This is a genomic window from Arenibacter sp. F26102 (assembly GCF_023015865.1).
In the GTDB taxonomy this organism is placed as follows: Bacteria; Bacteroidota; Bacteroidia; order Flavobacteriales; family Flavobacteriaceae; genus Arenibacter.
In genome coordinates this window covers 288,358-346,028 of record NZ_JALKBC010000003.1, presented here as the reverse complement: position 1 = coordinate 346,028, position 57,671 = coordinate 288,358, and the positions used below count along the sequence as shown (strand labels likewise).

Annotated in this window: 55 protein-coding genes and 3 tRNA genes (2 of these 58 only partly in view); 16 read left to right on the top strand and 42 right to left on the bottom strand. The window is 38.6% G+C overall.

What is annotated here, in order from left to right; translation table 11 throughout:
• Nucleotides 1-426 carry the beginning of an outer membrane protein transport protein gene (locus MWU78_RS05785; RefSeq protein WP_246995848.1) on the bottom strand. The gene continues 1,083 nt to the left of window position 1, outside the view, so the window shows 426 of its 1,509 coding nt (coding positions 1-426); it begins with the start codon at nucleotides 424-426; the stop codon falls past the left edge of the window.
• Nucleotides 427-471: 45 nt separating this feature from the next.
• Nucleotides 472-1,728, bottom strand: a complete 1,257-nt coding sequence (locus MWU78_RS05780; protein WP_246996019.1) for a hypothetical protein — start codon at nucleotides 1,726-1,728, stop codon at nucleotides 472-474.
• Between the two features lie 99 nt (nucleotides 1,729-1,827).
• Between MWU78_RS05780 and proS the strand changes: the two genes are divergently transcribed.
• From proS to MWU78_RS05755, 5 genes are all read left to right on the top strand, one after another.
• Nucleotides 1,828-3,303, top strand: a complete 1,476-nt coding sequence (gene proS, locus MWU78_RS05775; protein WP_246995846.1) for a proline--tRNA ligase — start codon at nucleotides 1,828-1,830, stop codon at nucleotides 3,301-3,303.
• Between the two features lie 80 nt (nucleotides 3,304-3,383).
• Nucleotides 3,384-3,455 (top strand) — tRNA-Glu (locus MWU78_RS05770).
• Between the two features lie 72 nt (nucleotides 3,456-3,527).
• A tRNA-Glu gene (locus tag MWU78_RS05765) sits at nucleotides 3,528-3,599 on the top strand.
• A gap of 49 nt (nucleotides 3,600-3,648) precedes the next feature.
• A complete protein-coding gene (gene rpsT / locus MWU78_RS05760; RefSeq protein WP_187581667.1) occupies nucleotides 3,649-3,900 on the top strand; it encodes a 30S ribosomal protein S20 in 252 nt (83 codons plus the stop codon).
• 140 nt (nucleotides 3,901-4,040) lie between these two features.
• On the top strand, nucleotides 4,041-5,555 hold the full coding sequence (locus MWU78_RS05755) for a metallophosphoesterase family protein (protein ID WP_246995844.1): 1,515 nt from the start codon (nucleotides 4,041-4,043) through the stop codon (nucleotides 5,553-5,555).
• 146 nt (nucleotides 5,556-5,701) lie between these two features.
• On the opposite strand, the gene MWU78_RS05750 is transcribed toward MWU78_RS05755, so the two are convergent.
• Both MWU78_RS05750 and MWU78_RS05745 read right to left on the bottom strand, forming a co-directional pair.
• Complete coding sequence (locus MWU78_RS05750; RefSeq protein WP_246995842.1) at nucleotides 5,702-6,550, bottom strand: AraC family transcriptional regulator; 849 nt, start codon at nucleotides 6,548-6,550, stop codon at nucleotides 5,702-5,704.
• A 359-nt stretch (nucleotides 6,551-6,909) separates the two neighbouring features.
• Nucleotides 6,910-6,986 (bottom strand) — tRNA-Arg (locus tag MWU78_RS05745).
• A gap of 84 nt (nucleotides 6,987-7,070) precedes the next feature.
• On the opposite strand from MWU78_RS05745, the gene MWU78_RS05740 reads away from it, so the two are divergent.
• Nucleotides 7,071-7,583, top strand: coding sequence for an adenine phosphoribosyltransferase (locus MWU78_RS05740; protein ID WP_246995840.1), 513 nt, complete (start codon nucleotides 7,071-7,073; stop codon nucleotides 7,581-7,583).
• Here the strand turns inward: MWU78_RS05740 and MWU78_RS05735 are convergent.
• Nucleotides 7,580-7,732, bottom strand: coding sequence for an SsrA-binding protein (locus tag MWU78_RS05735; protein ID WP_246995838.1), 153 nt, complete (start codon nucleotides 7,730-7,732; stop codon nucleotides 7,580-7,582). The genes MWU78_RS05740 and MWU78_RS05735 overlap by 4 nt on opposite strands.
• Before the next feature lie 231 nt (nucleotides 7,733-7,963).
• Here MWU78_RS05735 and MWU78_RS05730 point away from each other — a divergent pair, with 231 nt between their 5' ends.
• Nucleotides 7,964-8,383, top strand: a complete 420-nt coding sequence (locus MWU78_RS05730; protein WP_103440330.1) for a nucleoside-diphosphate kinase — start codon at nucleotides 7,964-7,966, stop codon at nucleotides 8,381-8,383.
• Nucleotides 8,384-8,452: 69 nt separating this feature from the next.
• Here MWU78_RS05730 and MWU78_RS05725 read toward each other — a convergent pair whose 3' ends face one another.
• The 3 genes from MWU78_RS05725 to MWU78_RS05715 are packed head-to-tail and all read right to left on the bottom strand — an operon-like array spanning nucleotide 8,453 to nucleotide 10,249.
• Nucleotides 8,453-8,749 (bottom strand): DUF721 domain-containing protein, encoded by a 297-nt coding sequence (locus MWU78_RS05725; protein WP_187587736.1) that lies wholly within the window; start codon nucleotides 8,747-8,749, stop codon nucleotides 8,453-8,455.
• Between the two features lie 2 nt (nucleotides 8,750-8,751).
• Nucleotides 8,752-9,168 (bottom strand): lipocalin family protein, encoded by a 417-nt coding sequence (locus MWU78_RS05720; protein WP_246995836.1) that lies wholly within the window; start codon nucleotides 9,166-9,168, stop codon nucleotides 8,752-8,754.
• Nucleotide 9,169: 1 nt separating this feature from the next.
• A complete protein-coding gene (locus MWU78_RS05715) occupies nucleotides 9,170-10,249 on the bottom strand; it encodes a DNA replication/repair protein RecF (RefSeq protein WP_246995834.1) in 1,080 nt (359 codons plus the stop codon).
• Between the two features lie 125 nt (nucleotides 10,250-10,374).
• Between MWU78_RS05715 and MWU78_RS05710 the strand changes: the two genes are divergently transcribed.
• The 7 genes from MWU78_RS05710 (at nucleotide 10,375) to MWU78_RS05680 (ending at nucleotide 16,559) form a co-directional block, all read left to right on the top strand.
• The gene (locus MWU78_RS05710) at nucleotides 10,375-11,139 is read left to right on the top strand and encodes a tetratricopeptide repeat protein (protein ID WP_246995832.1); all 765 of its coding nucleotides are present in this window, start codon (nucleotides 10,375-10,377) and stop codon (nucleotides 11,137-11,139) included.
• Between the two features lies 1 nt (nucleotide 11,140).
• Nucleotides 11,141-11,623: a 6,7-dimethyl-8-ribityllumazine synthase gene (gene ribH, locus MWU78_RS05705; RefSeq protein ID WP_246995830.1), complete on the top strand. Its 483-nt coding sequence runs from the start codon at nucleotides 11,141-11,143 to the stop codon at nucleotides 11,621-11,623.
• Nucleotides 11,624-11,758: 135 nt separating this feature from the next.
• Nucleotides 11,759-12,049 carry a riboflavin synthase subunit beta gene (locus MWU78_RS05700; RefSeq protein ID WP_246995828.1) on the top strand — a complete coding sequence of 97 codons (291 nt, stop codon included), beginning with the start codon at nucleotides 11,759-11,761 and terminating at the stop codon, nucleotides 12,047-12,049.
• A complete protein-coding gene (gene mutL, locus MWU78_RS05695; protein WP_246995826.1) occupies nucleotides 12,049-13,902 on the top strand; it encodes a DNA mismatch repair endonuclease MutL in 1,854 nt (617 codons plus the stop codon). The genes MWU78_RS05700 and mutL overlap by 1 nt, the downstream gene beginning before the upstream one ends.
• Nucleotides 13,903-14,649, top strand: a complete 747-nt coding sequence (locus MWU78_RS05690; RefSeq protein WP_246995824.1) for a rhomboid family intramembrane serine protease — start codon at nucleotides 13,903-13,905, stop codon at nucleotides 14,647-14,649.
• Nucleotides 14,649-15,521, top strand: a complete 873-nt coding sequence (locus MWU78_RS05685) for a rhomboid family intramembrane serine protease (protein ID WP_246995822.1) — start codon at nucleotides 14,649-14,651, stop codon at nucleotides 15,519-15,521. Before MWU78_RS05690 ends, MWU78_RS05685 begins: the two co-directional genes overlap by 1 nt.
• Before the next feature lie 3 nt (nucleotides 15,522-15,524).
• On the top strand, nucleotides 15,525-16,559 hold the full coding sequence (locus MWU78_RS05680) for an endonuclease/exonuclease/phosphatase family protein (protein WP_246995820.1): 1,035 nt from the start codon (nucleotides 15,525-15,527) through the stop codon (nucleotides 16,557-16,559).
• A gap of 111 nt (nucleotides 16,560-16,670) precedes the next feature.
• Here the strand turns inward: MWU78_RS05680 and MWU78_RS05675 are convergent, their stop codons facing one another.
• The 13 genes from MWU78_RS05675 to udk form a co-directional block, all read right to left on the bottom strand.
• On the bottom strand, nucleotides 16,671-17,414 hold the full coding sequence (locus MWU78_RS05675) for a DUF1080 domain-containing protein (protein WP_246995818.1): 744 nt from the start codon (nucleotides 17,412-17,414) through the stop codon (nucleotides 16,671-16,673).
• Nucleotides 17,415-17,487: 73 nt separating this feature from the next.
• Nucleotides 17,488-18,801, bottom strand: a complete 1,314-nt coding sequence (locus MWU78_RS05670) for a Gfo/Idh/MocA family oxidoreductase (RefSeq protein ID WP_246995816.1) — start codon at nucleotides 18,799-18,801, stop codon at nucleotides 17,488-17,490.
• A 255-nt stretch (nucleotides 18,802-19,056) separates the two neighbouring features.
• The gene (locus tag MWU78_RS05665; RefSeq protein ID WP_246995814.1) at nucleotides 19,057-19,365 is read right to left on the bottom strand and encodes a DUF6122 family protein; all 309 of its coding nucleotides are present in this window, start codon (nucleotides 19,363-19,365) and stop codon (nucleotides 19,057-19,059) included.
• Nucleotides 19,358-19,990 carry a WbqC family protein gene (locus MWU78_RS05660; protein ID WP_246995812.1) on the bottom strand — a complete coding sequence of 211 codons (633 nt, stop codon included), beginning with the start codon at nucleotides 19,988-19,990 and terminating at the stop codon, nucleotides 19,358-19,360. Before MWU78_RS05660 ends, MWU78_RS05665 begins: the two co-directional genes overlap by 8 nt.
• A gap of 89 nt (nucleotides 19,991-20,079) precedes the next feature.
• Complete coding sequence (lepB, locus tag MWU78_RS05655) at nucleotides 20,080-21,810, bottom strand: signal peptidase I (RefSeq protein ID WP_246995809.1); 1,731 nt, start codon at nucleotides 21,808-21,810, stop codon at nucleotides 20,080-20,082.
• A gap of 85 nt (nucleotides 21,811-21,895) precedes the next feature.
• The gene (gene dapB / locus MWU78_RS05650) at nucleotides 21,896-22,597 is read right to left on the bottom strand and encodes a 4-hydroxy-tetrahydrodipicolinate reductase (RefSeq protein WP_246995807.1); all 702 of its coding nucleotides are present in this window, start codon (nucleotides 22,595-22,597) and stop codon (nucleotides 21,896-21,898) included.
• Nucleotides 22,598-22,600: 3 nt separating this feature from the next.
• Nucleotides 22,601-23,248, bottom strand: coding sequence for a DUF5683 domain-containing protein (locus tag MWU78_RS05645; RefSeq protein ID WP_246995805.1), 648 nt, complete (start codon nucleotides 23,246-23,248; stop codon nucleotides 22,601-22,603).
• Nucleotides 23,241-24,167, bottom strand: coding sequence for a ParB/RepB/Spo0J family partition protein (locus tag MWU78_RS05640; RefSeq protein ID WP_246995803.1), 927 nt, complete (start codon nucleotides 24,165-24,167; stop codon nucleotides 23,241-23,243). The genes MWU78_RS05645 and MWU78_RS05640 overlap by 8 nt, the downstream gene beginning before the upstream one ends.
• On the bottom strand, nucleotides 24,167-24,940 hold the full coding sequence (locus MWU78_RS05635) for an AAA family ATPase (protein ID WP_246995801.1): 774 nt from the start codon (nucleotides 24,938-24,940) through the stop codon (nucleotides 24,167-24,169). Before MWU78_RS05635 ends, MWU78_RS05640 begins: the two co-directional genes overlap by 1 nt.
• Before the next feature lie 562 nt (nucleotides 24,941-25,502).
• Nucleotides 25,503-27,677 (bottom strand): methylmalonyl-CoA mutase, encoded by a 2,175-nt coding sequence (gene scpA, locus MWU78_RS05630; RefSeq protein WP_246995798.1) that lies wholly within the window; start codon nucleotides 27,675-27,677, stop codon nucleotides 25,503-25,505.
• An 81-nt stretch (nucleotides 27,678-27,758) separates the two neighbouring features.
• Nucleotides 27,759-29,144 carry a methylmalonyl-CoA mutase subunit beta gene (locus MWU78_RS05625; protein WP_348647057.1) on the bottom strand — a complete coding sequence of 462 codons (1,386 nt, stop codon included), beginning with the start codon at nucleotides 29,142-29,144 and terminating at the stop codon, nucleotides 27,759-27,761.
• Nucleotides 29,134-29,466: a septum formation initiator family protein gene (locus tag MWU78_RS05620; protein WP_246995796.1), complete on the bottom strand. Its 333-nt coding sequence runs from the start codon at nucleotides 29,464-29,466 to the stop codon at nucleotides 29,134-29,136. The genes MWU78_RS05625 and MWU78_RS05620 overlap by 11 nt, the downstream gene beginning before the upstream one ends.
• A gap of 6 nt (nucleotides 29,467-29,472) precedes the next feature.
• Nucleotides 29,473-30,081: a uridine kinase gene (udk, locus tag MWU78_RS05615; RefSeq protein ID WP_246995794.1), complete on the bottom strand. Its 609-nt coding sequence runs from the start codon at nucleotides 30,079-30,081 to the stop codon at nucleotides 29,473-29,475.
• Between the two features lie 372 nt (nucleotides 30,082-30,453).
• Here udk and MWU78_RS05610 point away from each other — a divergent pair, with 372 nt between their 5' ends.
• Together MWU78_RS05610 and MWU78_RS05605 are read left to right on the top strand one after the other, a co-directional pair.
• Entirely contained in the window at nucleotides 30,454-31,395 is a 942-nt protein-coding gene (locus tag MWU78_RS05610; RefSeq protein WP_246995792.1) for a serine hydrolase, read from the top strand.
• A 125-nt stretch (nucleotides 31,396-31,520) separates the two neighbouring features.
• Nucleotides 31,521-34,376, top strand: coding sequence for an Npt1/Npt2 family nucleotide transporter (locus tag MWU78_RS05605; RefSeq protein WP_246995790.1), 2,856 nt, complete (start codon nucleotides 31,521-31,523; stop codon nucleotides 34,374-34,376).
• On the opposite strand, the gene MWU78_RS05600 is transcribed toward MWU78_RS05605, so the two are convergent.
• The 21 genes from MWU78_RS05600 to MWU78_RS05500 form a co-directional block, all read right to left on the bottom strand.
• Entirely contained in the window at nucleotides 34,366-35,625 is a 1,260-nt protein-coding gene (locus tag MWU78_RS05600; RefSeq protein WP_246995788.1) for a serine hydrolase, read from the bottom strand. The two genes, MWU78_RS05605 and MWU78_RS05600, sit on opposite strands and share 11 nt — an antisense overlap.
• Nucleotide 35,626: 1 nt before the next feature.
• The gene (locus MWU78_RS05595) at nucleotides 35,627-38,533 is read right to left on the bottom strand and encodes a PEP/pyruvate-binding domain-containing protein (RefSeq protein ID WP_246995786.1); all 2,907 of its coding nucleotides are present in this window, start codon (nucleotides 38,531-38,533) and stop codon (nucleotides 35,627-35,629) included.
• A gap of 223 nt (nucleotides 38,534-38,756) precedes the next feature.
• Nucleotides 38,757-40,046, bottom strand: coding sequence for an AMP-binding protein (locus MWU78_RS05590; protein ID WP_246995784.1), 1,290 nt, complete (start codon nucleotides 40,044-40,046; stop codon nucleotides 38,757-38,759).
• Complete coding sequence (locus MWU78_RS05585; protein ID WP_246995782.1) at nucleotides 40,046-41,716, bottom strand: C45 family peptidase; 1,671 nt, start codon at nucleotides 41,714-41,716, stop codon at nucleotides 40,046-40,048. The genes MWU78_RS05590 and MWU78_RS05585 overlap by 1 nt, the downstream gene beginning before the upstream one ends.
• A 14-nt stretch (nucleotides 41,717-41,730) precedes the next feature.
• Nucleotides 41,731-42,603, bottom strand: a complete 873-nt coding sequence (locus MWU78_RS05580) for a cupin-like domain-containing protein (protein ID WP_246995780.1) — start codon at nucleotides 42,601-42,603, stop codon at nucleotides 41,731-41,733.
• A gap of 10 nt (nucleotides 42,604-42,613) precedes the next feature.
• Nucleotides 42,614-44,149 (bottom strand): NAD(P)/FAD-dependent oxidoreductase, encoded by a 1,536-nt coding sequence (locus MWU78_RS05575; RefSeq protein WP_246995778.1) that lies wholly within the window; start codon nucleotides 44,147-44,149, stop codon nucleotides 42,614-42,616.
• 125 nt (nucleotides 44,150-44,274) lie between these two features.
• A complete protein-coding gene (locus tag MWU78_RS05570; protein ID WP_246995776.1) occupies nucleotides 44,275-47,976 on the bottom strand; it encodes an MMPL family transporter in 3,702 nt (1,233 codons plus the stop codon).
• Nucleotides 47,969-49,171: a DUF2062 domain-containing protein gene (locus MWU78_RS05565; RefSeq protein ID WP_348647056.1), complete on the bottom strand. Its 1,203-nt coding sequence runs from the start codon at nucleotides 49,169-49,171 to the stop codon at nucleotides 47,969-47,971. The genes MWU78_RS05570 and MWU78_RS05565 overlap by 8 nt, the downstream gene beginning before the upstream one ends.
• A 75-nt stretch (nucleotides 49,172-49,246) precedes the next feature.
• Nucleotides 49,247-49,735 carry a hypothetical protein gene (locus MWU78_RS05560; RefSeq protein WP_246995774.1) on the bottom strand — a complete coding sequence of 163 codons (489 nt, stop codon included), beginning with the start codon at nucleotides 49,733-49,735 and terminating at the stop codon, nucleotides 49,247-49,249.
• Nucleotides 49,736-50,104, bottom strand: coding sequence for a 3-hydroxyacyl-ACP dehydratase (locus MWU78_RS05555; RefSeq protein WP_246995772.1), 369 nt, complete (start codon nucleotides 50,102-50,104; stop codon nucleotides 49,736-49,738).
• 5 nt (nucleotides 50,105-50,109) lie between these two features.
• Nucleotides 50,110-50,703: a porin family protein gene (locus MWU78_RS05550; RefSeq protein ID WP_246995770.1), complete on the bottom strand. Its 594-nt coding sequence runs from the start codon at nucleotides 50,701-50,703 to the stop codon at nucleotides 50,110-50,112.
• 2 nt (nucleotides 50,704-50,705) lie between these two features.
• Nucleotides 50,706-51,314 carry a hypothetical protein gene (locus MWU78_RS05545; protein ID WP_246995768.1) on the bottom strand — a complete coding sequence of 203 codons (609 nt, stop codon included), beginning with the start codon at nucleotides 51,312-51,314 and terminating at the stop codon, nucleotides 50,706-50,708.
• Nucleotides 51,295-51,924, bottom strand: a complete 630-nt coding sequence (locus MWU78_RS05540) for an outer membrane lipoprotein carrier protein LolA (RefSeq protein WP_246995766.1) — start codon at nucleotides 51,922-51,924, stop codon at nucleotides 51,295-51,297. The genes MWU78_RS05545 and MWU78_RS05540 overlap by 20 nt, the downstream gene beginning before the upstream one ends.
• Entirely contained in the window at nucleotides 51,917-52,693 is a 777-nt protein-coding gene (locus MWU78_RS05535; RefSeq protein WP_246995764.1) for a polysaccharide deacetylase family protein, read from the bottom strand. Before MWU78_RS05535 ends, MWU78_RS05540 begins: the two co-directional genes overlap by 8 nt.
• Nucleotides 52,687-53,751 (bottom strand): beta-ketoacyl synthase N-terminal-like domain-containing protein, encoded by a 1,065-nt coding sequence (locus MWU78_RS05530; RefSeq protein WP_246995762.1) that lies wholly within the window; start codon nucleotides 53,749-53,751, stop codon nucleotides 52,687-52,689. Before MWU78_RS05530 ends, MWU78_RS05535 begins: the two co-directional genes overlap by 7 nt.
• 78 nt (nucleotides 53,752-53,829) lie before the next feature.
• The gene (locus MWU78_RS05525) at nucleotides 53,830-55,032 is read right to left on the bottom strand and encodes a beta-ketoacyl-[acyl-carrier-protein] synthase family protein (RefSeq protein WP_246995760.1); all 1,203 of its coding nucleotides are present in this window, start codon (nucleotides 55,030-55,032) and stop codon (nucleotides 53,830-53,832) included.
• 99 nt (nucleotides 55,033-55,131) lie between these two features.
• Nucleotides 55,132-55,389, bottom strand: coding sequence for a phosphopantetheine-binding protein (locus MWU78_RS05520; RefSeq protein ID WP_246995758.1), 258 nt, complete (start codon nucleotides 55,387-55,389; stop codon nucleotides 55,132-55,134).
• Entirely contained in the window at nucleotides 55,386-56,009 is a 624-nt protein-coding gene (locus tag MWU78_RS05515; protein WP_246995756.1) for a 3-oxoacyl-ACP synthase, read from the bottom strand. Before MWU78_RS05515 ends, MWU78_RS05520 begins: the two co-directional genes overlap by 4 nt.
• The gene (locus MWU78_RS05510) at nucleotides 56,006-57,154 is read right to left on the bottom strand and encodes a beta-ketoacyl synthase N-terminal-like domain-containing protein (protein ID WP_246995754.1); all 1,149 of its coding nucleotides are present in this window, start codon (nucleotides 57,152-57,154) and stop codon (nucleotides 56,006-56,008) included. Before MWU78_RS05510 ends, MWU78_RS05515 begins: the two co-directional genes overlap by 4 nt.
• A complete protein-coding gene (locus tag MWU78_RS05505; protein WP_246474457.1) occupies nucleotides 57,147-57,584 on the bottom strand; it encodes an acyl-CoA thioesterase in 438 nt (145 codons plus the stop codon). The genes MWU78_RS05510 and MWU78_RS05505 overlap by 8 nt, the downstream gene beginning before the upstream one ends.
• Nucleotides 57,574-57,671, bottom strand: partial view of an ABC transporter permease gene (locus tag MWU78_RS05500; protein ID WP_246995752.1) — the 3' portion only. It continues 1,171 nt past the right edge of the window; the window shows 98 of its 1,269 coding nt (coding positions 1,172-1,269); its start codon lies off the right edge, out of view; it ends in the stop codon at nucleotides 57,574-57,576. Before MWU78_RS05500 ends, MWU78_RS05505 begins: the two co-directional genes overlap by 11 nt.

Genomic DNA, 57,671 nt, shown 5'->3' with positions numbered 1-57,671 from the left:
GCTATTGCCGGTAACAAAAAGGTCGTCGTCAAAACTTTTAATTAGGTCATAATTAAATGCCAGGGCAACCTTCCTCCAAGGTGAACTGCTGTTGGTGCTTTTAAAAACGAAAACCCCGCCTATTTGGTTAAGGTCTACTGAATTTAAAGAGGTGCTGGAGCTGCTATTGAAATAGGTAGCATCATTTTTAACGTTGTAGTTTGAACCTGTTAAGGATAGTAGGCTGTTGTTAAAAACAGCAGAACCTGCCGGATTTATATTTAAGGATGACAAATCCCCTCCCAATGCGCCAAAGGCACCATTTAATCCTTGAAATCGAGCTGTTCCGTAAGTACTCTCCCCGCTCAACCTTAAAACATCATTAATGTTCTGGGCACTGGCGAAGGCACATACCAATAGTAGAATGAAAGTGTAGTTCCTTTTCATTTTATTTATTTTAGAAAGTTTTTATTGAAATTAGGGCCATATTGTCTAGTTGCGTCTACCGCTACTTCTGCTGCTTGAAGTTGACGATGATCTTGAAGAAGAACTGCTAGAACTTCTTACGCTACCGCTGGAACTTCTGGAGCTACTGGAGCTTCTTACGTTGCCACTGGACGATCTAGATGGAGTACTACTGGAATTACTTCTATAGGTTCCACTTGATGATCGTGTTGGGCTTGAACTTCTGTAGGTTCCACTGGATGATCTTGAAGGTGTGCTTCCAGAACTTCTATAGGTAGAAGTCCTTGGGGCGGTACCTTTATAGGTGCTCCTGTTAGGCGTGCCGCTTCTATAGGTCTGATTACTTCTGGAGCTACTATTGTAGTTGGGAACAGTCCTAGTACTTCTGCTGGTACGATAGGATCTATTTCTTTCCAAGGCATCTACCCCTACATTGCTCCGTGAAGTGGAGCCGCTTCGGTTGATGTTGCTCCGCGAAGTAGTGCTTCTATATCTGTCTGAACTAGTTCGGTTTGCTGTGCTTATATTGGATCTACCTCTTAGAGCAGTGCTTCTTAAATTGGAATTGGAGTTGTACACGCCTCTTCTGCTGGCATTATAAGCATAACTTCTATTGTAGTAATTATTGCCATACCTATTTCGTGAATAGTAATAAGGATAGTGGCGATAAGGGTTGTAATAATAAGGAGAGTAGTAATATGGGCTATAAAATCCACCCCAACCATATGAATAACCGTATCCGCCCCATCCCCAGTTATTCCATCCATATCCATAACCTCTCCATCTCCAAGGATTGTGGTATCCGTAATAACCACCAAAGTAGCCTCCGTAAAAACCACTGTATCCCCATGCAAACGGTGAACCGCCCCAGCCCCAGTCATCATGTATATTTATATTTACTGTTGTTGCATTATCTCCCCATGAGCCATATCCGTTATAATCATTATAGTTGCCATTGTAACCCAAGTCCTGATTGTTGTTAAGGCTGTCATTTTGAACATCACTGTAGTATCCATCAACATCGGTAAATACTTCGCTATCCAGAATTTCCCCGTACTCATCGGCCTTTTGACCAAAATAATCCCCATAGGTATTCTGTTTAGGGGTATCTTGCTGAGTTCTTGGCTGATTGTTAACACGAACCCGCTCGGTCCTATTACTATAGATCCCATCATTATCGTAATATGAGGCTTGTTGGTAAGATCCGCAGGATGCCAATACTATACTAAGGAGTACAACAGTTGCTGCTATATGTATTCTTCGGTGGGGTAGAGAATGTATCATCGCTGTAAATTTAATTGTTGAACATTGTAAAAATAGTTAGTTTTGCCGAACTATTTCATTTAAATATAAGGTCGCAAGTTTTGTGCCAAACTTACTAGTATGGGTAAAAATTTAACGAAAAGAGCAGAGGATTATTCCAAATGGTATAATGAACTTGTTGTGAAAGCGGATTTAGCTGAAAATTCGGGAGTTAGGGGTTGTATGGTCATTAAACCTTATGGTTATGCCATTTGGGAAAAGATGCAGGCTCAATTGGATATAATGTTCAAGGAAACGGGTCACGAGAATGCCTATTTTCCATTGTTTATACCCAAGTCCTATTTGAGCAAAGAGGCAAGTCATGTGGAAGGTTTTGCAAAGGAGTGTGCCGTAGTTACCCACTATAGATTAAAAAATGCCGAGGATGGTAGTGGAATTATTGTAGACCCTGATGCCAAGTTGGAGGAAGAGCTTATTGTAAGACCAACATCGGAAACCATTATATGGGATACATATAGAAGATGGATCCAATCTTATCGCGATTTACCGCTTTTGATCAATCAATGGGCCAATGTGGTGCGTTGGGAAATGCGTACGCGTCTTTTCTTGCGAACGGCAGAATTTTTGTGGCAAGAGGGGCATACCGCTCATGCCACGGAAAAGGAAGCAATAGCCGAAGCAGAACAAATGATGAACATATATGCGGAATTTGTGGAGGATTACATGGCAGTGCCCGTTATAAAGGGAACCAAAACGGCCAGTGAACGGTTTGCCGGAGCTTTGGAGACCTATTGTATTGAAGCTTTAATGCAGGATGGTAAAGCCTTACAAGCAGGTACTTCCCATTTCTTGGGGCAAAATTTTGCAAAAGCTTTTGATGTAAAGTTTGCAACTAAAGAAGGAGTTCAGGAATACGTATGGGCAACCTCTTGGGGAGTTTCCACAAGATTAATGGGGGCATTGATAATGACCCATAGCGATGATAACGGACTGGTTTTGCCTCCAAAACTAGCTCCAATACAAGTGGTAATTGTTCCTATATACAAAGGAGAAGATCAATTGGATGCCATTTCGGAAAGAGTGGCTCCTTTGGTAAAGGAATTGCGATCTAAAGGAATCTCGGTGAAATATGACAATAGGGATACCCATAAACCTGGATTTAAGTTTAATGAGTACGAGTTGAAAGGAGTGCCGGTTCGGTTGGCCATTGGGCAAAGGGATATGGATAATGGCACTTTTGAGGTGGCAAGAAGGGATACTTTTGAAAAAGAAACCGTAAAGGCTAATGAAGTAGTGGCAAAAATTGAATTTTTGATGGAAGATATTCAGACAAATATTCATAATAAGGCCTTGGAGCACAGAAGAACGCACATTACCGAGGTGAATTCTTATGAGGAGTTTAAGGAAGTGTTGGAAAATAAAGGTGGATTCCTGTCAGCACATTGGGATGGAACTCCGGAAACGGAAGAATTGATCAAAGAACAAACAAAAGCTACTATTCGCTGCATTCCTATTGATGTTAAAAAGGAAGTTGGTGTCTGCATGGTAACAGGAAAACCATCTTCAAATAGAGTGCTTTTTGCCAAAGCGTATTAAAAGATTTTAAAAAATTTTATTTAGGTCTTGCGATAGTAAAAAATAATTGTATTTTTGCATCCGCAATTATGCGATTTAATGGTCCGTTCGTCTAGGGGTTAGGACGCCAGGTTTTCATCCTGGTAACAGGGGTTCGATTCCCCTACGGACTACTAAGGTTATTTTGAAATTTTGGTGTGTTGATTTCGACCTTAAAATTGTGTCAATACATAAAGCCAAAAAATGGTCCGTTCGTCTAGGGGTTAGGACGCCAGGTTTTCATCCTGGTAACAGGGGTTCGATTCCCCTACGGACTACACAGTAGATTTCGGGGTTTATCCCACTAAAAAATTAATTAAATAGAAAATGGCAAATCACAAGTCAGCATTAAAGAGGATTAGAAGGAACGAAGCAGTGAGGTTACGTAACAGGTATCAGCATAAAACAACCCGTAACGCTATCAGAAGATTGCGTACAGAGGAAGATAAGAAAGCTGCTGAAACTTTGTTGCCAAGTGTGGTAAGTATGATCGATAGATTGGCTAAGCGCAATATTATCCATTCCAATAAAGCTGCAAACTTAAAAGGTAAGTTGACCAAGCAAGTAGCTGCGCTATAAGTTTTGTAATTTATAATATGGAACGCCCTTCGTAAGAATGGGCGTTTTTTTGTTTCTAAATTTTGCTGGTAAATTATTAGGGAACACGCTTGGATTTGTGCAATGTCACTAAACTATTAAAATTTCGTAATGTTTGTGGTATGCGTGGAGGAAGCGTAGGTAATTACAATGAATCATATTATATTGGACCTTCAATTTTAAATCAAAACTCATTGAAATCGGATATAATGGGATTACTTCAGGTCAAACATAAATTAGGCGTCATTTTATTTGTAATTATTTTGGGTTGCAAGACTAAGCACGAAAAAATTCCTCGTGATCACTCACTAAATAGTGAGCACTCGCATTCCCATTCCCATTATCCAGAACATGACGCGGTAGCTGCCCATAAATTAATGTTTCCTTCCCAAGTGCCAGACAGGGTAATTGCCAACTTAACAGCAGATCCAGCGCATAGCTTAGCTGTAAATTGGAGAACAGATCGGCGAATTGAAGCAGGTTTCATTGAAATTGCAGTCGCAACCGATGGTCCTGAGTTTTTGTTGAAAGATGTACGCAGAATTGAGGCCAAGAGTGAAATTTTTGAAAATCAGAACAGAAGGGAACCTCTGGTAAAGGCGATATACCATTCCGCAGTTGTAAATAGTCTGCAGCCGAAGACTACCTATGTTTACAGGGTAGGTGATGGAAAGGAAAATAGCGATGGTTGGAGTGAATGGTTTCAGTATACCACTGCTAGTGATATCTCCGGAGACCCCTTTAGCTTTATTTATTTTGGGGATGCCCAGAATAATGTCAAATCTTTATGGTCTAGGGTTATAAGAAATTCTTACCGAAAATTCCCAGAAGTAAACTTTATGTTGCACGCTGGTGATCTAATTAATGATAGGGATGCCAATCTGGAATGGGGCGAATGGTTTTATGCCGGTAGTTTTATTCATGCAACGGTACCCAGTATGATGACACCTGGAAACCATGAATATAGGGATGGCGTTCTAAGTTCCTTATGGCGGCCACAATTTACATTGCCAGAAAATGGTCCGGCAGATTATTTATCCGAAACTTGTTATGCTGTAGATTATCAGGATATGAAATTGATTTCAATAGATGCAGAAGGTTTTGATGAGATAATGGAATCCCGCGAATTACAAGTGCAATGGTTGGACTCCGTACTTAGGACCAACACCAAAAAATGGACCACAATTACCATGCATTATCCCATTTATTCAACGGCCAAAGGACGGGATAATAAGGAACTTCGGGAGGCATTAAAACCATTGATCGATAAATACAAAGTGGATTTGGTCTTGCAGGGGCATGACCATACCTATGCTAGGGGGTATGCGGATAATGAAGGTAAAGGGCTGACATTGGTTGATGATGCAGGTACCGTTTATGCGGTTTCGGTAAGTGGACCTAAAATGTACGAATCCCAGGACCAGGATTGGATGGTACAAAGGGGGGAGTACACTCAATTGTTTCAAATAATTACCGTTACCAAAGATACCATTAAATATGAGGCGTATACCCCTATAGGAAATCTCTATGATGCCTTTGATCTTATTAAAAAGGACGGCAAAAAACAACTGATCAATAGGGTTCCATCAAGCCCAATTCGGTTAAAAAAGGACTTTTTGGAAGAGGATAAGAAGTAATTTCGGTTCCCAAGGGAATATTGGTCCTATGGGGCCTCTGGTGTTACCGCGCCGGCATTACAGTGGAGCTGCGTTCACCGTATTGTGGCTTTGGATAAAGGGAAATAAAATAAAAAGTTCTATTGCCTTTTCTGTGGGTAAAAAAACTAACTAAACCTTTGCAAACGGTATTCTGTTGGGGTTACCCCTTTAATTTCTTTGAATTTTCTATTGAAGTTGGCTATAGTTCCAAATCCGCATTGTTCTGAAATATGGGAAATGGGGAGGTCCGGGTCGTTGTAAATTAGTTTACAGGCATTTTCGATACGGATTTCAATTAAAAACTGAAAAAAGGTTTTGTTGGTCCGCTTCTTGAAATATCTACAAAACGAATTTTTGTTCATATGGGCCTTATCTGCAATTTCTTCCAATGTAATAGGTTCGTGAAACATTTCCATGGCATACTTAAAAACATCGTTCATTCGTTTTCCTTCATCGTCGGTATAATTCTTTTTGTAAACAAAGGAAGAAAGAGGAGTGGTTTTGGCGGCACTTATTAAACTAATTATTTTTAAAAGCGTAGCTATCCTCTCTATCTTATTTTGATTGTTTAGTTTCTCGAATTGTTTAGTGATTTTCTTTTTTTTGGATAGTACCTTCATACCGTATTCTGAAGGTGTAAAAAAATCCTTGGCACCAGCCATATCCGTCAATTCGAAAAAATGTTTTCCAAAGGAGCTTTTATTAAAAAATAAGGAACACATGATAGATTCATCACTTTTGTTTAAATCGCTTTTAAAGACATGGGGAAGGTATCCTCCGATTACCAAAATATCGTTCTCCTTGTATTCGTTTATGGTGTCGGCTACCACAAATGATCCCGCCCCTTTTACGATAAGGCTTATTTGTATTTCTTGATGTTGGTGTAATTGGCCGTAAAATATCCTTTCCTGATCTTCTTGGTAGATGAGCGCTTCGTTTTTTGGCTTCGGAATTTTGAATGGAAGTACTTTCAAAACTTGTTTTTTGCAAATATTGTTATAAATTTTGATATGTATTGCAGTATGGGGTAATATAGTTTAATAATAGGCTTTTCGGGAAAAGATCTATTCTTCTAAAATATGAAGGTCAGAAAAAAAAGAAACCCACCTACGTTAAAAATTCAAGGATGTTTATTGGGATTATCAATAGAAATTCAAGAGGGCAGTGTATAGGTTTCGGTGGGATATTCTGTGGGAGCTCTTTAAGCTCTGTTTGTAAATAAGAAACCCCGCAGCTATTATTGCTGGTTCTTTTTTATTTCCAAAATTATGAGCAAGCCCGATTTTTCCGTAAAAAAAAGAACCACGTCTAAAAAGACGTGGTTTCTTGCTTGTGGTGACCTCGACTGGATTCAAACCAGTAACCTTCTGAGCCGTAATCAGATGCGCTATTCAGTTGCGCCACGAGGCCAATATGAAAATTCATTTTTCCCGTTTAACGGGCTGCAAATATATTTCTTTTTAAATTTACCACAAAATTACAACAGCAAAATAAATGGATTTTAAAAAATATGTGCGGGATATCCCAAATTTCCCTGAGGAAGGAATTACTTTTAAAGATATTACACCCCTATTGCAGGATGCCAGTGCCTTGTCCGGAGCTGGGGATGCCTTATTTAAATTGATTGCAAATATGGAGATAGATAAGGTGGTGGGTATGGAAAGTAGAGGGTTTATCTTTGCTCCTTTATTGGCTACCCGCCTTAATGCTGGATTTGTTCCGGTAAGAAAACGAGGAAAATTGCCTCATCAAATAATTGGCGAATCCTACGAATTGGAATATGGAACCGATGTGCTTGAAATTCACGTTGATAGTATATTAAAAGGGGAGAGAGTACTTATTCATGATGATGTCTTGGCCACTGGAGGAACGGCTAAAGCTGTTTGTAAACTAATAGAAAAGTTAGGAGGAGAAGTGGTTCAATGCAATTTTTTAATGGAACTTGATTTTTTAAAGGGTAGGGAGAAATTGTCCGGCTACTCTGTTGCGTCCCTTATAAAGTATTAATCCAAGGCGTTTGTGGTTACCAGGTAACGCCAACCTATAATTGCCATTTGAAGTTTTGTGGCCTTGGAAAGGTCCAGCTGTTTTTTCGAATAAGATGGTAACAACAACTTATTTATTTTTGCCAAAAGTTTAAAGAAAGCCTTTTTCATCCTTTAATATTATTTTTATGGGTATGTTCCTAAAATTAGTTATTTGTCCAATTGGATATACTTACAAATATAGGGACTAAGAAAAGAAAAGGATTCCAAGGTTTTGACTTATTGGTCAATATACCGGTGAGAAGGAGGTGTTGACGATTAAATGTGGATAATGCCACAAGTTATTCCCTAAATATTGCGAGTTGTAGAATAAAACGTATTTTTGCGCAAAATTTTAAAGTAATGAGTACAAATAGAACATTTACCATGTTAAAGCCAGATGCCGTTGAGAATGGGCATATTGGTGGAATTTTGGACAAAATAACATCGGCCGGATTTAAGATCGTGGCAATGAAATACACGCAATTGAGCAAAAGGGATGCCCAAGCGTTTTATGCAATACATAAGGAGCGTCCTTTTTTTGGGGAATTGGTCGATTTTATGACTAGGGGTCCAATTGTATCCGCGATATTGGAGAAGGATAATGCCGTTGAAGATTTTCGTGCCCTGATCGGTGCAACAAATCCTGCAGACGCAGCAGAAGGTACTATTCGTAAATTGTTTGCTACTTCAATAGCGGAAAATGCAGTTCATGGTTCTGATAGTGATGAAAATGCAGCCATAGAAGGTGCTTTTCATTTTGCTGGAAGGGAGATTTTCTAAGAACTTATTTTTATATAATTAAAAACCACGCCGGAAGGCGTGGTTTTTTTGTTAATGTATAGCACATACTTATCTCAGAACAATTTTTGTGATTAGATTTTTCCCCAATTCCTCGTTCAATAACTTTATGATTTTCGACTTGCCCAGGCTTAGCTCCTCCCTTAACACAGAGGAGGAAAGGGATACAAAAAGGGTGTCGCTCCTTAATTCTATGGCCGTAGTATAATTATTTACGCCGTTGCCCATTAAATTTATCCACGCTTCACGTGCATTTACACGATCCATTCCCTTTTGTAATTTATTTTCAGAAATAAATTCCTGTAAAGCTTCACCTAGGCGAAGGTTGTCATTTTTTCTCTTTGCCATTTTTACTCAATATTAATGGGTTCAAATCTTTTGTAGTGGTATTTTATGTTTTCCTCACTTAGAACTGTAAAGTTATCCTCTGATAGATTTACAATTTTTTCATGCCATTCGCTCAGATCTGTTGCATAGTTTATGGTGAAAACACCGTCCTTCTCATAAATAGTAAACATTTCCGCATCATTGGAAGTATCGTAGGTTCCATTGAATTTTGGTTGAACCTTTTTTCGATATCCCTTTAGGTCGTTTATTTCAATGTAGTCTATACTGGTATTAACGGTGTATTCCTTTTCGGTGCCATCCGGAAAAGAAACTTTTTCTATCTCCCAGTAGCCGTTCAGATAAGGCAGATCTAGTTGGTTTACTTTGTTTTGGCAACCTATAAGACCAATGAGGGCAATAAAATAACAGACATATCGCATATTACAATTTAAATATTTTATAGGATTGGTGTATCTTCTTTACAACCTCTTCCGTTCTATCCGCATGAGTGTCACTTAGGAATATTTGACCAAAATTATCTTCGTCTACCAAATGAATGATATGTGCCACCCTGTTTTCATCCAATTTGTCAAAAATATCATCCAAAAGTAACAAAGGCGTAGTCCCGGCCTGTTTCTTTATAAAGTAAAACTGTGCCAATTTTAAGGCTATCAAAAAAGATTTTTGTTGTCCCTGACTTCCGAATTTCTTTATGGGATGCCCGTTTATCTCAAAGTTAAGGTCGTCTTTATGTGTGCCAACACTTGTATATTGCAGCGCTCTATCCTTTTCTAGATTTCGCTCCAATAAAGTTAATAGATCATTGTCCAATAACTTACTATCATATGTTAAATCTACAGGTTCCTTACCTCCTGAAATAGCAAGGTATTGTTCCTTGAATATGGGTATAAACGCTTCCAGAAATTCGGACCTTTTGGCGAATATTCTACTGCCGTATTCCTGAAGTTGGTCATTGTATACCGCCAAGCTTGTCTTGTCAAAAGTTTGGTTGACCGCAAAATACTTCAGGAGCGAATTTCTCTGGCTAAGGGTTTTGTTGTATTTGATCAGATTTTGCAGGTATTCCTTGTCGGATTGGGAAATGACCCCGTCCATGAATTTTCTACGTGTTTCACTACCTTCTATTATTAAATCGCGATCAGCTGGGGAAATAATAACCAAGGGAAGAAAACCTATATGATCGGAGAATTTTTCGTAGGCCTTGCCGTTGCGTTTTATAATTTTTTTCAGCCCTTTTTTAAGGCTGCAAAGAATCTTTTCCTCTCTGTCGTTTTTATGGAATTCCCCATCAATAACGAAAAAATCCTCATCGTGTTTTATATTTTGGGTCGCCACCGGGTTAAAGTAACTTTTTCCAAAGGAAAGATGGTAAATGGCATCTAAAACGTTCGTCTTTCCAACGCCATTATCACCCACGAAACAGTTGATTTTAGAGTCGAATTCGAAATTTTCGGAAGCAAAGTTTTTATAATTAATAAGTGATAATTTCTTTAGAAACATTCTGGGTCGTAAAAAATTTATTTTCAATTCTTCTCGGAAACTATAAAATATCCAAAAATAACGAATAAATACCCGTTCGGTTTTGGATAAAAACTTTATTTTTGCGCGATTAATAAAATTCAAAAATGGCAACTTACAAGAAAAGAGGTTTTAAACCAAAAAATAAAGAGGAGGAGATTTTGTTGGATGAGCAGGAAAGTACAACTGCCGAGGTATTTAGTTCCTTGGATGAAGGCGCATCCAGATCAGAGGAGTGGGTTTCCCGAAATCAAAATTATATTCTTGGAGTAATTGGGGTAATTGCCGTAGCCGTTTTGGGATATATGGCCTACTTTCAATTTGTGGAGAAGCCAAAGGAAGCAAGTGCTGCAAACGAGATGCTATATCCTCAGCAGTATTTTGATCAAGCATTATCGGCCACTGCCGAAAAGGATTCCTTGTTTACCCTTGCCTTGAACGGGGCGGAAGGTAAATATGGTTTTTTGGATATTATTGAAGAGTACAATGGTACTACGGCTGCCAATTTGGCTAAATATTCAGCGGGGATGGCTTTTTTGAATATGCAGAAGTACGATGAGGCCATTAAGTACTTAGAAGGATTTTCTTCCGATGATTTGATCTTGGGTGCCTTGGCTAAAGGAGGATTGGGCGATGCTTTTCTTCAATTGAATCAGCCTAGCGATGCTTTGGGATACTACGAGCAGGCTTTTGCCCATAGTGCCAATGACTTTACAACTCCGAAATTTTTATATAAAGCGGGTGTTACCGCATTGGAATTGAAGGAAAATGATAAGGCACTAAAATATTTCCAAAGAATAAAGGACGAATATCCTAGCTCTGATGAGGCTAGAACTATAGATGCATTTATAGGTAAGGCAAAAAATAAATAGTATGGCTACGGCTAATAAAGATTTATCGGCTTACGATAAAACAACAATCCCAAACGCGAAAGAATTTCGGTTTGGGATTGTTGTTTCAGAGTGGAATGAAGAAATTACCGAAGGACTTTACGATGGGGCTTTGGAGGCTCTTTTGGATTGTGGTGCCAAACAGGGCAATATTCTACGTTGGAATGTTCCAGGCAGTTTTGAGCTTACTTTTGGTGCCAAAAAAATGATCGAAACCAAGAAAGTTGATGCGGTTATCGCCATTGGAAGTGTAATCCAAGGAGAGACCAAACATTTCGATTTTGTTTGTAGTGCCACGGCTCAAGGAATAATGGACCTGAACGTGAGAACGGAAGTACCGGTTATTTTTTGTGTCCTAACAGACAATAATATGCAACAGGCCATAGACCGCAGTGGCGGTAAACATGGTAATAAAGGGGCTGAGGCAGCTATTGCAGCCATTAAGATGGCAAGCCTAGGAAAGTAGTCTTTATAACTTATCTTTCTTTATCATTTGGTTTTGCATACCCAATAGGTGATTCTGCCATAATTGTTAACATTTTTTAGCAAGTGATATAAGGCATATTTTTTGATTTTAAGTAACTTTGAAACAATAAGGATTATGGGAAAGTTTTCAAAATTACGTAAAAACAAAAAGTTTGGTTATACACCTCGATACTTCGATGATAAGGGTGAAGGAAGTCCGTTTAAAATAGAGCATAAATTGGACAAATTTAGACCTACCATGGACGGTCGTTCAGGTTTTAAAGGTAAGTTCAGTAGGGCTATGGACGATCTAAAGCAATCTGGAAGCCGAAATCAAAAAATTAGAACCCTAATAATTATTGTCATCCTTATTCTTATTTTTCTATACATTATAGATTTCGATCTATCCATATTTATACCGCAATAATGGCAGATATTATAAAGCTTTTGCCAGACCATGTTGCCAATCAAATTGCCGCAGGGGAAGTAGTTCAACGACCCGCTTCAGTGGTAAAGGAACTCATGGAAAATGCCATAGATGCTGGGGCATCCACTATAAAATTAGTGGTAAAGGAGGGAGGAAAAACACTCATCCAAGTAATTGATGATGGGGTAGGGATGAGCGTTACAGATGCGCGACTAAGTTTTGAACGTCATGCCACATCCAAGATTCAAAAAGCGGAAGATCTTTTTCAATTAAATACCAAGGGTTTTAGGGGGGAGGCCTTAGCTTCCATTGCCGCTATTGCCCATGTGGAAATGCAGACAAGGACAGAGGAAGATGAAGTAGCGACCCATATTAAAATTGAGGGTAGCAAGATTATCTCCCAAGAAGTAGCCGTGGCGCCCAAGGGGACATCCATGATGGTAAAGAATTTATTCTTTAATATTCCTGCAAGGCGAAACTTTCTTAAGTCGAACCATGTAGAACTACGGCATATAATGGACGAGTTTCAAAGAGTGGCCTTGGCGCATTCTTCGATCAGTTTTCATTTTTATAACAACGGCAGTGAACTATTCAATTTACCTTCCTCGAACAGCAGACAGCGTATAGTAAATATTTTTGGGGCCAAAACCAACGAAAAATTGGTACCGGTGAAGGAAGATACCCAAGTAGTAAAAATAAGTGGCTATATCAGTAAACCCGAGTTTGCCAAAAAGAGTAGGGGGGAACAGTTCTTTTTTGTAAATAATAGGTTTATAAAAAGCCCGTACCTTCATCATGCCATTTTAGGGGCATTTGATGGACTTATAAAAAAGGAAAATCATCCGGGGTATTTCTTGTATTTAACCGTTGATCCAGGTTCTATAGATATTAATATTCATCCCACGAAAACGGAAATCAAGTTTGATGATGAGCATACCCTGTACGCCATTTTAAGGTCGACCGTAAAGCATAGTTTAGGGCAATTCAACGTAATGCCTTCCTTGGATTTTGAACAGGACCAAAATTTGGAAACTCCGTATAACTACAAGAATAAATCGGCGGAGTTGCCCAAAGTTATCGTCGATGCTGGCTTTAATCCCTTTAAGGATGACTCTGGTACAGGATCTGCCCAAAGGCCGAGTTTCCAGAAGCCGGGTACAAAAGGCTGGGAAAGTTTATATGTGGGTATGGAATCCAATATTGGTAAGAACTCCGGTTTTAGTAGTGTAAGCTTCGAATCCGATACCATTACAGGTTCTATTTTTGATAATAGAAAAGAGACTATTGATACAGGAGCAACCACATTTCAGTTAAGGCGTAAATATATTGTGACAACTATAAAATCGGGAATGGTGGTCATAGATCAAAGTAGGGCGCATCAACGGGTACTTTATGAAAAATTTTTAAAGAATATTACCATTAAGGAGGCGGTGAGCCAGCAACTGTTATTTCCGTTATCTTTGACATTTTCGAAATCGGATTGTGCAATTATTGAAGAAATTCAAGATAGCTTAACCACAGTGGGATTTGTATTTGAGAGTATTGAAGGGGAGGAGGTGAAGATCACAGGGCTTCCATTGTCCGTTCCTGAGAGTGAGGTAGGAATTATTTTGGATCAATTGATATCGGATTATCAGCAAGATTTTGTTGTTGATGGTTTTTCTCAGACCGATATACTGTCTAAGACATTGGCCAAATCCCTATCCGTTAAAACAGGGGAGGTATTGGATAGCGATTCGCAGTTGGCCTTGGTAAACGATTTGTTTGCATGTAAGGAATCTGGGGTTAGTCCTTTTAATAAGCCAATATTCGTGACTATTAGTGAGGACGAAATTGATAAAAAATTTATATAAATGGGTAGGATTACGGACGCAGTAAAGCATTTGATAATAATTAATGTACTGTTTTTTGTGGCAACACAATTATACGGAGATCAAATGTACCAGTGGTTTTCGCTTTGGTTTCCGAAAAATGAAAATTTCGAATTGTGGCAGATGATATCCCATATGTTTATGCATGGCGGGTTTATGCATATTTTATTCAATATGTACGCTCTTTGGGCGTTTGGGTCGCCATTGGAACGAATGTGGGGAAGGAATAAATTTTTCTTTTTTTATTTTTCTGCAGGAATCGGGGCAGCCTTGATCCATACCGGGGTGAACTACTATTATTTTAATCAAGGGTTGGACGCTCTAGTGAATTCGGGAATTCCCAAAGAACAGATAATGGATATTATTTTAGGTGGTAAATATAGTCCTAGTTGGTATGATGTGGCCTCCAAGAGTACCATTGATAATTTTTTGGGGTCTTTTAATACTCCGGCAGTTGGTGCCTCAGGTGCCATTTATGGCGTTTTAGTGGCCTTTGGAATGTCCTATCCCAACAGTGAACTCTTTTTAATGTTTATTCCTGTACCGGTTAAGGCCAAATATTTTATTCCGGTCTTAATTGGATTGGATTTATTTTCAGGGGTAACGGGATATTCTATTTTTGGTAATGGCATAGCTCATTTTGCCCATGTTGGTGGCGCGCTATTCGGGTTTATTATGATGTGGTATTGGAAAAAAAATCAGTTTAACAACAATCGCTGGGACAGGTAATGGGCAATCAAAACATTAGATATTATTACAACAGGTTAAATATTGCTGAAAGGCTTATAGTCATTAATGTGGCGGTATTTATTCTTAGTGGATTGCTAAAGATTCTATTTGGATTTTCTGGGGATAGTATAATTCGTTGGTTTGAACTTCCAAAGGACTTTTTTCATTTTCTTACCCAGCCGTGGTCAATAGTTACCTATTCCTTTTTTCATTCCGGCTTGGGCCATATCTTTTGGAATATGTTAATGTTGTATTTCGCAGGTAGAATATTCCTTAACCTTTTCGATACTAGGAGGTTTCTAAATGTATATTTTTTAGGGGTTATACTGGGTGGATTAATATTTTTATTGAGCTATAATATATTTCCGGCATTATTGGGTATAAATACAGCCTTGATCGGGGCTTCTGCTGGGGTTACCGCTGTGCTAATTTTTATTTGTGCCTATTTGCCAAACCAAGAAGTCCGCATTATATTTTTTAATGTAAAACTTTGGCATATCGGGGTCTTTGTGGTGTTGTTAGATCTTATCCAAATCTCAATAGGAGGCAATGTAGGAGGGCGGTTGGCGCATTTAGGAGGTGCTGCCTTGGGTTATTTTTATGCACGCCAACTCATAAAAGGTCACGATATTGGTAGCGGTTTTGCCAAGTTTTTGGATGCCATATCCAATTTGTTTAAGCGTAGTGAGAAAAAAGCACCGTTAAAAACGGTATATAGAAAGGAAAACAGAGGTAAAGGAACTACGGAAAATTATGATAAGGAAAGTCGCCAGCGTAAAATTGATGCTATCTTGGATAAGATTAGCAAGTCTGGTTACGAAAGTCTTTCCAAAGCAGAAAAGGATTTTTTATTTAAGGCAGGAAAAGAATAAAAAGTGAAGAACCTTAATTTTATTGATAAATTCATGTTCTTCATTAATGGGGTTTTGGCCCTGTTGTTATTTGTTTCTTGTTTTGTACCCCTAATTTCAGTGGTCCATTTTGCCTATTTCTCTATTCTGAGCCTATTGGTACCGCTTTTGGTTCTTTTAAATTTACTTTTTCTGGCGTATTGGCTCTTTAAAAGGAAAAAACAATTATGGCTATCTGCTTTTGTACTGGTACTTGGATATATCTGTTTAGGAAATTTCTTTAGGTTTAAATTGTCCGAAGAGGAAATTAGGAAAGAGGACCTAAGCATCATGAGCTACAATGTAAGGGGGTTTAATAAATTCGAATGGATTCATGATGCATCGGTAGGAGATCGTATAATGGATTTTATTACTTCGGCAGATCCGGATATATTATGTATTCAGGAGTTTAGCCGGATAAGGGATAGGCAACTTAAGAAAATCTATGCCTTTAAATATGCTACGGATTATAAATTAAGCGAAAAGAAATCCATACAAGCTATTTATTCAAAATTTCCTATTATCAATAAGGGCTCTTTAGACTTTCCTGATAGTGGTAATAATGGCCTTTTTGCTGATATTGTAGTAAATAGGGATACAGTTAGGGTCTATAACCTCCATCTTGAATCACATAGGATAATACCCAGTGTTAGTCGTATCTCCAACGAACCCAAAGCAAGGTTGTTTAAGCGGATTAGTAGGTCATTTGCAAAACAGGGAGAGCAGGCCGAATTATTTGATAAACATAGGATTGATACACCTTACAAAAAAATTGTCTGTGGGGATTTTAACAATACCCAATTTTCCAATGTGTATAAAGTAATCAAAGGGGAAATGAACGACTCCTTCTCTGAACAGGGTACAGGATATGGCCGGACTTTTAATTTTAGATATTATCCTGTAAGAATAGATTTTATTTTGACGGATCAAGCTTTTGAGGTTATGGCACATAAAAATTTCGACCTCAAATTGTCCGATCACTTTCCTGTAATGGCTTCTATTAAAATTAACTCCAAATAGTTTATTAGCCCTGTAGTTTGCAAAGCGAATAGAAACTTAAGCTCATGGGGTTATCTTTTAACTAGCGTACTTTTTTCCCTAGGATTATTTTGATGTTAGTAATACTAATCCTTAAAATACCTTTTTGGCAATCTGCTCTTCAGCGGTTACTCCTGGTGACAATTCTATTATTCTAAAATTTTTAAACTGGATTTCCGCACCTTCGGACTCCAAACATAAGTAACCTTTTTTAATGGAAGATTGACTAATGCCGTTTACAAATTTCCCGTTTACCGAGAGTTTTATGGTTCCATCAACACAAACCACTTTGTAACTGTTCCATTGCTCTTTACCAAGTGCTCTATTTTCGATGGATTTGCTTCTGGTACCCCTGGGGTTGTCGGGAATGGTTTTGACCCCACCTACTCCAAAAAGTTCGCCGTGTACGTAAGCTATGGGAGGCTTTACCCCGTCGCGTATATTCTGATTTACCCAGTCGAGCTCCAGCATTTGAACTTCCACGCCTCCAGGTAAACGATCTTTTTCATCAGGTTTGGCATCACTCCATACAAAGACTCCAGAATTGCCCCCGGCTTCCATATGTCGCCATTCCACTAGCATAATAAAGTTCTCATATTGCTTTTCAGAGCGCATAACGCCTATTGGAAGACCAGAGCAAATTAGGATGTCCTTTTCTTTTCGCCAGGTTTCCGGTTCTGTATTTACATTGATCCATTTAATGGATTTTTCCTTTCCCTTGGTGATCAATTGGTCCAGAGTAGTCTCGGTACCAAAGTTTATTGGGTTGGTCTGGGCCAATACGGATGTACTGGACAACAATAAAAATAGTAGATTCAGTTTTGTGTATAGCGTCATTGGATTGTTTGTATTTGTACAGAAGGCTTTAAAGGCTTGGTGTTAAAATAGTATTTGGTGTTGATTTGGAATGCTATATAAATTTAGTTTTACCGGGCACGGCTATGGGTGGTGTGGGCCATTTTAAATCCCAATGATATTCATCCACTTTTGGACCAAGGGATTCTTGGGAATTGAAGGCCTGTTCCCAGCTAATGGTCTGTCCGGTATAGCCTACCATCCGGGCCCAAATGGCCAACATGGTACTGGTTGCCATCCATTCACCATTGTTGATTGGGTTTCCATTTCTGATAGAAGCGAAGAGTTCATCGTGTTCTGTTTGGAACATATTGTTTCTTTCACCCTCGTATGTCCATTTGTTTTTACCTGTAATTTCATACTTACGGCCAATATGTACAATGGCGCTGCCATCACTACCAAATACTTCAACGCTATTTTTATGGGAGGTATCGCTTTGTTGCCTCGTAAAATGATAGCCTTTTGCCCCATTGGCATATTCAAATTCTACGGCAAAGTGATCAAAGATGTTGCCGTATTTTTTGTCTACCCTAACCTGTCGCCCTCCTGTTCCAGTTGCACTTACCGGCATTTTATCTCCCATCACCCAAGACATCATGTCCAAACTGTGAACGGCCTGTTCTACAATAAAGTCCCCCGATAGCCAATTGTAATAATACCAGTTGCGCATGTTATAGGTCATATCGGTCCAATTTGGTTGGCGTTCCTTGTACCAGGCCTCCCCTCCATGGCGAAAAGTGGTTACAGTCCTAATGTCCCCTATTTCCCCATCCAGAACACGACCGTAAATAGCCCTATTGGGATAATCATACCTGAAACAGAAACCGGAAACCAAGGACAGGTTTTTCTCTTTGGCTTTTTTTGCTGCCGCCAAAACTTTGTGTACTCCAGGGGCGTCCACTGCTACTGGTTTTTCGCAAAAAACATGTTTTCCGGCATTAACTGCTGCCGTTAGATGGTCTGGTCTAAATGCGGGAGGTGTAGTTAATAATACCACGTCTACGCCAGAGTCAATTACTTTTAGATAGGCATCGAATCCTATAAACTTGTTCTGTTTGTCCACTTTAATTTTGTCGCCTGCAATCTTTACAAGCGCTGCATGGGCTTCCTCCAATCTATCTTCAAAAACATCCCCCATGGCGTATAGAACCACATTGGGGTCGGCCTCCAATGCCTGAGCTGCTGCTCCAGTTCCGCGCCCACCACAACCGATCAGGCCTACCTTGAGTGGGGAATCCTTATAAAGATCGCTAGCGCCAAAAGAAACGGATGGGTATGCCAATGAGCTCCCTATTAGTGCTATCCCTGATTTTTTTATGAATTCCCTTCGTCCAGGAGTAATCGAGTCTTTAATTGTATGGTCTTCCATTTTTTAGATATGAATTAGATTTATCCTTGGCAAAGCGCTATACAAAATAGCAATAAATTTTTAAAGTTCATAGGATGTTCAAAGAGTGTTTGTTTCATTCTTGAAGTCCCGGTTTAAAGAGAAAATTGGAGGAGGGAATTAGAGGGCTAAGATGATCCAAAGCCTACTTAGGGTAGGTTGCTGAGGCTCTAGGGTGGACGGCAACCACGGGCAGGTGAATTTTGGGAAGATAGTAAAGTGTGGCTTTGGGTGAATTTACATTAAATAGCAATCTGCCGTGTCTGCTAAAATATGTATTAAAAAGGCTATTCCAAAAACTCTTGTTTTCTGGAAAAATAATAATAGGAAATAGCCGGAAATGGCCCAATAGGTATGTAGAAGATGAAAGTTGATACTGCATCGGTTGGAATCAAAAATTGGATTGGCCAATAAATGGTCCAGATCAATAAGAATTCCCGCCAAAAGTATTAAAATTATTTGTAGTCGGTGTTCTTTGTAAAAATACAGTCCAATTACTATTGGAAGTAAAAAATGAATTCCGTAGTGTACACAAAACCTAAGCATTGTGCAGGTTTAGTTTAAGGGCTTTTAGATAGGTAAGTGCATTTGTGCCTTCATTGAATAAAAGATCCAAAACACTTAGGTTGGGTATAAAGTCATTTCTGTCATCGAAAACCTGAACATATTCTGGCTGTTCCAAGACAAACTTTGATTTTGAATTTATTAAAAACCTTCCGTCTATTTTGTCGGTAACATCAACTTCATAGCTCTTAGTTATCCCTGTAGGCATATCTATTTGCAAACATTCACAGATGGTCTCAATACTTTTGAGGTTAAAATCAATTAAAGAATTATATGTGCTATGGTATAATGGAGCAATATCATCTTCGTAGAACTCGAAAAACGGGGAGGTCCTGTATGCGGTTTCCAGGGTGCGCCAATGCTGTCTTTGCCAAGGATAGTCATTGTCAATTTTTACATCACCATAACGTTGTTTACCCTTTTTGTTCCCTACATGTTTTATGGGAATATTGAGCATGTGCTTTCCCAGATCCGTACAGATAAAGCACCTATTGCGATAGGTCTGTTTTTGATAGTTGTCCATCACCTCCCAGCATACATCATTTTGAGCTATCGCAGCAAAATTGGCGATATTGGGAAAGTAGCCAGGATGAAGCAGAAGGGTCATTATTTGATTTGAATATGTGTTAATTAATGTAACCAGTGGACTTTCTCAATTTCAATACGGTCCTTTGGATGCATTCAATTACTGCTAGATTAATTTTCCACTTTCTTCTTTTTCCTGAAGAAATCAAAAATAAACCATGCGGCCAATAAGATTAGAAAATACTTAAAATAGGAGGTAGGTTCACCATCGCCGTTTACGGTAGTAAAAACCCTGTCCCATCTTACTTTCCAATTGCTCATGCCATCATTGATGCCATCTATACTCATCCATATAAAAATGGGAGTTCCTACAATATGATCCTCAGGGACATAACCCCAGAATCGACTATCTTCCGACCTATGCCTGTTATCACCCATCATCCAGTAGTAATTTTGTTTAAATGTATAAGAATTGCTTACTTCCCCGTTAATAATGATCTGATTTCCATTTACTTTAAGGTCATTTCCTTCGTATTCCTTGATGATCTTTTCATAAATGGGAAGTACATCGAGGTTAAGAGGAACGGTTTTTCCCTTTTCGGGAACATAAATTGTAGCCATGTTGTCCACGGTACCGGGATGTGCGGCATTTTGAGGAAAAACAGAGGTGTCCGAATTCTTATAGGAAAATTTGTCGATTGCGGTTATCCCATCCTTTCCAGTGAAATTTCTGGCCTCCGCCTCGGTTAGATTAAAGAGCGCCATGTTCTTCATGTCTTCGGACTTTAGATATTCCTTAACCTTTTGGTTGCCCACATTGCCGGCAAAATAAGTATAAGTTGAATCTGATTTTATCTGTTCCAAATTCATAGCAGTTATTACCTCTGCTGCCCGTTCTTGCTGTAGTGAGTTGTTTGGAACCCGAATTACGTTTCCGGATAGGTTCTCCCTGCCCAAAAGTTCTATAGCAGCATTGGAAAATTGTCCTTCTACGGTAACCGTGTGTAAGAATTCCGGCTTTGCCCTATAAGGTAAAACGGTTTTTTCGCCATTAATGTAAACGTAGCCATCTTTAATGCTCAAGGAATCGCCCGCAATTCCAACGCAGCGTTTTACGTAGTTCGATTTTTTGTCAATGGGTTTGCGAACCCCCTTCTGTTTTTTAAAGAACTGGTAAACCGTATCGGCAGGCCAGCTAAAAACTACAATGTCGTTTCGCTTTACCTTTTTAAATCCGGGGAATCTAAGATAGGGTAACTGTAATTTGTTCCAAATTGAGGTCCTATAGGTAGCGGGGTCAACATCGGCAACGTAAGATCTGGTTTTCAGTACGGGTAAGGTATCGTGAACCATAGGTGCGGCCACAGTAGTCATTGGTATCCTTGCTCCATAGTGAAATTTGCTGACGAATAGGAAATCGCCCACCAACAGGGTTTTTTCCAAAGAACTTGTGGGAATAACAAATGGTTGGATCAGATAGGTATGGACCAAGGTAGCGGCCACAATGGCAAATACAATGGAACTGACCCACTCGCCTAACGCACTTTTTGGGTGTATATCCCTGTTTTCAATATATTTTACGTCTTCAAAATAGTTGACATAATAAATATAAAGCCCCAAGGTCAATATGGCCAACCAGGTATCCAATAAGCTGTTTTTTCCAAAACTTCTAAGGGTTTCAACCCAGACCACCGGAAACATCAATAAATTAATGATTGGGATAAAAAGCAATATTACCCACCATTTAGGTCTGTTGATAATCTGCATCAGAACAATTGCATTATATACAGGGATGGCAGCTTCCCAAGCTTTTCTGCCTGCTTTTACGTATAATTTCCAGGTGCCTAAAAAATGTATTACCTGAATAATTAAAATAAAAATAATCCACTGTGTTCCGTTCATATTGGTAATTATTATTTAAAGATTGATGGGCTTTTAAGAACTCGTCAATCTTTAAGTCATTTTAAGTTGATTTTTGTTACGTTCCTTAACTAAGGTTTAACACGTCTTTCATGGTGAAGACCCCTGTTTTTCCCACAATCCATTCTGCTGCTATTACAGCCCCTAGTGCAAAACCTTCCCTGTTATAGGCGGTATGTTTAATTTCAATGCCATCTACTTCGCTTTCATAGGAAACAGTATGGGTTCCAGGAGTATCGGCGATACGCTTAGCTGTAATAGGAATTTCGTTATCCCCTGCATTGTCCAATTTCCATTTTGTATAATCGGTTTCGTTAATAACGCCTTCGGCCAAAGTAATTGCTGTTCCGCTAGGTGCATCCAATTTTTGTGTATGGTGGATTTCTTCCATGGAAACTCGGTATTGTTTTTGGGAACCTATCATTTTTGCCAAATAGGAATTAAGCTCAAAAAAAAGGTTAACCCCTAAGCTAAAGTTGGAGGCGTAGATAAATGCGCCTTGGTTTTCATTGCAAAGGTCCACGGCTTTTTGGTAATCTTCCAACCAGCCGGTAGTTCCTGAAATGATGGGGACCTTGTGCTCTAGGCAGTTTTTAATGTTTCCAAAAGCGGCGTTGGGCATACTAAAATCAATGGCAACGTCGATTTTGGAAAAATCTACATCAGTTGAATCCAAATCAATTTTTGCTACAATAGTATGGTTTCTTTTAAGGGCGATCTGTTCGATCATTTTACCCATTTTACCATATCCGAACAAGGCAATATTCATAAATTAAAACTTAATGGTTAGGGCCAAGCCATAAACTGGTTTGGCGGTAATGGCGTCCAGGTCCAAATATGGTTTTAAATCCATACTTAGGTCATCATCCACGTTAAATTGTTTTAAATGTGCATCAACATTCGCATCAACAATATTTAGGGCATACATGGCAATGGTGACCAGCAGCCATAAATCCCTATCTTCTTGATATCTTTCCTGTGCACTTTCCAGGGCTGCTTCGGAAAAGTCTGGATCAGCCCCAGGGGCATTGGGTGTTCCCAGATCATAAAATTCATCATCTGTAAATCCTGCCTGCCTACGTTTAAATGCCGTTCTAAAACGGTCATAGAGGTCGTCATTGTATATGTAGCCATATATTCCACCACCCATTATTGCGTAAACAATGGGCGCTTTCCAATAACGTCTATTGTATATTTGACCGAGTCCGGGAAATACTGCTGAATAGAAGGCCGCCTTACTTGGCGCCAAAGGATTTATGGCTCTTCTTTTGACCTTTAAGGTGTCTACTACGGAAACCCCCTCCTTTTTAAGTGTGGTATTAATGGTATCTGATGCCTGGGTAGTATTTTCTTCCTCTTGGGCAAGTCCGAAAGTTATAACAAGAAAATATACAGCCAGAGAAATAAGAGATTTACTCACCCGTAATCAATTTTTTTAGCCTATTGAATTCCTCCTTGGAATGAAAGGGTATAGTGATTTTTCCTTTCCCTTTTTCAGAAGCTTTAATATCTACTTTTACAGATAAAAAATCTGAAAGATGACCAAGGTTTTTGTCAATAAAATCGGGGTTTATGGCCGATTTCTTTTGGCCTTTTGTCACTGCGGAATTAATCGGGTCTGTATCGGTATTACCTTCTTGATAATCCTTTACGGCTTTTTCCGTGTCCCTGACCGAAAGATTTTCACCTACTATTTTTTCGTATAGAGCAATTTGATCTTGCTTTTTATCCACATTTACCAAAGCCCTTCCGTGGCCCATAGTTACAAAACCGTCCCTTATTCCTGTCTGAATAATAGGGTCTAACCTTAGCAATCTTAAATAGTTGGTGATCGTAGAGCGTTTTTTGCCTACCCTCTCACTCATTTTTTCCTGTGTCAACTGAATTTCATCAATCAATCTTTGATAGGAAAGAGCAATTTCTATGGGATCTAAGTCCTGTCGTTGAATATTTTCGACCAAGGCCATTTCCAGGGATTCCTGGTCATTTGCAATGCGGATATAGGCCGGTATGGTCTCCAGTCCAATTAATTTGGATGCCCTGTACCTACGTTCACCAGAAACTAATTGATACTTATTGAAATCTAGTTTTCTTACCGTTATTGGCTGGATAACCCCCAATTCCTTTATAGAAGAAGCCAATTCCTGCAAGGCTTCGTCATTAAAATTGGAACGGGGCTGAAATGGATTAACGTCTATCGCCTCCAAATCCAATTCTACTATGTTGCCCACTACTTTGTCGGCGTTCTTGTCCGTGGCCGATTGTATATCGTTTTCCGGATCTTTTAATAGGGCTGATAAACCGCGGCCCAACGCTTGTTTTTTTATTGCTTTCGCCATTATGCTGTCTCCTTGTTTTTCACAACTACTTCATGTGCCAAATTTAAATAATTGGCGGCTCCCTTACTACTGGCATCATATTTAATAATGCTCTCCCCATAACTTGGGGCTTCACTTAACCGAACATTTCTTTGTATGATCGTATCGAACACCATTTCGGAAAAATGCTTTTTAACCTCTTCCACAACTTGGTTGGATAGCCTTAACCTGGAATCGTACATGGTAAGTACCATTCCTTCTATATCCAAATCCGGATTATGTATTTTTTGAACACTCTTAATCGTATTCAGTAATTTGCCCAATCCTTCCAAAGCAAAATATTCGCATTGTATAGGTATCATCACAGAATCGGCAGCCGTAAGGGCGTTCAATGTTAAAAGTCCAAGTGAAGGTGCGCAATCTATAAGAATATAGTCGTATTTGTCCTTTAATCCACGAATGGCTTTTTTCATCATATATTCCCGATCATCCTTATCTACCAATTCGATTTCGATAGCCACAAGGTCAATATGTGCCGGGATAAGATCTACATTTGGGGAGGAGGTCTTAACGATAGTTTCTTCAGCAGTTTTGGTGTGTTCCAATAATTGGTATGTTCCCAATTCGATACTATCCACATCCAATCCTAATCCTGAAGTTGCATTAGCTTGGGGGTCAGCGTCTATTAGTAATACTTTTTTTTCCAATACACCCAAAGAGGCGGCCAAATTTACCGAAGTTGTAGTTTTTCCTACACCACCTTTTTGATTAGCAATAGCAATTATTTTGCCCATTATCATAGTAAGTTAGGGGGTAAAAATACGATTATTTAAGTTGTTATAAAATGTATTTTGTTAACACTGGGTGAATAACTGTAGTCTTTAGCGTTAAAGTGCGTTAAAGTTCTATGGGATTTGTTGTCAGGCTCTTAGAGGTTTATTGTTTTTTTACGAATCACTTATACACAACTTATTAATGAGACCCAATTATTCAAAGCCTTAACCTCATTGTAGGAAAATTGTAGAACGAAGCTCAAAAAAGAGGGGTCATTGGTTAAATTCCCTGGATATTGGGTTTATTTCCTAATTTTGGTTCAAGCCTTACTCTGAAGTTTAACCCCATTTAATATGTACTTGATTTGAAATAACACTCAATCAATTGATAATCAATAATTTGAAGTTTATATTTCTGTCGACTTAAGCTCAGTAGCGAGCTTTTGGACAATTATATCTTTAAAATAAGGCCTCTCCTTTACCTACCCCTGAAGGCAAGCTCGACCGGAAAACAATATCCTAAATAGTTTATTAATAATTAAAAATCAATCGAACTCAGGTCATTTCTGTCGGTTTAAGAACTTTATGCGCTCAGGATTTCCAGAAGTTGAATAGCTGTATCGGTTATTTTAGTGCCTGGACCAAAAATGGCTACGGTCCCGGCATCGTACAAATAATCATAATCCTGTTTTGGGATTACTCCGCCCACGATTACCATAATATCTTCCCGACCGTAGGATTTTAACTCCTGTAGTACTTGGGGCACCAAGGTCTTGTGTCCGCCCGCCAAGGAAGAAATTCCCAAAACATGTACATCGTTTTCCACAGCTTGTTTTGCCACTTCGGCCGGAGTTTGGAAGAGCGGGCCAATATCTACATCAAAACCTAGGTCGGCATATGCTGTTGCTACCACTTTAGATCCCCGGTCGTGACCGTCCTGACCCATTTTGGCAATCATTATCCTAGGTCTACGGCCTTCCTGTTCGGCAAACTTGTCTGCCATTTCCCTGGCCTTGCCAAAACTCTCATCTCCCTTTATTTCTTTTGAATACACTCCCGTAAACGAATTTATAGTTGCCTTATGCCTACCAAAAGCAATCTCCAATGCAGTACTGATCTCGCCCAATGTAGCTCTTGCCCTGGCAGCCTCGATAGCTAAAGCTAATAAATTTTCCTCATTTACAGCAGATTCGCTGGTTGTTTTGGGAGCTTGGGACTTAATTCTTTGTTTTGCGACTTCGGTAAGTTTCTGCAGTGATTGCTTAACGTTACTTTCATTTCTTTTTTCCTTGACGACTTGCAGGCGTGCCAATTGTTGCCTTCTAACCTCGGCATTATCAACTTCCAATATTTGAAGGGTATCTTCTTCCTTGGTCCTGTATTTATTGATGCCAACGATGATATCCCTTCCACTGTCAATTCGGGCTTGTTTTTTTGCAGAGGCCTCCTCGATCCTTAATTTAGGGATACCGGCCTCAATAGCCATGGTCATACCGCCCAAGGCTTCTACTTCTTCGATGAGTGTCCAAGCTTTATGAGCAATTTCGTCCGTTAGTTTTTCCAGATAATAACTACCTGCCCAGGGGTCAACCGTTTTTGTAATTTCCGTCTCTTTTTGTAAATATAATTGGGTATTGCGGGCAATACGTGCAGAAAAATCCGTAGGCAAGGCAATGGCTTCGTCCAAGGCATTGGTATGTAGGCTCTGGGTGCCGCCAAAAACTGCCGCGGAAGCCTCTATAGTTGTCCTTGTAATGTTATTGAACGGGTCTTGCTCGGTAAGGCTCCATCCACTGGTTTGGCAATGGGTCCTTAGGGTAAGCGACTTCTCATTTTTTGGGTTGAATTGTTTTACTAATTTGGCCCAGAGCATTCTGCCGGCCCGCATTTTTGCAATTTCCATAAAATGGTTCATTCCAATGCCCCAAAAGAAGGACAATCTTGGGGCAAAATCGTCTATATTCAATCCAGCTTTTAACCCCGTCCTAATATATTCCAATCCATCGGCCAGGGTATAGGCCAATTCAATGTCGGCGGTTGCGCCTGCCTCGTGCATATGATAGCCGGAAATGCTTATGCTATTAAATTGGGGCATAAACATACTGGTATATTTAAAAATATCTGCAACGATCTGCATAGATGGGGCAGGAGGGTAGATATAGGTATTCCTGACCATAAATTCCTTAAGGATGTCATTTTGAATGGTTCCGGAAAGGTCTTTTGGTAAAACACCCTGTTCCTCTGCCGCTACAATATAAAATGCCAATATGGGCAACACTGCACCGTTCATGGTCATGGAAACCGACATTTTATCCAAAGGTATGTCCTGGAATAAAATTTTCATATCCTCGACGGAGTCAATAGCTACCCCGGCTTTTCCGACATCACCTACCACACGTGGATGGTCGCTGTCATATCCTCTATGCGTTGGGAGATCAAAGGCTACAGAAAGGCCCTTTTGTCCGGCCTTAAGATTTTTTTTGTAAAATGCGTTGCTCTCCTCGGCTGTAGAGAACCCGGCGTACTGCCTTATAGTCCATGGTCTGGTGACATACATGGTGCTATAAGGTCCTCGGAGAAAGGGAGGTATACCGGCGGCAAAGTTTAGATGTTCCAAATCCTCAATATCTGCCTGGGAATATGTTTTTTTCAGGAGAATACCTTCTGCGGTCTCAAATGGCAATACTGGGTCATGGTCTTTTGTGTTCGTTTCAGGAACAGACCTCAGTTGAATTTGTTGGAGATTTTTTCTTGCCATTATATTGAATCGTCTTAACCTAATGTATTAATTGGACCTTTTGGAAGCTTTATAACTTTTTCAACCAGTTGGAACGGGCTGTTATTCAGTTTTTAATCGCTTTTGTTCCCAATCCTCGGACAATCTTTTTTCAATGATCGGTTCGATCAAGGTTTTCCGGGTATTCATTTTCACAAACGGATATATTTCTAAATTATCCTTCATTTTATCCAACTTGGAAGCATGCTTATTAGTGCCCACCAAGATTTTATCGAGCCTATTAAAATTATCCTGTTCTTTGGCGGCACTTTCCTTTATTTTTTTTTGAATGATGTGTTCTTTTAGCTGTACCAAAAAGCCTCCCCCAGCTTCTATGTGTTTAAATAATTCGAGTGCTTTGGTTGAAAGTTGATGGGTAATGGATTCTATATAATATGCTCCATCCGCCGCATTGTCCACTTTGTTAAAATAGCTCTCGTTTTTTAAAATCAGCAATTGATTTCTGGCCATACGTTCACCAAATTCATTGTCCTTGTGATAGATGGCGTCATATGGCATATTTATTACCATATCTGCCTCCCCTAAAATAGCCGACATACATTCTGTGGTGGTTCGCAGCATGTTATTGTTGAAGTCGTACAGGGTTTTGTTTCTAAAGGTAGGTGTTGCAACTATGTGGCACTGCTCCAAAGCTCCATATTCCTTGGCTAGAGTCCCAAACAACATTCTCAACGACCTAAGCTTGGCAATTTCAAAGAAATAATTGCTCCCGACGGAAACCTTAAAGGTAATTACAGTCCTTTTAAGAATGTCCGTATGGTTTTCATTTAAATGATTCAAGTATTCATTGGCATGGGCATGGGCATAGGCCAGTTGTTGAATTAGATTGGCCCCGGCATTCTCATAGAGGGCAACATCTACACTCAAAGTTTGAGTGTGATTTAGATTTAGAATTTCATCTAATATTTTATGGTCTTGGTTGAGGTTGAATTGCCAGTTGCCATTTCTGGCCAAATGGCCAATGATATCTACATTGAGATAGACCTTGTTGATTTGGTTTTTGGTGGCCTCCAGTATTGATCTTACATAGGAGGATGATAGGAATTGAAGGTTAAAATAAATAGTTGTTTGCCCTAGGTCAATTTCTTTGAGAAGCTCAGGAATTTTTATTTCTTCGGATGGAATGGTAAATTGGATACTCTCAGCTCCCCGTGCAATTACGTCCAAGGCCTTTGCGTTGGCCAATTTGGTATTTCCCGAGAATATTCCCTGTCCAACACGCCAACCAGTATTTTTATTGGCTTCACTTATTTTGAGAGTCTTCAGGTCTTCCGAATGATAGAAAGGTTTTACTTTAATGCCCTCAGGGGATTCCCAAACCAACTTTTCATTGTAGTCTTCGCCTTGTAGCTCGAACTGGATTTTTTGCTTCCAGGCTTTGGAAGAAATCTCAGGGAAATCGCTAAAGAGTTCAGACTTATTCATCATCCTTTATTTTTAGACTGTCCTCATATTCAATTAAATAAATTTCCTCATTTTTCCTTTTCAAATAGTACTGTTCCCTGGCAAATTTTTCCAACTCCTCGGGATCGGACAATTTTTCTATTATCTTTTTATCCCTTGCTATCTCCTCATGGAGAAAATCTTTCTGCTTTTCAAGATTGTTTATTTGCTTTTTAAGTTCCCAATGTATTAGCAGAGAGTTGGTATCGAAAAAAACCATCCAAACTACAAAAATCGTAAGTACCAAAACATACATATTGGTGACCACGCCAAACCATTTTTTCTTTCTTATCCCTTTGATTCCCATAAGTGATTAACTTAATTTTTCGTTGATTATGGTTCTTACGATATCTACTGCTACGGTATTGTATTTATTGTTAGGAATAATAATATCGGCATATTCCTTTGTGGGCTCTATAAACTGATTGTGCATAGGCTTTAAGGTATTTTGATACCGTGTTAAAACTTCATCCAAATCTCTGCCACGTTCAGTTGTATCCCTTTTTAGACGCCTTATCAATCGCTCATCCGAATCGGCATGAACAAATATTTTAATGTCGAACATCTCCCTTATTTTAGGATTTGTCATTATTAAGATACCCTCTACGATCATAACCTTTCTAGGGTGTGTTAGTATGGTATCAGTGGTACGATTGTGTTTAACAAATGAATAAACGGGTTGGTGAATTGGAATTCCTTTTTTTAAATCCTGTAAATGGTTGCCCAATAATTCAAAATCGATGGCACGGGGATGGTCGAAATTTACTTGGGTACGTTCTTCATATGATAAGTGGGACAGGTCGCAATAGTAAGAATCCTGGGAAATAACCCCTACCTCCTCAAATGGCAATTCATTTATAATTTGATTTACAACAGTAGTTTTTCCACAACCCGTACCACCCGCAATACCTATAACCAACATGTGTTTCTAATTTGTTCCAAAAATAACAATTTGCGATCAAACTGTCATGATTAAAATGGCTCCATGACCTACAAACACCTAAACTTTTTATCTACTTACAACGTATATATAAATACCACCTAGAGGGTCTTTATTGTTTTGGTAGAGAGGTAAAACCTTTTTAGGTGTTGAGGTAATAAATTTTAACATAGTAAAATCAGAATATGACTAATTATACGTTATATTAAGTAGGTTCTTAGTTTTTTACTGAAGTATAAATTTTAACAGATGTCGGACACGATTATAGAATATCTTTGATCGGTTTTTTCGACCAGCTTTTTAAATTGAGGTTCATATTTAATTCTTAACAATCAGTATTATACTGTTTATATTATGGGTAAATCTTATTTTCATTTGAAAATGCGCGTAATTGGAATTTTGTGCGTATTCGTATGTTCTGGTATGGCTTGGGCACAAAAAGACCTACCCATTAATTTAGGCAATGCCAAGGTTAAACCCTTGCCCAGTTTAACCAATAGTGCCTTGCAGGCAAGTTTGGAAAAGGAACTAATGTCCAATCCTACCTGGAAATCCTTAATGTATAACAATAAGATGGCAGTTGGTATAGTGGACTTATCCAATCCGGAAAATGCAAAATATGCAAGTATTAATGGCGATTATATGATGTATGCGGCCAGCTTGCCAAAAATAGCGGTATTGTTGTCCTCTATGGATGCCCTAGAAAAGGGTGAGTTAAAGGAAACTCAGGAAATAAGGAAAGATATGCGGTCAATGATCAGCAAATCAAACAACGAAGCAACTACAAGAATGATCGATCGACTGGGATACGATAAGATACAGTCCGTAATGACCGATCCAAAATATATGTTTTATGATGAGAGTCAAGGCGGTGGACTATGGGTTGGTAAAAGATACGGAAGTGGTGGTGATACCAATCGGGAACCCCTAAAGAATTTGTCGCATGCGGCAACCGTAAACCAAGTTTGTAGGTATTATTATCTATTGGCCAATGGTAAATTGGTTAGCAAGGGTCGTTCCAAACAAATGTTGGATATCATGGGAGATCCTGAACTGCATCATAAATTTGTAAATACGTTAGACAACATTGCTCCCGACGCCAGGCTATATAGAAAGTCGGGCTCTTGGAGAACCTTTCATTCCGATTCCATTCTGGTTTGGGGAAATAATCCCAATCGCCGTTATATTTTGGTAGCCTTAATAGATGATGCAGGAGGTGAGCAAATTATTAGGGATCTGGTAAGGCCTGTTGAAAAAGTATTGAAGGCGGAGCGGATTCATTTGGCCGTTAACTAAGTCCCTTTTTATAATTCCCTTTATTTATTCGTATAATATTGGCCAATAAAGTAATTTTGGTCTTAATCTTCTATAGAATTATTTTAGATAGGAGTGCTGTTGATTTTTTTTAAAACGCATAAAAATTGAACTACCTAATTTCATTTGTTAGAACGTTTAAAACATACATTCTAAAGGCATTTGATTTAAAAGAAGAGGAACTGACCAAAACATTTCTTCTTCAATTAAATATATTCCTCATCATTACGGTTTTATTAATTGTAAAACCTACAATAAATTCCCTTTTCCTATCCGAACTTACTTCAGAGGCACTGCCATTGGGCTATGTTTTAACGGCCATAATGGCTGTAGTGGGTTCTTTTTTTTATGATAGGGCATTAGCAAAGTACGCTCTTAATATTATTGTAGATCGTACCTTGGTCGGCTCCGTTATTTCCTTGGTGATATTTGGACTTGCCCTAAATTTAAATCTCGGTAATGGTTTGATCCTATATATCCCTTATGTTTGGGTGGCCATTTTTGGTTTGTTGACCGCTTCACAGTTCTGGGTAATGGCAAATTTGGTGTATAATGTTAGGGAGGCCAAACGTGTTTTCGGCTTTATTGGCGCCGGTGCAATTGCCGGGGGTATATTTGGAGGTTATTTAACTTCCCTTTTGACCAATATTCTTTATACCGAGGATTTATTGTTTGTCGCAGCCGCTCTCCTAATGTGCTGCTTGCCCATAACACGTTATATCTGGAAAAACGAAGTTTTGAAACTAAACCCCTTTCAGGTGTCCAGTCGCTCCAATCCCAAGGCAGAATCCCCTTTTAGGTTGATCAAACAATCCAAGTTGCTGAGTTTAATCGCTGTGGTCATTGGAATAAGCGTTTTAGTGGCCAAGTTGGTAGATTATCAGTACAGTGATTATGCCTCCAAATTTTTTAAGAACCAGGATGAATTAACCTCCTTTTTTGGATTTTGGTTTTCTACCTTGAGCGTTATTTCCCTTTTAATACAATTGTTCCTTACTAAGCGTATAGTGGGAACTTTTGGTGTTGGTAAATCTTTATTGTGGTTGCCTTCGGGAGTATTACTGGGCTCTTTTTTGCTACTGGTGGTACCTCAGCTTTGGGTGGTGGTGTTTATTAAAATCGTGGACGGAAGCTTAAAACAGTCGGTAAATAAGGCAGCAACAGAATTGCTTTCCATACCTATTCCCATAGAGATTAAAAAGAAGACCAAAACATTTACAGATGTTGTAGTGGACAGTATAGCTACTGGGTTGGCGGGGTTTATTCTTATCTTTTTTATAAACGGATTGGAAATATCTTCTACCTATATCAGTATAATTATTATTGTACTTATTTTGATCTGGTTGTATTTTATTTATCATCTAAGGAATGAATATATAATTTCCTTCAAGAGTCTCTTGGAATATAGCCCGCTTAAAAAAGAGAAGGCAAACAAGTCGGAGATAAAAGTTACTTCCATTATTGAAACGGTAATCCGGGTATTTGAAACGGGGAACGAGAATCAGATATTGCACATGTTGAGCAAAACATTGGAAGTTAAGGATGAACGTTTCTTTATGGCCATCAAAGGCCTATTGCACAATCCATCAGACAAGGTAAGGGCTTTGGCCATTGAAAACCTTTATTTTTTAAATACGGAAAATTTATGTCCTGAAATTGAGGCCATGGTCTTGGATAAGGATCAGCAAGTGACCACCTCTGCCTTTAGGTATCTGTTAAAGCACTATCAATTGAACCCGGTAGACCTCTTGGATAAATATCTATCGGTAGAGGACAACACCATAGCCAATGCCGCTCTAATTGGTCTGTCCATGGAGTTGCGAAATAATAGGGTTATGCAGGACCGATTTAGTTTGGAGCAAAGAATTGAAAATGCCTTGTCCCAGCTATCGCAAAGCCCTTCCGAATTGGAAAGGTCCAATAAAATCCTTGCCATTTTGGAAACCATTGGAAATGCCAAGGTAGAAAAGTTTTACGAGGTATTATATGCCCATCTTAATTTGGAGAACGCTCAGACGATCAATACTGCAATTCTGGCGGCATCCAAAACCTTGGACAAGCAGTTTATTAATGTTATTATCTCCAAATTATCGGGTAAGGATACCAGAAAATCGGCTATAGAGGCCCTCTTCTTTTACGGAGAGCCTATTATCGATATTTTGTTCGAGGGATTACGGAGAGATACCATTGATCAGGATGATACCGCCTATGTGGTTAAGGTTATTGGAAAGTTTACTTCCCAAAAGGCTATCAATACCTTAATAAAACTTACCGAAGATATGGAACATACGGTGAAAATTGAGGCTATTGAAGCCTTAAAACACCTAAAATGGAAGTATCCCCATCTTAAAATAAAGGACCGTTTTATTGTAGATAAGATCTTGGACGAGTGCCATCTGTACCAAAGTACACTGTCTGTAATTCATACCCAAATAGTCTTACAGTATAAAAAGAACCCTGAAAAACTGGAGTCCAAGGAAGAAAACGAAGCCAGAAATGGCCTGATACATTTGCTTGAACTAAGGTTGGACAGACAATTACAGCGGATTTTTCAATTTTTGGGTATAAAATATCCCCCACAGGATGTGGATCCTATTCTAAACGCCATATTGAAAGGAAAAGAGGAACAGCGTATACATGCCATTGAATTTTTGGACAATATCCTGGATATTCAGCTTAAAAAGGAATTGATACCTGTGGCGGAATCCATTATACAGGCAGGTGCTATTTCTGAAGAAAATTTAAAGAATCTAAATGTAAAGGTCCTGAGCGAATCCGAAAGCTATTTGGCCCTTTTAAAGCGAAAGGATATTAAGCTAAAATTAGCCGTGCTTTATTTGATTGAAAAAACCCGGGACCCCAAATTTAACCCCATACTGGAAATGGTTTTGGAAGATTCCAATGAAAAGGCAAGAAAAAAGGCAGGCGAGATTCTGACTGCCTTTAAAAAAATTATCGTTTAATTATTTTGTCGACACTACTGGCCAAGGTCATATGGTCCGTAGCGGAATTCTTTCGCAATACGTTTGTCATCAAAACCACCATATATTTACAATTGTCAGGATGTTCTATAATGGCTACAGAATTCATATAGTTGGTTACATTGCCCATATATTTTCCACATGCTTCGCCCGTACTTCTATCACATTTATACAAACTGCCCGATTTAAAATAAACGGCAGCTGGCTTTAAGGCCGGGGACTGGGCATATCTAATCCTTCGATCGGTCATGTACATAAGTCGCTTCATCTCCAGGCTGGATGCTTCATCCACCACATTTCCCTGCTCCAGCTTAATTAAAAACTTCATCAATCCAACAGGAGAACCAATACTGCCCCCTTTATCTCCCACATATCTATTGGGGCCTGAAGTAAAAAAGCTCCCTAACCTCCATTCATCCGTGGTAATTCCTAATTCCCTTAAAGGTAGATTTACCACGTCATTGGCCAAATCTGTCAATTCCTTTTTTGGGGTAGTTGTAAAGTATGTATCCGCTTGTTCCTGGGTAAGGGTGGGATAGGATTCACCAAATGCGGCCATTAACAGGGCTTCCCGCCATACAATACTGGCTGCCCCGTTGTTGCTAACGGAAAGCATGTGGTCTGCCCATTCGAACAAAGTAAAAACATCACTGGCGATTACCTGTCTTTTTAGAAGTTTATTCGTTTCCAAATTAAAAATGGGTACAGTATGCGCATCGGTCAATCCCCAAACGCCGGATTTTACGGATTTTGAACGCAATAGCTCCAGTCGTTTTTCAAAAGAATCCGGATATAATTTCTCCAGTTGGTCAAACAATGCAACCATTACGGCCAATTTACCTACACTTCCAGGTTGATAGCCTGCAGTTTCGTTTCGCTTGGCAAATCGAACACTGTCTATATCGGAAATATCCAAAACGGCAATGGAATAACTTTTATCCAATCCCCTAAACAATGAATTGATGTCTTTTTGGAATTGCTCATCTACCTTTAGAAAGGCCCCCACACTGTCTTCCTTTTTGGAAAGGAGATTCAATTCTATATCCATATAGGACTTTTGAGCCCCTGGAGGAATTACAGTGGTAGATTTGAGTTCCCCGCTTTTTACCAGTTCCAAATACTTCAATCTCTTGATTCCTGTGTGCAAATAACCGTCAATGGGGTAATAGCTTGCAGTGGTAAATGCCGAACAGATCAGCAATAAAACAAAATAATTTATATACTTGCGCATCCTATATTTTTTTAGAAAGTGGTATGTTTTTGTTCAAATCAATTTTTGGGGTGATAGATTCCAAATAGTTGGAGCTTAACGCCTTTTTGTTTTCTACAAAAGGTCGAATTTGGAATAACCATAGTTTATTGTTTTGGAATCCCAATTCCACATCATAGGCCCCATCATAATCCGATTTTGTTTCCTTGGGCATAGTGATACGAATAGTCTTGGCAAACTCCCTTATTTCCTTAATATTCTCTTGGCTTAGGATGAATTTTTCAAAAGTGGACATATGTTTTTCCGTTCCTCCAGTTGATGGAAGTCGATTATGGTACATTTCCCTAGCTGGTGCCAGCAGTTGAGTGGCGCCAGTATCCATTATTAAATAAGTTTCTGCCGATTGGCCATCTACTGCACCACCGGCCCCTCTGCTAAAAGCAATGGTCAAATCCTCGGGATTGCCAGAACTTATCCCTTTGGTAATCAATACTCCGGAATAATCTACATCCACACTTGGAATAACCAGAATGGAGGGGAATACGTTTTCTGGGTTTAGAAGGTATTTTTGTCGCCATTTAAAACTACGTTCGGAATAAGGGGAAGCCCAAACGTCCCTAATACCCGAGATTATTTTTTCCTTGGCTGCAACATTGAAAATAGTAAGGTTTAATCCCGCCCCGGTAAAATTCTTCAAATCCTCCATGTTGGTGTCACTTCTCAGAAAAACAGGGATTTCACCAATAGGTTTTCCTAGCACTTCTTCGAAATCGCGTTCCAATTGCGAAATGAATTCGTCTTTCATAGGCATTACCTTTATAGCCTCCCTTAAGCTTTCCAATTGCCTTAATTGATAGTTTTCCACCTCCCCTTCCGGAATGCCATCAGAACGCATGCTCTCGGCCTGCTTGAAGGTAAAGTTTAGATAATCCCAGTAGCTGCCCTGCTGATCGGGCATAGGTTGGTCCATATGGTCCCTAAATATTCCAAAAGGAATTACCAGGCCTTCAACCACCTTTTCCGGGAACATCTTTTTTAACTGTCCCAAATTGGCTGCCTTCGGACCGCAAAGTTTACCCGAATCCTCTGCATCCACGGATCTTAGGTTTAGTATTGCGGTTTCATCCAACCTTATATTCTCTATGGGTACTTCAATTTTTTCTTCCTTGCGTTCTATCTTGACAAACAAATTACGTTCCTCTTCGGACATATCATTTTCCAACTTCATAATAACATTGCCTTTATTGGACACCGCATAAAATACTCTTTCTCCGCTAAATTTTTGAAGGCTTTTTAGATTGTCATCTCCAAGGGCGGTATTGGGAATCCCCATATTCCGCGCCAATAACTGTACGTGGGAAACCATATTGCCCTCTGAAACCGTGGCAATACCTGCAATTGGTTTAAGATCGGACGGCGGACGTTGGAAAACATAAATTTTTTCGGAGGACACCTCGATCTCATCCGGAGAACCGCTAACCACTACCAACTCGCCCAAGGCATACCCTGGATTGAGACCACGGAGTCCACTTTGGTTGTCTATGTCCATGACCTTGTTGGTCAAAGCGGATTCCTGTGCAATGATATCGCCCAATTCTCCAACGGTCTGGCCTAAGTACAGCGCAATGGATCCCCTTATCTTATCGTCTATAAATCCATATGCCTTTGGTTCAAAAGCGGTGTAAATATCTACTATTTCCTGATAATTAGCCTTTACCATGGAAGAACTCCATTCCACTTCCCTACGCGCATTTTCCAATACAGTGGTTAGTTGCCCAAGGGACATGGAGCTTGTATTGGACCCTTTAACGGATAAATTAAGTTGCTCCCATTCTCCCAATTCTATATATCCTGCCCCGGCATTCGCCATACCCAAATAACACAACTTGTCCAAAAGTCCGTCTAGATCTTCTGGCTGCCATTGGGGAGAATTCTTAAATATTATTTCTTCCAATTTTAAGGAGGCGTCCAATAATTGCAGGCGGGCAATCGCATTTTCTTCTTTTAGGACGGCCTGCCTTATATCTAAAAGCAATTCGGCCGTGGCGGGGATAAGTACTGCAGCATTTTTCTCTCCATTGTAGCTGGTAGCAAAGGTTTTTATTGAAACCCCGATGGGGCTATCCTTGACAAGGGGAGTGCTTTTTTGTATCTGCGCAATATCCACTGGTTTGTAGAAATTGGTCATGGTAGATACTAAAGCATCAATTTTGGCTTTATTTTCGTTGGATAGTTTGTTGTTGTTTTTAGCTTTAAAATCCTTTACTTTATTAATATCACCTGCGTCAGGTTGACTATGGATCTTAACCCTTAAGTCCATAAATTCCGGTACTAAATCTGATATTACCTTAGAATCGCTCCTAATAATTTGGGCCAGATTATCATCACCATTATGTGGAATATCCTTTAGGGACTGTCTTATTAGGTAAAAATTTTGGGTTAAATTGTCAGTGTTGGATAATAGCCATTTATAAAAATCGACGCCCCAGGCTTCTTCGTCCTCCGCCTGTAGTGCTCCACGATAGAACTGACCCTTTTGTAAGATCCAGCCATTATCTACAGTTCTTAAATATTTGTCCAGCTGATACTGCTTAAGTCGGGAGTTATTATGTTCTGAATCCCAAAATTCCTCTTTGGTCGTATAGGCTAAAATCTGCCCCAAGTAAATATGGTTGTTCTTCACAAGATCGGTTACCGAGCTTTTATAGGTGGCGTGCTGAACTCCGGGTCCAATATTGTCTGGACATGGGTCTTTTGGCTGGCGTATACTGCCATCCGTGCAAAACCAACGAATCTCCTTATAGGGTCCTCGGATGTCCTTCTTATAAGATTCGATTAAATTCTTTATTTCCTGATTGCCCAATTTTTGTCCAATGCCCATAAAGGGTATATAAAATAGTAGAACGCAGATAAATATTTGTTTTTTCATAGTGATACACTAGTATAGCCAATGATTAATCAAATGTAATACCAATTTTAATGCGATTATATTTTTGGCGATTAGTTTCGTGCTCTAAGCAAAAAAAATATAACCATAAAAACTGGAAATGGTTTAAGGAACGGAATTCCGCTTCTATGGATTTATAATGTAGGAAATTAACGGTAGAGTTACAAATTAAAAGAGTTGGAGGCTCTGGGTATAAACTCTAAAATTATAGTCGATGGTCAATAACAATAACAGGTTTTCTGCTCATTTTTGGAAATCGCAATTCCTGAAGGGTTTTAAAATCGTGGAATTCAATTTTAGGCAGTACCCTTAGCTTGGCCCTAAAGTGATCCTTAATCGTTTGCAGTAGAGTATCTGTCGGATTCAAAGTAGCTATTTTAATACAAATTTCATCAGTTCCTATATCGTTATGGGCAATTTCGATTACAAAGGCCTCTATTTCATTAAAATGATTGAGTACGTTGTACATTGCCGGGGGATATAGTGTAGTACCCTTGTACTTTATCATTTGTTTTTTTCTCCCAATAACGGGTCCTAAGCGTAAGGTATTCCTTTCGCAGGAACATTTTGAAGTATGTGCTTTAACAATATCACCGGTTTTAAACCTCAGTAAAGGCATGCCTTCGACACCTAAGGTAGTAATGGTAAGTTCTCCGGGCATACCAACTGGAACTGGTTTTTCTTCATCGTCCAAAATTTCAGCGATGATCAATTCCGGATGGTGATGGCCACCTTGTTGAGCCTCGCATTCGGTAAAGGCAGTGCTCATTTCGGTTGAGGCATAGGTGGAATACAAGGGAATGTTCCAATCTTTCTTTATTTTGGCAGCGAGGGTGTTCAATGAAAAATCATCATTTCTTAGCGATTCTCCAATGCAAATGGCACCTTTTACTCCTGCTTTGTTGGGGTCTATTCCATGTTTATGGGCATATTCTATGAGTTTCAATAAAAATGAAGGGACTACAATGAGGTAGGTTGGTTTAAATTTATGGATGGAATCCCATTGAAGCTCAGGAATTCCGGCACCTACTCGAATAATTCCCGCTCCCAGCTCCCTGGCGCCCAGGAAATAAGCCAAACCGGCCATAAATCGTCTATCTATAGTGGTAGTTAATTGCAGAATATCGTCTGCCGTAACACCGGCACAGTCAAAAGAAATGGCCTCGTTATAAGCCAACCTGTTCAGGTCATTGTCTGTTAGGGCAAAGGTAACAGGTTCGCCCAATGTGCCGGAAGTAGTTACATAGTCTATAATCTTGTTTCTATCTACGCACAAAAAATCATCATTATATCTTTGAAGGTCTTCTTTGGAAGTTGTTGGTAGTTTGGTCAGGTCTGCCAAGGTAGTTATATCGCTGGCCTGTAAATTATTTTCTTTAAAAATTCTTTTATAATAGGTCGATTTTTGTGTAGTATAGTAAATAAGTTCCCTTAAACGCTGTTCTTGTAACAGTAGTATTTCTTCCTCGGTTGCTTTTTCAATATCAGGGATCATTATTTTAATTTACGTTTTAATCTTCGAATATACGAATGTACCAAAGCTTCCTCGGGAACTGTAGTGATTTCTTTTGTACTTGCCTCCTTAAAAGCATTCAAGGCAGCTAAGTAATATTTTCTATTGTAATAATAGCGGCCTACCCAAAAGTGGGTTTCCCAAAATTCAGGATTCAATGTTTTAAATTCCTCCAGGAATTTAGGAGTTAAGTGTTTATCGTCAGCCACTGCTTCCATTATTTGGTGGTGTTTTGACCTATACTCCTCGTAGTTTTGATACGCTTGGGTATACAGGAAACTGTCTTTTTTAATGTTTTCATTAGCGACGGAAAGGGTCGTTTTAGTCCTCTGATTTAAACTGTCCTTAAAAATTTCGTTTAGGTCATAGGCTACAAATTCTCCTAATTGGTAGGGATTTGAAGAAACCCATACCAAACCTTGCTCCGGTTTAAAGACAATTCCGTGATGGGCCAATAACTGGTTCAATGCCTTTTCATTGCCGTAACCAATATCCAAGTCACTAAGACCTTCTTTGTTTCTAAGTATGTCCACAGCAATTTTAGGAGTTATTTTTTTGTGGTCTCCCAAGAGTTCCTCCAATCGCTCAAAACGGTAGTTGGAATGACTTTCGGAAATATGTTTTTGGTTGTTTTTGTCTTCTGCATAGGCATCACTCTGAAAGTGGTTGGAGCAGATCAATTGATTGGTGTTGGGGACCTCATATACTCCGAAATTATGCGGTGAGACTTCGATTACTATTGCTTTTTTGTCCCTGGCACTACCTACTAAAATGGATTCCGAAACAAATACTTGGCGTTTTTTGGCAATGGCTACGGCCTCTTTCAGGGTAGCTGCATATTGTAAAATTTCCCTAGTAACGATACTGATGGGTGTTTTGGCCACCAATGGAATTTTAGATTTTCCTGCGTTGATGGTAACAGTCAACCCATGCTCGTTCATTCCGGAGACAACGCCTAGCATTCCGCCCCATGTCACGGACATAAATTTATGGCCTTCGGTAGGGTCTACAAAGGAAATTATTTTGTTTTCGGCAAAATCGTCCCCTGCATAAAAGTCAAAATTCCGACCAATGATCAAACTCCCATCTTCAGATTTATCGCCCCAGGCTGCAAAGGAAGAACATCCTACTAGGGCCAAATCTTGTAGGGCATGTCCAATATCATGGGCACCATGCAGGTAAAGTACCCTCGAATATGGTTCCGCTATGTAGTCAAAGTCCTCAGAAGCGTATTTGGATAGTCCCAAAATTTCTACCTTGATTTCCTCAGGGATGTTTTTATACATTTTTCTATTGTACCAGGCCAAGAATTTTTTTAGAAAGTATCTTTTTGTCTTAGATGGCACCAGTTGTCTTACCTTGGATAAAAATATCTCTTCCTGGTGCTGAAATAGTTCTTCCGTAAGAGCTCCAGTAATTAACCCCCTTTGCAAGGGGTCTCCAGAAACATAGAGTTCCCAAAGGCCTTGTTTATTTTTAGTCAAGTGGTTATTGGAATAAACGAAGGAAGTATCCGATGTTTTTGTTATATCTGGAATTTGGGGGTTGTAGGTACTTATATTGGGCCTATCCTTGAGGGATTTCGAAATTCCACACGAACCCAAAAGGCTAAGCAGGGCAGTCAGATATATAATCAATTTTATGCGGTGCATACTAAATACCTAATTTATTGTTTGCCTATTCTATTGTTGGTTTTTATCAGCATCCTTTTCTCCTTAAAGTCTACCCATTTTTGCCCCCATAATTTTCGCATGGTATTTTCAAATGGTCTCATTAAAAACAGATTCCCAAACATTTTGGACAACAATATGGGACGTTTGGGCAATGCCCTGAGGGTAATGGAGAATCCACCATCCATATATTTAATATAGTGCCAGTATCCGCTTGGCATATACAAGGCATCTCCGTGCTTCATTTCAATATACAGTCCTTCAACCTTTTTTAAGGCGGGATAGGTTTCAAAATCTGGTTCGTCCATGTTTATGGATTCCAAATTGTGCACTGAAAAAGGCACCTTGTATAAGTATTTTGTCTGTTCTGGTGGAAACAATAGAACACTTTTGTGACCGTGAAAATGAAAGTGAAGTAGGTCGGACAAATCCATGTCGTAGTGGGGCAGCACTACCGAGCCTTTACCGCCAAAAAACATGACCGGTAAGCGTTTGAAAAATTTTAATCCAATATCAGGGTACCTTATATCTTTAATTAATTCCGGCATTTTATCCAGAATATTATAAAAAAATATACGAAGGTCCGTAGGTTGGTTTTTAAGGATTTCAAGGTAGTCGTACAGTTTCATTTCCATCGCCGGGGCGGCAGAGTTTTGTCTCCCTTTGGTAGGTTCATTATTGTACAGCGGGACCATCTGGTCTCCCGCCAGTTTTTGTATATATTCTATATTCCAAAATTTACGGGCTGGCCAATCATTAGTGAGGTTTTCAATTAAAACGGGACGTTGGGTTTTATAAAATTTATTAATAAAATCCTCCTTACTAATATTGCTTACCCTGGTAATCGGTATCGTTTTGATCTGTCCCATATAAAAATTTTTACACCTCTTGAGTTTTATTGACTTCCAAAATTTTTTCCAGTAAATAGTCTTTTCCAACCAACTCGGAACAAGTAATGATTGCTCCTATTGTTACTCCTAAGATTCCGTGCATATTTAAACTCTGACCGGTAAATAAAAGGTTTTTGATTTTTGTTTTAGGAGAGACAAATGAATGCAGAGGATTGTTTACGTCTTTGACATAGCCATACATGGATCCATTATGTGACCCTATATAATCCCTATAGGATAGTGGGGTGGAAGCATAAACGGTTTGAATGCAATCTCGGAGATTTGGGAACTTTTTCTCCAATTCCGTAATAAAAATTTCTGTTTTATAATTCTTAAACTCCTCATAAGTCTGTCCCCTATCATTTTTAGAGGCAACTGTGTTAAATGTATTTTGCCAGTGTTTAACCTCATTAAAATTCATATAGGTCATAGCTATTAAACTATCTCCCCAACCATCATCTTTTTTATTAACGCCCATGGAGACCATATATCCTTCAGGCCAACTTTCCTGAGTGTAATTTTGGGCATCCCAAACCCGATCTCCATATTTAAAATGATAAAAATTCTTATTATGATATTTGAAGGAATTGGGTTTTAAAACAATGTATAGACTAAAGGCAGAAATAATACTTTCAATCTTGTTGATTCTATTGGTATAGGATTTTCTAAAGTTTTCCTCACCAACCATTTTTAGAGTGAGCTTAGGTTCTACATTGGATATGAAGATATCGCCATTTATTTGCTTTCCATTTTTTGTATCAACAGAAGTAATTTCCCCATTTTGAACATTGAATTTGGACACTTCATGATGTTTGTAAGTATCGCCTCCATATTTTTTTATTTGTCGGATAAGTACTTTGGTAATCTGACTGCCCCCGTTTACGCATCGGTAAGCACTTTCTATATAGGAATTAACGGAAAGAGCATGTACATAGAAAGGAGAACGTTCCCCATCTCCGGCATACAGAAAATTGGTACCCGCAAAAACCGCCTGTAGCTTTTTATTATCTGTAAGGGAATCGATATAAGTTTTGGCATTTAAGTTAAACACTTCATCACTCCCATAGGAAGGCTTGCCTTTGTTTAAATTGTACAATGGAAATTTGGAACAGGTATCCCTTAACTTTTCACTATAAATTTTTATGGCCTTTTCCTCTTCTGGAAATTGGGCTATCAAACTGTTTTCAAACCGAACATACCCTTGTGCATGTTTGTACTCTATTGGATCGTCGTCGAACGTTATAATATCAAAGCCGTCTTCATCCAGTTTTTTGAGTTTTAATTGGTCCATTATACCCAAATATGTAAAATATTGGTTCAGGTTTTGGCCATCTGAAAGTCCGCCAATATAATGTACACCAGTATCAAAAATGGTTTTATCCCGGACAAAGGTTTGTAAGTTGCCTCCAAATTGATTATTTTTTTCCAATACACAGACACTATAACCTTCCTTGGCCATTATCAAGGCAGAAACCAATCCCCCTAATCCGCTTCCAACAATTACAATGTCGTAATGTTCTTTCATATGCTGAGTTCTTTACAATTCCCAAAACCAATTCTCAATAAAGTGTTTTGGTAGGTACTCTTTGACTGTATTAAATTTATTATCCCTAGCTGTTGAAATGCAGGGGTACTTTTGGACTCCTATCACTAAGAGGTATGCTGGGCCATTATTTTTTCATGTATAACAAGGTTTTCATTTTTCAAAATACTTTTAAAACCATTTGCCTTTATAATTTTTGAAGGCAATTTTGCTCCTTCGTTTACCAATATCAGTAAGCGAATATTGCTTAGTATTATATGTTCCAGCACTTTTAAATCTTTAATTTCAAAATCAATGATCATTATGTCTGCCGGATGTTCAATGGCCCCATTAATTGATTCTACCAAGGTTAATTTGGCTATTTGCTGAGCAATAAAACTGTTTTTTACAATAGGTCTTACCTCCACATCATTAAGATAGGTGAAGATTTTGCGATCAACAGCATTTAAAGATAATAGAAAATCCAGTTGCCCGTATTCTTTTGAAAGATGAATTATGGAATCTGAAGTTCCAATGTGTTCTGAGATTTTGGAATATATTTTCGAGTTATTTTCTAAATCCTTCTTTACCTCACGATAGATGGAATCTCCTTTGTAGCGATAATCTTCAAGAATGGTTCTTGAAAAATAAGTATCCCCTTCCACTTCATTTCTTAATTTTTGAAATTCAGATCTGAAATGAGCTGCGATGCTTTTATTCCGCTCTCGGTAAGTTTTGCCGTAGTCAATGTTTTCCGGTGAAATTCTATCCAAAATCTTGACGGTTATACTGCCGTTTTTTATCACAAAACTTCCTTTAGGAAGAACTTCTGAATTTCCATGTATTAGCACCGGAACAATATCCATATTGAACTGCTCCGCCAAATAAAAGGCTCCTTTATGGAATCGTCTTATTTTATTGGTTCTGGATCTTGTGCCTTCTGGGAATGCCATTAAGGAGTATCCTTGAGCTACCTTGATTTTTAAATGTTCCAAGCCGTTGTCAATTCCTTGGGATACAGGATAAAAGCCTGCCAATTGAACGGCTTTTCCAAAAATTGGAGATTTGTATACCCAGTCGTTTACCAAATAAATAATCTTTGGATGTAACATGCCAACAGCCAAAATATCTAAAAATGAGGTGTGATTTGCAATAATTATGGCAGGTTTGCTAAAGTCTTCCCCTGATAGATTAATTACTTTTTTACGTACAAAGGGATTGGTGTACAGAACCGATTTCATGAATTTTGAAATCGTTCTATGAAACCATTTCATTTTAATTTTTTTGTTAACGGGCAGGATTTTCATAAAGGTAACGCTCCATATGGACAACAATAGTCCACCGGAACCGTAATAACCAAATGAAAGGACGGAATGTACCAATAATCGAAGGCTAATGGGGCGTTTTTCATTACTTCCAATAAAGAGCAGGAATAATAACGGTTGTATGGTAAAAGCGACAAAAACAGCCGATAGGATGCCTATTAACGAAACCAGACTAATGGAGTTTAACGCTGGGTGTTTTGCAAAAATTAGCACCCCAATACCCAAGATTGTCGTTATGGCCGAAAGTAGGATAGAGGTTCTGTGTGTAGTCAGCAATTTTTCTCCTTTACCATATTCCTTGAGCAATCCTGTGGTTATGAATATACTGTAATCTATTCCCAATCCAAAGATGAAGGTGGAGATTATGATGTTAAAGATGTTGAATTCTATATTAAACATGCCCATAATGCCAATGGTCAACCACCAAGTCAATAAAATAGGAATGCTGGTTACCAAAACGAGGGAGAAGCTCCTAAAGAAAAGGAAAAGGATCAATAGTACAATTCCAAGGGAGTAACCAATTAACTTATTGAAATCATTTTTGAGATTGCCTAAAAACATCTCATTCATTTCTTGCCTATCTATTACAAGGGTTTTGGGGTATTCTTTAAAAATTTGCTTTACCTTTTCGCCATTTCCCTCCTTTAATTTGATCAGTGATGTAATGGTGGTAAAATCATTATCAGTAGTAACGTAGTCGTCAATAGGTAGGGAAGCTGCGCCGTTGTAATCCAAAATGTTCAGCAAGTTGAAATCTTTGTCGAGAAAGGAATAGAATTTTTCGAAGGAGTCTGGCTTAAATCCTAACTGCGCACCGCTTTCTACAAGATTTTCTTTTGTATATGCAATAGTTTTATCGTCCCAAAAATCCTTCCAAAGGGCAATTCTTTCTTGCTGTTTTTGTTGGGAAAGGACTAAGGTGCCAATAGATCCAAAACTAAGAATTTCTCCGTTGTTCTTTAAACGGATCAGTTCTTGGTAAATGGTATCGTTGGTTTGAAGCGCCACTTCGCTTTCTTCCCCATAGATGGCCAGATAAATGGATTTGGAGGCTATATTGGTAAGTGCATCCAGTCTTTCCCTAGCTTGCAACAGGGCGGTTGGTTCATAGTTGAGTTTGGAAATATCTTTATTGAAAATTACTTTATCGTGAAAAAAAACACTGGCTGTCAACAAGCCTAAAAGAACAACAATACACCATTTGTTTTTATGAAAATTGTAAGAAGCTATTTTATCTAAAAGGGTGTTCCTAATTTTAATTTTATCATTATTCCGATAAACGTGGGGTATAAAAACGAGGGCGAAAATACAGGAGCCAATTACGCTAACGGCGGCAAAGATACCAAGGTCCTGTAGTGCTTGCGAATCCAGAAAAAGCAGACATAAAAAGGCTAGGGCAGTGGTAATGCTGCTCATAATAACGGGTTTGGCCACATCCGTGTAAAGTGTCTTTATAGACGGGTTATTTCTTATTTGGGTTAGGATATGCAAGGAATAGTCCAAGGTAACCCCTAGAAGTACGGAGCCTATTCCCAGGGAAATGGCAGAAATTTTCCCCCTGGTCAAATAAAGTACAGCAACGGATAGTGTTGCTCCGAAAAGGGTAGGGGCAAAGAGAATAATGGGAATGGTTATTTTTCTATAAAATAGAATCAGGATACCAATTAAGATGGATAGCGCAATACTGACCGTTAGTTGAATATCGTTTTTTATCTGTTTTGCGTTGGCGACCGCTATTAAAGTGGCACCAAAATATTCACTTTTGACTTTGTCTTTAAACAAATGGTCCAGCTGTTCCTGGGTTTCATATAAATCGGCTACAAATTTTGTGTTTTCCACGGTTTCACTAGAAGGGTGGACGGGAGTAATGAAGAGTAATATATTCTGTAGGTCCTTACTCAGGAGAAAGCCATCTTTAAGGGTAAATTGCTCTCCGATGCCCAATTGCCTTAATTTTTTTAGGGCAATAAAGGATATTCCTAGAGGGTCTTTCAGAATCATTTCCTTGGCAACAATTCCAGATGGTGAAATTAATGTTCTGTAATTTTTTTCTGTGATTTGGGTAATACTGTCCTTGTCGAGTCTTTTTGAAATAATATTGTAATCTTCCCTGTCCAAGAACAAGGGAGCATTTTCATAGACAAAACTCATAGTCTTACCTAGGTCTCCATCATCTATCTTGCCTTGAATTTTCTTTATATGTGTGGAAGATTTTTTGGAAATGCTATCCAGGAAAACAGTTGCATACCTAGTTAGTTCTTCAATGTTTGCCCCTGGTTGACGAATAATGTTAACGACAATCTTATCTGCGAAATTTACTGATTTTAGAACTTTTTGAAGTTCTGCGGTTCTGCTATTATTTGGTATGAGCTTGGTTATGTCCTCTTCGAATTCAATTTTGGAGGCCATAAATAAAAGGATCGAAAAAACGGCAATCAGACCAAAGACGCTAGTCAGCCTTCTATTGGCAACAAAATGATAAAATCGATATAAAAAACTACCCATTTTTAAGTGCAATTTTTTTTCTGTCAAAAATATTCAATATAATATAGCCACAGAATCCCGAGGATAAAGCTCCAAAAAAGGAAAGGGTAATGCTACCAATTATATAGGATTTTAAATGTTTTATCACTTCGAAATTTTCTCCAGCTTCCTCAAAGGTAAAGTCAAAATCGGTACCCAAGGCCCAGTGTCCTATTTTTAGGCTAATAAATAACACAAATGGGATAAAAGGAGGGAAGCTTACGTTGGAAAAGGCAAAGGCAATGGTTTTGTTCAGTTTAAAGAGTACGGCCAAGAAAATAACTATCAAGGTGTGGAATCCCCAAAGGGGGGATAAACCAATAAAGACTCCCAAAGCTATGGAAAGTGCTTTTTTTTCATGGGAATCATTGCTGCCTAGAAAGTCTTCATAGAAGAATCTTTTAATTCCTTTTTTTTTTATTTTTTGGATTAAATCACGGGGGAAAATATAAAGAAATGTGAGTATTACCAAATAGGTGTTTAAAAGGCTAATACGTGAAAAATCTACAAAGGGTCTAAAATGGGATACCCTTTCCGTGACATCATAGGTTACTTTGACCGGGATATTTTTCACTTGTATTCCGTTCCATGCAGCCTTTACGATCGCTTCAATTTCAAACTCAAATTTTCTGGTAAAGAACGTGATATCCTTTAATGCCTTTATGGGATATAGTCTATAACCAGATTGGGTGTCCTGTAGTCTTATCCCAGTTTCTACCCAAAACCAAAAATTGGAAAATTTGTTGCCAAAACTGCTTTTTTTGGGAACGTCTTTTTGTCCCATATTTCTTGCCCCTATATAAAGTACATTTTTGGATGTTTCTTTATTTAAGCTGTCAATAAGTATAGGGATGTCATCCGGAAAGTGTTGGCCATCAGAATCAATGGTGATTGCAAAGTGGAAACCTAGGTGCAAGGCCAATTCAAAACCTTGTCTCAAGGCATATCCTTTGCCTTTGTTATGTGGGAGGGAAATAATGTGTATATGGGAGAATTCGGTTAAAATGTTGGAAGTGGTATCCGTTGACCCATCATTTACGACTATAATATCATTGGTGTATTGCAACACCCCTTGAATGACTTTTTTTAGGGTTTTATGATTATTGTATGTAGGTATGACCACACAGCATTTAAGCTGATCCATAGCTTCAGTTGTGGATGTGGTTTGTTGTGACACGGTTTTTTGCAATTTGGTTGTTCTTTCTTGTAGGAAAAAACAAGATATGGTTCGCAAAAATAGGAATTACTAAAGTTAAAACCCTTGCTTTTCTTCAGTATTAAATTCTGTTGATTGTAATATAAATGATTTCACAAAATCCTTGACCAATTGGGAATTGGTCTTTTTATAGTGGTTTAAAATGAATGTCTTGTCCTCTTGAATGTTGGATTTATATTTTAAAAACTTGGGAGAATTTTCCTGAATACTCAATCTAAGACACCTTATTTCTATATTTTCAGGTTTTTGCGATACCGCGTACTCCAAAAATGATATCCCGTTTTTAAAAAGGTTTTTTCGTTCTTCATTTTCCTTGGAATATTTTGCCGACAATGCCATAACCGCACCTTTGTAGGCTACCAGTATTTTGTTGTCATCCTTGGTTAAAGGCTCTAACTTATCCATTAAATCCAAGGCTGATTCACGGTTATTGGTGGCCAATATAAAATCCTTGCGAATCTGCGCAAGGTCTGGAGTGAAAAGCGAGGGGGAAATCAGTAATAAGAGAAAACAGAAGAATTTCATCTAGGCCATACTTTTAAAGGTTGCACTAAGTTTAAGGGCAATTGTTTCCCCAAAGGTGGTAGTACTTTTTATTTTGACCAAACCGTCCATTTCACTAAGGTTGATGTCTATAAGAAGTGTTGGGTCGGTTTCAGGATTTATTATTGCCATAAATTTTACATTGGAGGCAATGGATAGAAACAAATCCTTCCCAAGACTCCTTTCTGTAAGTTCTTTTATAATTTGAATCATACAAACACCGGGCATAATAGGCTTTCCAGGGAAATGGCCTTTGAATATTTCATGCTTGGGATTTAACTTGATTTGGGCGGATATGCCTTCTTCGTTTTTGTTAAAAGTTTCGGTGGTATAAAGTCCTAGTATTAACATTTGTGTTACATATTAAATTTATAGGCCAGTCCAATTTGGATAACCCTGTTTAATTGATTTTCCTCAGAATTGCCTCCATACTCACCGGAGTCATTAAAATCCAGATCGATCAATCCTTGCTTAAATCTCAATTCCATTGCCAATCCAAAATCAAACTCATATCCAATTCCTCCAAACACAGCTATGTCTATGGGAGTAATTTCTAGATTATCGCCATTGTCGTTAATTAGATTGATAAAATTTTCATCAAAATTAATGTCTAGACTTGGACCCAATGTAAAGTGGAAACCCTGATTTCTACTTACAAAAAACTTATTGCCCAGACCAATGGATACATAATTTATATTTATGTCCTCCCCATTTCTGAAGCTGGCATTGCCTCCCTGATTGGAATATGCGATTTCCGGTTGCATTGTATAGCTATCCGTAAAACGGACTGCTAAAAATAATCCGGCATATATTCCAGTTTTGGTGTCCAGTTCCGAATTCAGTACCCTAGCACTGTTTGCACCCAATCTTATGCCTAATTGTGATTTGCTTTGGGCGAATACATTGGAAGAAATAATGAAGAAAAGGCCTAATAACAGTAGTTTTTTCATCTTTAAATCGCTTTTAAATCAATAGTTAGCTTAATGTTATTATGTCTTATGTTGATTTCCCTGGCATGGTTGTCTTCTATCTGTGTAAAGATATAGTCCGATTTTTCTTCGCCTCCTCGTGTTTCCAATATTCGATGGAGTTGCTGGTCTGCCATAAGGTAAAAGTAAGTTTTATTCTCTTTCCGAGTCTCCAGGAATATGGTATCCCCAGGTTTATCGTAATGGTTCAAAATTTCGGGATTTTCATTGGTTAAAACATGAAAGTCCCGCTTCAGAAGGTTAATGAGAATCTTTTTATTCATTTCGTCTAAAATGAAATTAATTTTGAATTCGTTTTTAATAAACGAAAAATCAAATAACTTATTTCCCATTTCTGTTGTAAAGACTACCCTATGGTGCCCTTCACCAAGTTTTTTTACTGCGAATATTCCGCCAAAGGATTTCGTGCCGAAATTTATTTTGGCCTTATAGACATAATCCTTGGCCATATCGGAAAAGTAAGGATTGGATATGGTTGAGGTAGTCCCAATTTTCCTTTCTAAATTACTCTTTTTTGGATAGGAAGAACAAGCCAATAACAATGCTATTAAGCTAGTTAGTAAATACTTCATTGTCCAATGGTTTGTTGATAAGTCTGTCCGTAAATACAATTCTAGTAAAATCCTTTGAGGGTTCTACCATTTTAACCTCTAGAACGTTGGCATTTTCCTTATCGAAGAATAATATAAAAGAGGCGATATAACTTTTTATTTTCTCGTCCTTAGGGGTAAAGATGACCTTATAATAATTTGTGCTTTTGTAGTAATCCATACTAAAGTCAGAATCCTGAAACAAGTTACCTTTTACACTATTAATAATTAGTTCATTTAGTTTTTTGAAAAGGGCACTATTTCCCAGGTCCACATTGCTTTTGCTTCCGGAATCGTTAATTAATAATTTATCGTCCTTAAAAATAACACTGTATTCGAAGGGTTTTATATACTCCCATTTTACCATGTTGGGAGCCTTAAACGCCATTTTCCCTTGTGTTATAATATCATTTGATAGAAAATCCAGGTGCTTATATTGTGTAAAATTGCTTTGGATAGTAACCGTTGCCTTTGAAGTTTCATTGATCATGGACTTGAACCTTACAATTTCTGCATTGTCCATGTTGCTTTCCTGGGCTATTAAAAGGGAAACTTGACCAAATAGGACAATTAGAAATAGTACGTTACGCATAGGCTTCAATATCTAGCAATTGGTCTACAGAAACCGATTGCATTTTGTTGTGCTGTAAAAATAGCAATAACTGTTCCAATACTTCAACTGTTTTTTCACTACTATCATGGAGGAGGATGATGTCGCCTTTCTTTAAGTTACTGGTAATACGTTCCAAAATGGCCTTTTTTGATCTTTTGGTGGTGTCCAAGGATCGAATGCTCCAGCCAATTGTTTGAAGTTCCGTTTTTTTTATAGCTCTATTTATATTGGGGTTTGTTACCCCAAAGGCGGGTCTAAATAATTTAGGGTCAAGACCTGTTACTTCTTTTATGGTAGTATTTGTTTTTTGGAGTTCCAATATTACTTTTTGTGTTCCAAAGAATCCAAATTTGTTGGAATGTGTATAAGTGTGGTTTCCTATGGTATGTCCGCTTTCAATGATATCTTTTGCAATACCACCATATAGCCCTACTCGCTGTCCCACACAAAAAAAGGATGCCTTGGCATTATATTTTTCCAACAGTTTCAAAATTTTTGGAGTAAAATCGGGATGTGGACCGTCATCAAAGGTAATGGCAACCCAATTCTTTTGGCTTTCTTTATTCAAATGAAGGGCTGGAAGATGATAATTCCAACGAATATGGAAGGATCCTATAATGGTAAAAGTTGCCCAAATCGCAACCGTTAGTAAATATATCCACCAACTTATGTCCCAAATAGTATCCAAAATAATTAGAGCGATAAATGCAATTGCAAAAAGTCGATTTATTACAGGAAACTTCAACATTGGCGAAGAAGGGTGAAACTATGGTTTTTACCTCTGTATTGATTGTACAGTAAAACAGTTCCAAACCCTTTTGATTTAATGGTGTTTAGGGTGATCTCACTAGGAATATGTTGGGACTTCAGAATTTTGGCACCCACCCAAAATCCGAATGAGGATGCTGTGTTAAACTCACCGCTAAGATGTTTGTAATAAACTTGTTGGGTGTTTTTAAAAAGCCCCTTGCTGAGTTCCAAATAGTAATTGTCGAAGTTTAGGTCTCCATTATTTCCACTGATCAATACGTCTATATCGTCTACGGAAAGATTATTGTTTTTTAAAAATTCCTCTAGATTGGTTGCTAGCTCTGATTGGGGTAGGGTATTAAAGGTCTTTACACCCAATATTTGTGCATAGCTGGAATTTTGTTTGTTGTTGGACAATACAAAAAAATTGGCCCCTTCCCCAAAAACAGCGCCTTCCGTGTTGGACTGCAACAACTTGTTGGAATTTATTTTTTCCGGTTTTATATGATGAATTAGTTTGTGAATGGCATTGGTATGTTCGCCCGATTCATCAACCCCACCGATAAGAATGTTTTCTGCTTCTTTGGTCTGTAATTGCATTAATGCATCTAAAAGAGCGGATTCAAAAGAAACACTACTATGGACATAGGTAAAATTATATCCTTTACACCCGATACCCAGCGCTATCTGACCCGCAACCGTATTGTGGGTAGACTGTATAAAGGAGGTAGGGGTAAGAAACTGTTCTTGGTTGTCCAAAATGGCGGTGACAAATTTTTCGGAATCCCGAACACATCCCATTCCTGTTCCGGTAATAATGGCATCTACATTCGTTAAATTGGCTTCCTCAATAGCTATTTTGGCAGCAACTACTCCCATTTTTATTCCCTTTGCCATTCTTCTGGCCGCCGCCGGCGGAATAAAATCCTTATAGTTGGGTTCTATTGCAGAAATAACGTTGTCTTCATAGGTAGTAATTTCCTCCAAAAAATCATTGTTATCAAATGTTTTTTGGGCAGATATGGAACCGATACTGTTGATAAAAACTTTTTCCATTACTTTTTGAGAATGCCGATTTATAATATAATATCTAAAAAGATCAAGTGACCCAATTGTAAATATAACAATTCCGTCTTAGGGGTTTTTTGAAAAAATAAGTGTGGAACAATTTCCGCCAAACCCAAGGGAGTTCGAAAGAACTGTGTTTAATACTTTTTCTTTTAAGGTGGTCTCAGGGATTAGGGTAAACTCCTTCATAGGAGTTTTAAAGTTTAAATTGGGATAAATAATGTTGTTTTGAAGTGAGAGTATAGCATAAACCGCTTCTATTGCCCCAGCTGCGGCCAAGGTATGTCCGGTAAAGGCTTTGGTAGAACTGAATTCGGGAACTTCTTTCCCAAAAACTCGGATAATGGCCCGCCCTTCGGACAAGTCGTTGTTTCCAGTTGCGGTCCCATGGGCGTTTATGTAATCAATGTCCTTAGGTTTCAGTCCTGCCACGGTAAGGGCTTTCTCCATAGATAGGGTGGCACCATCACCATTTTCTGAAGACGCAGTTTGGTGAAACGCATCATTGGCATTACCATAGCCGGCTACATATCCCAATACTTTTTTGTTTTCTTTTTTTACCAGCATTTCCGATTCCAATACCAAATAGGCGGCTGCTTCCCCTAAATTTAGTCCTTTTCTATTTTCATCAAAAGGTGTACTGTGTGTATCGGACAAGATCATTAGCGTTTTAAAGCCATTAATAGTGAATTTTGACAAACAATCTGCTCCACCCACAATAACCCTATCCAATTGCCCCGTTTTAATCAACCTGGCCCCGAACATTATAGCATTCGCAGCAGAAGAGCAAGCTGTACTAATGGTCGTGACCAAACTTTGATCTATGCCCAATTGTTCTGCAATCTTTTCTGTAGAGTCCCCGGCATGGTGGCCTTCTATATATCTCCTATTGTCCCCACTTTCCAAGTAATCGTAATAATACTTTTCGGTCATATCCATGCCTCCAACACTGGTGGATGAAATAATACCTGTCCTGTATGCTTTTATGTCGAGTATTTTGGCATCCGCAATAGCTTCCTTAGCCGCTATTGCCCCCAATAAAGCAGTTCTAGAGTAATTGTTATTAGGGCTTAAGCCCAATTTCCCCTCTAATTCCCTGTTGGTGAATTCAATTTCACCTACCATAATACTGTCTTTATGTAGGGTGTCTATTTTTGAAATTTGTGAAATTCCAGTTCTGCCCGCTATAAGTGATCGGTAATTCTCGGCCACATTGTTTCCAATAGCGGATATTATACCCATTCCCGTTATAGCCACTCCTTTGGACATGTATTTTTTGTTTTTTAAGGTCTAGATTTCCTTGGATGTAACCAATTTCTTTAATAGGTGAATGAACACTTAGGTTCCTGTATGCTATAAGTAATAGGATTATTTTGTTCGATGCGTCGTAATATAATTTGACATTACTTCTATGGACTCAAATATTTTTTTGCCCTCTTTGGGGTCGGTTAGTTTAATTCCATAATCCTTGTCCAACATTACTATAAGTTCCAAGGCATCAATGGAGTCCAGTCCAAGACCGTCACCGAACAAAGAATCGTTATCTGCAATTTCATCAATTGCAATATCCTCCAAGTTTAACTGAGTTATTATTTTTTCCTTTAGTTCTTGTTTTAAATCGCTCATTTGGTTGTGTACAATTTTATTATTTCTTCTTTATTATGTGTAATGCTTCCTTCTGTAGATACTAAGTATAGAAATGCTTCGTAGTCTTCTTTGTCACTGTTTATCCATCCGCACAACACTTCGTCCGCTTTTCCAGTATTAATTAAACTCGTTGCATAGTCGTATAGATACCCCGCATTAAAGTGGTTAAAGATAAAAAAACTATTTTCAGAATATAGCTTATGTTTAATACTAATCTCTCCAAGGCATATATTGGGCAAGGTATAGACGAAAATAGCGGGACTCGGAAAATAGTTTTCTTTGTCTACAATGGAATCTTGATGCTTCCTGTCTGTTTCCAGACTGGATGCACTATTTGAAAATACCAAGGCAATATTATTTATTTTTTCTGAATCTGTGGTTAGTGGTTTGAGTAAAATATCAGCGGCCAAAAAGCCTAGTTTACTCAGGTCGTCCATTTTAAAAAACTTGGGATAGTTGGTATCCATCTTTTTATAGGCCAGTTTTATAAACGAGCTAAAATCGGTCTCCCGGTTTTCAAAGAGCAACTGGTCGTTCAACATAACCTTGTTGTTGAGAATGCTGCAGTATGACTTTATTTTTAGTTTTTCGACCTTCATGATTGAACTTTTTTAAATACGGCCGCAGTATTGCAGCCCCCAAAACCGGAGGCAGTCTTTAAAAAGTAATCTAAATTCTTGGCGGTAGTTTCCTTAATTACGTTGATAGGTTGTGATACTCCCAGCTCAGTAAACCCCATGGAGGAATATAAGGTATTGTGGTAAAGGGAATGCATGCCAATAATTGTTTCCAAAAGACCGGACCCTCCCAGTGTATGCCCAAAATATCCTTTTAGGCTATTTAATGGAACCCTGCCCAAATCCAATCTGTTCAGGGCAATTGCCTCCATCTCATCATTGAAGGAGGTAGCAGTGCCATGGGCAGATATATAATCTATATGTTGAGGGCCTACCTTGGCTTCATTAAATGCTGATTGAATGCTGCGATATAGGCCTTCCCCAGTTCTAGATGGTCCGGAAATGTGATTGGCATCATTGCAGGAGGCTTCACCCAAAACCTCTACGGCCTCAGGTACTAAATTGTCCTGGTCTGTGCTCACTAATACACTGGCGGCCACTTCCCCAATGTTAATTCCTGACCTTTGCTTGCAATAGGGTTTGCAGGGCAAGGAACTCATAGCTTGGAAGGAGTTAAAACCGGAAAGAATAAAATTGGAAACAATATCACTGCCAACAATAAAAACTTGATCAAACGTTCCCTGCGCAATAAATCTCTTGGCTATTGAAATGGCCAATACTCCAGAAACACAGGCATTGGAAAGCACAATGGGCTCTGTGGTAAAACCAAAATGGTTTTTGATTATATGTCCTAAAGTTCCCAAATACGCCCTTTCTGGGGGCATTGGGTGCTTTGGGTCCAAGGTGTCTATATTTCCTTTGGTAGTGGATAGTATTAAGCCCACCCTACCCGATAATTTTACCCCGGATTCTTTAAGTGTTTTGTCCAAGGAAATAATCATCATTTGCTCCAAACGCGTATATTCATCATTGGATCCCAACGGTTGAAAGGCCGCTGATAGTAAACTGGAATTGATAACCGAGGCGTAAAAAGGTGTAGGGAATAAGTTTTCATCCTTAATTAAGGTAATCCCCGATACTCCCTTACGGATATTTTGGACCACCGTAGGACTATCAAAGCCTATTGATGAAACAATATTGTTATATGAGAGAAAGGTCTTATTCATTCAATAATCCAACTTTAAGTTTCCATTCCAAAAAAAATGTAGGCATGGTCAAGTATAAACTCCCTTCGTCTTCCACAAAAACCTGAACAGTTTCCCCAGTGCATACCAATTTATTTTGGGGATTATAAATTTCGTATTTAAATATCATTTTTGCCGCTGGTGAATCTACAAAAATTGTTTTGATAGTGGCCACATCGCCATAGCGCAAAGGAAGTTTATGCTCACAACTGGATTTAACGATCGGAGTAGTAAAGCCAGCTGCTTTTTGATCTAGATAGGAAATACCATGATGGCGCCCAAAGGCTTCTCTGCCATCTTCAAAATATTGGATATAATTTCCATGCCATACAATTCCCAAAGGGTCTGTTTCCGCAAAGCGAACCCTAATTTCACTAGTAAAGCTAATCTCTGATTTGTTATTAGACGGCATTTTTTCTTTCATTATACAAAATAGAAATTGCGGTGGTTATGACAAAGAATACAAATAATAAGGTTAGTTCAGGTACAAGATCAATAA

Bases quoted from the DNA above. Each gene is read 5' to 3' on its own strand.
- MWU78_RS05600 (WP_246995788.1), bottom strand. From the start codon at position 35,625: ATGCGCAAGTATATAAATTATTTTGTTTTATTGCTGATCTGTTCGGCA.
- MWU78_RS05580 (WP_246995780.1), bottom strand. From the start codon at position 42,603: ATGGGACAGATCAAAACGATACCGATTACCAGGGTAAGCAATATTAGT.
- proS (WP_246995846.1), top strand. From the start codon at position 1,828: ATGGGTAAAAATTTAACGAAAAGAGCAGAGGATTATTCCAAATGGTAT.
- MWU78_RS05730 (WP_103440330.1), top strand. From the start codon at position 7,964: ATGAGTACAAATAGAACATTTACCATGTTAAAGCCAGATGCCGTTGAG.
- MWU78_RS05560 (WP_246995774.1), bottom strand. From the start codon at position 49,735: ATGAAATTCTTCTGTTTTCTCTTATTACTGATTTCCCCCTCGCTTTTC.
- MWU78_RS05545 (WP_246995768.1), bottom strand. From the start codon at position 51,314: ATGAAGTATTTACTAACTAGCTTAATAGCATTGTTATTGGCTTGTTCT.
- MWU78_RS05530 (WP_246995762.1), bottom strand. From the start codon at position 53,751: ATGGAAAAAGTTTTTATCAACAGTATCGGTTCCATATCTGCCCAAAAA.
- MWU78_RS05665 (WP_246995814.1), bottom strand. From the start codon at position 19,365: ATGCTTAGGTTTTGTGTACACTACGGAATTCATTTTTTACTTCCAATA.
- udk (WP_246995794.1), bottom strand. From the start codon at position 30,081: ATGTTGGTTATAGGTATTGCGGGTGGTACGGGTTGTGGAAAAACTACT.
- mutL (WP_246995826.1), top strand. From the start codon at position 12,049: ATGGCAGATATTATAAAGCTTTTGCCAGACCATGTTGCCAATCAAATT.
- MWU78_RS05700 (WP_246995828.1), top strand. From the start codon at position 11,759: ATGGGAAAGTTTTCAAAATTACGTAAAAACAAAAAGTTTGGTTATACA.
- MWU78_RS05535 (WP_246995764.1), bottom strand. From the start codon at position 52,693: ATGTTGAAGTTTCCTGTAATAAATCGACTTTTTGCAATTGCATTTATC.
- MWU78_RS05510 (WP_246995754.1), bottom strand. From the start codon at position 57,154: ATGAATAAGACCTTTCTCTCATATAACAATATTGTTTCATCAATAGGC.
- MWU78_RS05595 (WP_246995786.1), bottom strand. From the start codon at position 38,533: ATGAAAAAACAAATATTTATCTGCGTTCTACTATTTTATATACCCTTT.
- MWU78_RS05755 (WP_246995844.1), top strand. From the start codon at position 4,041: ATGCGTGGAGGAAGCGTAGGTAATTACAATGAATCATATTATATTGGA.
- MWU78_RS05690 (WP_246995824.1), top strand. From the start codon at position 13,903: ATGGGTAGGATTACGGACGCAGTAAAGCATTTGATAATAATTAATGTA.
- lepB (WP_246995809.1), bottom strand. From the start codon at position 21,810: ATGAACGGAACACAGTGGATTATTTTTATTTTAATTATTCAGGTAATA.
- MWU78_RS05670 (WP_246995816.1), bottom strand. From the start codon at position 18,801: ATGGAAGACCATACAATTAAAGACTCGATTACTCCTGGACGAAGGGAA.
- MWU78_RS05515 (WP_246995756.1), bottom strand. From the start codon at position 56,009: ATGAAGGTCGAAAAACTAAAAATAAAGTCATACTGCAGCATTCTCAAC.
- MWU78_RS05710 (WP_246995832.1), top strand. From the start codon at position 10,375: ATGGCAACTTACAAGAAAAGAGGTTTTAAACCAAAAAATAAAGAGGAG.
- ribH (WP_246995830.1), top strand. From the start codon at position 11,141: ATGGCTACGGCTAATAAAGATTTATCGGCTTACGATAAAACAACAATC.
- MWU78_RS05640 (WP_246995803.1), bottom strand. From the start codon at position 24,167: ATGGCGAAAGCAATAAAAAAACAAGCGTTGGGCCGCGGTTTATCAGCC.
- MWU78_RS05675 (WP_246995818.1), bottom strand. From the start codon at position 17,414: ATGACGCTATACACAAAACTGAATCTACTATTTTTATTGTTGTCCAGT.
- MWU78_RS05575 (WP_246995778.1), bottom strand. From the start codon at position 44,149: ATGAAAGAACATTACGACATTGTAATTGTTGGAAGCGGATTAGGGGGA.
- MWU78_RS05715 (WP_246995834.1), bottom strand. From the start codon at position 10,249: ATGTTTCTAAAGAAATTATCACTTATTAATTATAAAAACTTTGCTTCC.
- MWU78_RS05625 (WP_348647057.1), bottom strand. From the start codon at position 29,144: ATGATGAATAAGTCTGAACTCTTTAGCGATTTCCCTGAGATTTCTTCC.
- MWU78_RS05520 (WP_246995758.1), bottom strand. From the start codon at position 55,389: ATGAGCGATTTAAAACAAGAACTAAAGGAAAAAATAATAACTCAGTTA.
- MWU78_RS05610 (WP_246995792.1), top strand. From the start codon at position 30,454: ATGGGTAAATCTTATTTTCATTTGAAAATGCGCGTAATTGGAATTTTG.
- MWU78_RS05725 (WP_187587736.1), bottom strand. From the start codon at position 8,749: ATGGCAAAGAGAAAAAATGACAACCTTCGCCTAGGTGAAGCTTTACAG.
- MWU78_RS05585 (WP_246995782.1), bottom strand. From the start codon at position 41,716: ATGCACCGCATAAAATTGATTATATATCTGACTGCCCTGCTTAGCCTT.
- MWU78_RS05735 (WP_246995838.1), bottom strand. From the start codon at position 7,732: ATGAAAAAGGCTTTCTTTAAACTTTTGGCAAAAATAAATAAGTTGTTG.
- MWU78_RS05550 (WP_246995770.1), bottom strand. From the start codon at position 50,703: ATGAAAAAACTACTGTTATTAGGCCTTTTCTTCATTATTTCTTCCAAT.
- MWU78_RS05505 (WP_246474457.1), bottom strand. From the start codon at position 57,584: ATGCCGTCTAATAACAAATCAGAGATTAGCTTTACTAGTGAAATTAGG.
- MWU78_RS05525 (WP_246995760.1), bottom strand. From the start codon at position 55,032: ATGTCCAAAGGAGTGGCTATAACGGGAATGGGTATAATATCCGCTATT.
- MWU78_RS05720 (WP_246995836.1), bottom strand. From the start codon at position 9,168: ATGCGATATGTCTGTTATTTTATTGCCCTCATTGGTCTTATAGGTTGC.
- MWU78_RS05540 (WP_246995766.1), bottom strand. From the start codon at position 51,924: ATGCGTAACGTACTATTTCTAATTGTCCTATTTGGTCAAGTTTCCCTT.
- MWU78_RS05620 (WP_246995796.1), bottom strand. From the start codon at position 29,466: ATGGGAATCAAAGGGATAAGAAAGAAAAAATGGTTTGGCGTGGTCACC.
- dapB (WP_246995807.1), bottom strand. From the start codon at position 22,597: ATGAATATTGCCTTGTTCGGATATGGTAAAATGGGTAAAATGATCGAA.
- MWU78_RS05555 (WP_246995772.1), bottom strand. From the start codon at position 50,104: ATGTTAATACTAGGACTTTATACCACCGAAACTTTTAACAAAAACGAA.
- MWU78_RS05590 (WP_246995784.1), bottom strand. From the start codon at position 40,046: ATGATCCCTGATATTGAAAAAGCAACCGAGGAAGAAATACTACTGTTA.
- rpsT (WP_187581667.1), top strand. From the start codon at position 3,649: ATGGCAAATCACAAGTCAGCATTAAAGAGGATTAGAAGGAACGAAGCA.
- MWU78_RS05660 (WP_246995812.1), bottom strand. From the start codon at position 19,990: ATGACCCTTCTGCTTCATCCTGGCTACTTTCCCAATATCGCCAATTTT.
- MWU78_RS05635 (WP_246995801.1), bottom strand. From the start codon at position 24,940: ATGGGCAAAATAATTGCTATTGCTAATCAAAAAGGTGGTGTAGGAAAA.
- MWU78_RS05685 (WP_246995822.1), top strand. From the start codon at position 14,649: ATGGGCAATCAAAACATTAGATATTATTACAACAGGTTAAATATTGCT.
- MWU78_RS05780 (WP_246996019.1), bottom strand. From the start codon at position 1,728: ATGATACATTCTCTACCCCACCGAAGAATACATATAGCAGCAACTGTT.
- MWU78_RS05740 (WP_246995840.1), top strand. From the start codon at position 7,071: ATGGATTTTAAAAAATATGTGCGGGATATCCCAAATTTCCCTGAGGAA.
- MWU78_RS05570 (WP_246995776.1), bottom strand. From the start codon at position 47,976: ATGGGTAGTTTTTTATATCGATTTTATCATTTTGTTGCCAATAGAAGG.
- scpA (WP_246995798.1), bottom strand. From the start codon at position 27,677: ATGGCAAGAAAAAATCTCCAACAAATTCAACTGAGGTCTGTTCCTGAA.